The following is a 56,475-nucleotide window of genomic DNA, read 5'->3' as shown; positions in this document are numbered from 1 at the left end:
CTCTTTTGGTCACCGACCAGTGCCCCAAGCTTTCCAGCGGTTTTTCGGCCTCTGCATACAGCCGCGCCCCAGGCGCGGCCAGCTCGGCCAAACGCGACTCTACCCCGGCCAGCCAACCCTGCCCATAAGGCGGATCAAGAAAAATCAAATCAAAACGCCGACCGGACGGAGCGTCGAATTTTAGCGCATCGCAGCAAAACAGTTCGACGCGCGGACAGGCGAACATTTCCGCGTGCTTTTTCAGCACGGCAAACGCGGTTTTCGAACGCTCCACCAGGGCGACGTAGTCCGCAGCGCGCGATGCCGCCTCGAAGCCCAGGATGCCGCTGCCCGCAAACAGGTCGAGGCAGCTCTGGCCGGCCAGATCGTGGCCGAGCCAGTTGAACAGGGTTTCGCGCACGCGGTCCGGCGTCGGCCGCAGGCCCGGCGCATCGGCCACCTGGACCAGGCGGCTGCGCCATTCGCCGCCGGTGATACGGATGCGACTCACGGCGAAACGCCGGGCTCAGTCCGCCGCAACCACCACAGTGACAAGGTTTTCCGCCTTGACGTGGCGTGAAAAGGCGGCCTTGACCTGCTCGACGGTGACCGCATTGACCTTGGCCGGGAAATCGTCGAGGTAGCTCAACGGCAAACCGTAGAAGCCGATCGCCGACAGGTAACCGAGCAGCTTGGCATTGCTGTCCATGCGCAGTGCCAGGCCATCGACCATGTTCTTCTTCGCGGCAGCAAGTTCGCGCTGCGTCGGCCCCTTGGCGATGTAGTCGCCGAGGACCGAGTCGACCACTTTGAGCGCGTCAGTCACCTGGTCGCGCCGGGTCTGCAGGCCAATTTCGAACGGGCCTTCCAGCTTGCGCGGCGAAAAGTAGGAATGCACGCTGTAGGCATAGCCACGCTTTTCGCGGACTTCCTTCATCAGGCGCGAGACGAAGCCGCCGCCACCGAGCGTGTAGTTGCCGACGAGCAGAGGAAAATAATCCGGATCGCCGCGACTGATGGCGGGCAGGCCGACATGGACATGGCTTTGCGCGGCGGGGTGGTCCACCTTGATCGTCGCGCGTTGCGGCTTCTTCACCGGCGGCGGCACGAGCGCGCCGCCGCCCGGCGGCAGCGCTTCGGTCAGGCGCTGGGCGATCGCCTCCGCCTCGGCGCGCGAGACGTCACCGATGATGGACACGATGGCGCCCTTCGCGCCGTAGTGCTGGCGGTGAAACGCGATCAGGTCCTCGCGCGTGATCGCGCTGACCGACTCCACCGTGGGGCTGATGCCATAGGGATGGTCGGGATAGATCGCGGCGGCGAAGCGCTTGCCGGCGATGGCGTCGGGGCGGGTTTCGGCCTCGCGAATGCTGGCGATGCTGCGGGCCTTTTCACGTTCCAGCACCGATTGCGGAAAAGTCGGCGCTGACAACACGGTGCGCATCAGGTCAAGCGCGGCTTCGCGCTGCTTGCTGGCCGAAAGCGTGCGCAGGCTGACGCTGGCGCGGTCGCTGTCGGCACCGCCGCCGATGCGAGCAGCGATGTCGACCAGGCGCCCGGCGATCTTTTCCTCGTCGAGCTCGCCCGCACCCGCTTCCAGCAGGCCTCGCGTCAGGCCGGCCAGGCCGGCCTTGGCGGGCGCAACGAAGGCGCCGCCGGCGGCAAAGTCGATCTGCACATCGAGGATGGGCAGCACGCGGGTTTCGACGAAAAACACCCGAGCTCCCGACGGAGCGACCCAGTGTTCAATCTTGACGCCGGCGAGGGCCAGGCTCGATGCCAGGCAGGCCAGGAGAATCGCGATCAGGAATTTGCTTTGCTTCATCAGTGCCTCGCGGCCGCGACGGGCTTCTTCGGTTTGCTCTGGTCGAGCGGTTGCGGATCGAGGACGGCGACGGTCAGGGCATCGTCAGGGAAGTATTTTTTCGCCACGGCCTGCACGTCGTCGGCGCTGACGGCCTTGAGCCGGTCGAGCAGGACATCGATGTCGCGCCAGGACACGCCCGCCGCCTCCATGCCGCCGATTTCCATGGCCTGTGCCATCAGCGAATCGCGCTTGTAGATCTGCGAAGCGATGGCCTGGGTCTTGACCCGTTCCAGTTCCTCGGCCGACACGCCCTCGTCCTGGATGCGCTTGAGTTCGGCGCGCAGCGCCGCCTCCAGTTCGGCGATGGTCTTGCCTTCCGCCGGCTGTCCATCAAGGATGAAAGTCGCTTCGCCGCGCAGCGTGCCATCGTAGCCGGCGCCGGCGGACTGGGCGATGCGACTGCCGCGCACCAGGTTCTTCGAGAAGCGCGAAGCGTCGTGACCGTCGAGCACCGCCGCCAGCATTTCCAGCGCATAGGGATCGCGATCCTGGCGCACGTCGCGCAGTTTCGGCATCTTCCACGCCATCGCCAGATAGGGCAGCTTGGCCGGCGCCTTGACGCTCAGGCGGCGCTGGCCAGCCTGCGCCGGCTCGTTCTGCGGCTTGCGCTCGGGCAGAGCCTGCGCCTTGTGCGAGCCGTAGTACTTCTGCGCCAGGCGGAACACCTCGCGATGATCGACATCACCCACGATCACGACATAGGCATTGTTCGGCGCATACCATTTCCGGTACCAGTCGCGCGCGTCCTGCCAGGTCATGTTCTCCAGATCGTCCATCCAACCGATGATCGGACGCCGATACGGATGGGCCTGGAACAGCGCGGCGTTCAGGGCTTCATAGACAAGTGCCTGGGGATTGTCGTCGGTGCGCAGCCGACGCTCCTCCATGACCACCTTGATCTCAGCGGCGAACTCCTTCGCATCCAGCGTCAGGTTGGCCATGCGATCGGCTTCGAGCTTCATCATTTCCGGCAGGGCGCCCTTGGGTACGATCTGGAAATAGGCGGTGTAGTCGCGGCTGGTGAAGGCGTTGTCGCGGCCGCCGGCCTCTGCCACGCGCTTGTTGAATTCGCCGGACTTGAGCGTCTTGGTGCCCTTGAACATCAGGTGCTCCAGCACGTGGGCGACGCCCGAGGTGCCATCCTTTTCGTCCATGCTGCCGGCGCGGTACCAGACCATGTGCACGGCAGTCGGCGCGCGCGGATCTTCCTTGACGATGACACGCAGGCCGTTGGCGAGTTTCGTTTCGAACGGATTGGCGAAAGTCGGCGCTGGCGCCACGGCAACAGCCAGCGCAGCGCAGGCAAAAAACAGTGGTTTCATGTCGGATGGCGGCGGCGTGTGCCGCGTGGGCTGAAAAAAGGCATCTGTTAAAATCTCCGGGTCCCGCATCTTAGCGGCTCCCGCCTCGGACCGCATTCCGCATGTTTGGTTTCCTGAAATCGAAGGACGACCCCACCGCTCAGGCTACCGCCCCGGCCACGCCGCGCCCGTCATGGAGCGAACGACTCAAGGCGGGCCTATCGCGTACCCGTGCCACGCTCAATACGCCGCTCGGCGAACTCTTCAGCCGCGCCAGAATCGATGACGAACTGCTGGAAGAGCTGGAATCGACGCTGCTGATGGCCGATTGCGGCATCGATGCGACCCAATGGCTGCTTGCCGAACTTAAGGCGACCGTCAAGCGCGACAGGCTGGAGACTCCCGCCCAGTTGCGCAAGGCACTGGCAGAGGCGCTGCAAACCCTGCTCGCGCCGCTGGAACAAGCGCTGCAGGCCGACGGCCACCAGCCCTTCGTGATCATGATTGCCGGCGTCAACGGCGCCGGCAAGACCACCTCGATCGGCAAACTGGCCAAGTATTTCCAGGCGCAAGGCAAGAGCGTGCTGCTCGCGGCCGGCGACACCTTCCGCGCCGCCGCACGCGAACAGCTGGTGACCTGGGGCGACCGCAACGGCGTCACCGTGATCGCACAGGACGGCGGCGATCCGGCGGCCGTGGTGTTCGACGCGATCACGGCGGCCCGGGCGCGCAAGCTCGATGTCGTGCTCGCCGATACCGCCGGCCGACTGCCGACGCAACTGCACCTGATGGAAGAAATCGCCAAGGTCCGACGCGTGATCAACAAGGCCGACGCCTCCGCGCCGCATGAGGTATTGCTGGTACTGGATGCAAACATCGGCCAGAACGCGGTGCAGCAAGTCAAGGCCTTCGACAAGGCGATCGGCGTCAGCGGGCTGGTCATCACCAAACTCGATGGCACCGCCAAGGGCGGCGTGCTGGCGGCGATTGCGCGCCAATGCCCGAAGCCGGTGCGTTTCATCGGCGTCGGCGAGGGAATCGACGATCTGCAGGCGTTTCGCGCCGGAGAGTTCGTCGAAGCGCTGCTGGGATCCTGACGGTGATCCGTTTCGATCGCGTGGCGAAGCGCTACCCGCCCGGAGTCGATGCGCTGTCCGAGGTCAGCTTCGAAGTCGCGGAGCGCGAAATGGTATTGGTCGGCGGTCATTCCGGCGCCGGTAAATCGACGCTGCTGAAGCTGGTAGCTGCCATCGAGCAGGCTACGTCCGGGGCGGTACTGGTGGGTGGCCAGAACCTGAGTGGACTATCGCGGGCGGCGCTGCCCTTCCTGCGCCGCCGGATCGGGATGGTCTTCCAGGACCAGAAACTGCTGTTCGATCGCAACGCCTTTCAGAACGTCATGCTCCCGCTGTCGATCGCCGGTTTCCCGCCACGCGAAGCGGCCCAGCGGGTGCGCGCCGCGCTCGACAAGGTCGGACTCGGCAAGCGCGAAAAGGCCCTGCCGGTCATGCTGTCCGGCGGCGAGCAGCAACGGCTGGCGATTGCCCGCGCCGTCGTGGGCCGGCCCGGCCTGCTACTGGCGGATGAACCGACCGCGCACCTTGATGCGGAAACCGCAAACGACGTGGCGCGGATTTTCCATGACTTCCACCAGGTCGGCGTCACGATGCTGATCGCCACCTATGCGCACGAACTGTTTCCCGCGGCGCGGCGCCTGCACCTTGACCACGGTCGACTGCGGACATGAAGGTCTGGCTGCTCCATCACCGGGATGCCGCCGTGCTGGCGTGGCGCCGCTTGCTGGCCGTGCCCCTCAACAGCCTGCTCTTCGTCCTTGCGATCGGGGTCGCGCTGGCTCTTCCCGCAGGCGGCCAGATGCTGTTGGCAAACGCGCGACAACTGACGGACAGGGTCTCGGCCGCGCCACAGATTTCCGTTTTCATGTCGGTCAATGCCGACCGTGCGACCGCGACGGAAGTCGGATCGCGCCTGGGCGGGGCCGCAGGCGTCAAGCAGGCGCGCTTCGTCCCGCGCGAAGAGACGCTTGCCCGCATGAAGGCCAATCCCGGCCTGCGCGAAGCGATCGAGGTACTCCCGGGCAACCCCTTTCCCGATGCCTTCGTGGTCAGCGTCACGGACGAGCGTCCGGAATCCATGGAACGCCTCGCCGCCGAGTACCGCCGCTGGGACGGCGTGGCGCACGTGCAGCTCGACTCGGCCTGGGTACGCCGGCTCGAAGCGCTGATCGGGCTGGGGCGCAACGCCGTATTGCTGCTGGGAGCCCTTCTGGGTGCCGGCCTCATCGCGATTTGCTTCAGCATCGTTCGCATGCAGTTGCTGGTCCACCGTGCCGAGATCGAGGTCAGCGACCTTCTGGGCGCAACGGAAAGCTTCGTCCGGCGCCCGTTCATTTACCATGGCGTACTGCTTGGGTTGGGCGGAGGGGTGGTTGCCTGGATCGTCACGACGGCCGCGACTCTCTGGTTGCGAGCCCCGATCGCGGACCTGGCGAAATTGTATGAGCTGACCCTGAGCCTGCAGCCCCTCAGCGCGATGGATTCGGCACTGCTGCTGGCAGTCGCCGGCGGGCTTGGCTGGCTGGGTGCGAACATCTCGTTGGGACGGCATCTGGATTCGTGCTGACGGCCGCGGCTCGGCGACCCAGCGCGGCAGCATTGACTATCCGTCCCGGCCGTGGCAAAAAAACCCGCCCCGAACCGACGTGAAGGACAACACTGAAACGGAATTCCATATTCGGGCGATAATAGGATAATGAACGAAGAGCTTCCCTCCGAGCAGCCGGCCAGTGACGCCGCGCCTGGCGCGCAACAAGCCGCCGAGCCCGTACGTCAGGAGCCGCCGGCCCCTGATCCTCGGCGTCGCCTGCGCGAATTGCTGGCCATACCCGATCATCAGCGCACCGACGCCATCTGGGACGAGATTATCGAACTTGAAATCTGTCTGGCACCCGGCAATCGCATACAGTCGGGTTCGCAAACCGAACAATCCGGGAGGCGTCAGGGACCCGGACAGGGCGCCGGACAAGCTCAGGGGCGACGCCCGGACCAGCAAAGGCGACCGGACGCAGTCCCCGGTTCCAAGCCGTCCAAACGCTTCTTCAAGAAAACCAAGCGCCCCCCCGGCGCTCCGCCCAAAGTCTGAAACTTCGGTATGTCCGACAAAATTTGTCGGGAACTTCCGCCAATTTTGGCACTCTAAGGTTTTGAGTGCTAATATTGTGTCCAAGGAGGTTGCAAAGTGAGCCATACCCTGTCTCTTGACCATCTGCCGGTGATTGCCGCGAGCAGCAGCATTGAGGCTTTCGTTTCGGCCGCGAATCGGGTTCCGATTCTTAGCGAAGCCGAGGAGCAGCGGCTTGCCCGCCGTTTTCGTGACGAAGACGATCTTGATGCGGCGCGTCAGTTGATCACTTCGCACCTGCGTCTGGTGATCGCAATTGCTCGCGGTTATCTGGGTTATGGCTTGCCCCATGCGGACCTGATCCAGGAAGGCAATATCGGCCTGATGAAGGCCGTCAAGCGTTTCGATCCCGACCGCGGGGTACGTCTGGTGTCGTTCGCGATGCACTGGATCAAGGCCGAGATCCACGAATACATCCTGAAGAACTGGCGCTTGGTCAAGATCGCCACGACCAAGGCGCAGCGCAAGCTGTTCTTCAACCTGCGCAGCATCAAGGCTTCGCTGGCGCAGGACGAGAATTCGCGTCAGGGATTCAATACCTTGGGTGCGGACGAGGTGGTTGCCGTTGCCAAGCAGTTGGGGGTCAAACCTGAAGAGGTCATCGAGATGGAAACGCGTCTGACCGGCGCTGACGTTTCGCTGGAACCGCTCAATGACGACGACGAAGACAGCTACGCACCCATTGCCTATCTGGCGGCGGATCGCAGCGTCGAGCCATCGGCTATCCTTGAGCGCAAGGAGTATGACCGCCTGCAGGACGAAGGCCTGAGTTCCGCGCTGGCCAGCCTCGACGATCGCAGCCGCGCCATCGTACAGCGACGCTGGCTGGTCGCGGACGGCGAGGAAGCAGCGACCCTGCATGAACTTGCTGCCGAGTACGGCGTTTCGGCCGAACGCATCCGCCAGATCGAAGCCAAGGCGATGCAGAAGATGAAGGGCAATCTGGCGGCCTGATCGACTAAGGCAAGAACGAAGGGCAACCCCGGTCGGCGGGGTTGCCTTTTTCGCTTTGCGGACCTGGATGCGCCCGCGATCAGGCGATCAGGTAATGATCGATCAACAGCGCCAGGAAAAGCAGCGCCAGGTAGATGATCGACCAGCGGAACGTCAGGCGCGCCACGACGTCCGAATAGTCGCGCCAGATCAGCCATGCGTAGCCCAGAAACACGGCGTCGAGCAGCACGGCACAGGTCAGGTAGAAACCGCCGGACATGCCTATGACGTAGGGCACCAGGGTCACCAGCGTCAGGCCGACGGTGTAGAGAAAGACGTGCCGACGGGTGTATTCGGCGCCATGCGTGACCGGCAGCATGGGAATGCCGGCGGCGGCATACTCCTTGGTGCGGTACAGCGCGAGAGCCCAGAAATGCGGCGGCGTCCACACGAAAATAATCAGGAACAGCAGCCATGCCTCGCCCGGTGCGTCGCCGGTCACGGCCGCCCAGCCGAGCACGGGCGGCATGGCGCCTGACGCGCCGCCGATGACGATGTTCTGCGAGGTATTCGGCTTGAGGAACACGGTGTAGATCACCGCATAGCCGACGAAGGTGGCGAACGTCAGCCACATGGTGAAGGGATTCACCAGGGTGTAGAGCAGGAACAGCCCGGCACCGCCGAGGGCACCGGAAAACATGACGGTTTCCAGGGAATTGACTTCGCCGAGCGGCAATGGCCGCCCGCGCGTGCGCGCCATCAGCGCATCGATCTTCTGTTCGATCAGGCAGTTCGCCGCAGCGGCGGCGCCAGCCACCAGCGCAATCCCGATCGTACCGGCAAGCAGGATGCGCCAAGGCACCATGCCGGGAACCGCGAGGAACATGCCGATAACTGCACAGAACACGATCAGCGATACCACGCGCGGCTTGGTCAATAGGAAATATTGACGCAGGCGATGAGGGCTGGATTGAAGTGCGAGGGCGAGTACTTTCACTCTTTAACGAAAAATTATTGAAGCCGGACCAATTTTAAAAGTCTAGCACGCGACCTATCCTCGCGGGCTTCCGCTGGCCACAATACGGCGAAAGTCCGCGACAATTTTCGCGGCATCCTGCGGCGGCGAGAAAACAGCGGCCAGTCGCCCTTGTGGATCAATCAGATGGATCGCGGCGGAATGGTCGACGGTATAGTTCTTGCCATCCGTCGCATCATTACGTCGGTAGTAAATGCCCAGTGCCGCGACCAGCGGCGCGAGCGCGGCATCGTCACCGCTGACACCGATGAACGCCGGATCGAAGGCCCCCAGGTACTGGCCCAGCAATTCCGCGCTATCGCGACGTGGATCGACCGAAACGAATACCACCCTGAAAGTCGGCGCCGGCGGCACGGCCTTGTCGACCTTCAGGGCCACCCCGACCTCCTTCATCAGAGCCAGGGCCGCTGGACAGACGTCAGGACACTGCGTATAGCCAAAAAAAAGAAAGGTCCAGCCGCCGCGCAGGTCGACATCGGTAAGCACGCCTTGCGGCCCCCGCAGCTCAAAGGCAGGCAAAGGCTGGCGCTCCCGAAAAACGCTTGCCGTCGGCACCTCCCCGGCCGGCAGCGGGCCGGCGGCAAAACTGCTCCAGGCGAGATAGGCGCCGCCCAGTGTCAGCACCGCGCCGGCGACCAGCAACCAGATTCCCGCTTCGCTCTTCATCGACCTGCCGGAATGCAAGGCGTCCCGCCCCGGAACGCCTTGTTGCCTTGCGTTTGTCAGCCCTTCTTGTAGGCGTAGGGATGCCAATCCTCCGCCACCGACGGCGGCGTCGGCCAATTGCCATGCGGCGGCGGCGAGACGGTGGTCCACTCCAGCGACGGCGAACCCCAGGGATTGTCGCCGGCCGGCGGGCCCTTCATGGCGCCGATGATCCAGTTCAGCACGGCAATCGCGAAACCGAGGCCAAGCACCACGGCGCCCGCCGTCATCAGCTGATGTGCCGACTCGAACTGCGGGAAGTGTGCATAGTCGTAGTACCGGCGCGGCATGCCATCGACGCCGATGTCCATCATGGTCCAGAACACCACGTTGCTGCCGATGAAGGTCAGCCAGAAACCGACCTTGCCCCAGAACTCGTTGTACATGCGGCCAGAGAACTTGGGGAACCAGTGGTAGATCCCGGCGAAGATGGAGAAGGTGCCGGCGACCGCCATGACGTAGTGGAAGTGGCCGACCACGTAATAGGTGTCGGACACGGCCAGGGTCAGCGAAGGCACGGCGAGCGGAATTCCGGTCAAACCGCCGATCAGGAACAGGAAGACGACCCCGAGCGCATACAACATCGGCGTGGTAAAGGCGATGGAACTCTTGTACAAGGTTCCCACCAGGCTGATCATCATCAGGCCGACCGGGATCGAGATCATCAGCGTCGTCACCATCTGGCCGATGCGCAGCCAGTCGGCCATGCCGGACACGTAAAGGTGGTGGACCCATACCTCGCCGGCCAGCAGGACGATGCCGCCGATGCCGCCATAGACCACCATCTTGTAGTTGAACACGGCGCTCCTGGCGTGGGACGACAGCACCTCGAAGACCACGCCGATGAAGGGCAGGAAGATCACATAGACGGCCGGGTGGGAATAGAACCAGAACAGGTTCTGGTAGGTAAGCACGTCGCCGCCCTTGGCCGGATCGAAGAAGTTGGTGCCCAGGTATTTGTCCATGCTGATCAGCGACACCGCCGTGCCCAGCACCGGTACGAAGATGAGCTGGAGTACGAAGGCGCCCAAGGTGCACCAGACGAAGATATTGAGCTTGTTGAGGGTGATCCCCGGGGCGCGCATGTAGGCCACGGTGGTGAGGAAGTTGACGCCGCCGATGATCGAGGCGAAGCCGAGGATCAGCACGGTGAAGGAATACATCGCCGTGTTGCCGGTGGTTATCGTTGAATAAGGCGGATAGCCGGTCCACATGATGTCGGGGGGGTCGGGAATGAAGAAGGTCAGCAGCGCCAAGATCACGCCGACATAGAACAGCCAGACCGACAGGGCGTTGACGCGAGGAAATGCGACGTCCTTGGCGCCGATCATCAGCGGGATGCAGAAGTTGGCGAAGAAGCCGGTCAGCGCCGGGATCTGGAAGCCGAGGATCATCACCGCGCCGTGGGTATACAGCCAGACGTTGTAGTTGGTCGGATTGGCGGTGATGGTCGGGCCGATGGTGGACAGCTCCGCACGCATCAGCAGGGCCATGATGCCGGCGACGGCGAAGGCCGCCAGCGACCCGATCAGATAGAGGATGCCGACCCGCTTGTGGTCGGTGGTAAAGATCCATTCCTTGAGATTCATCTTCTACTTCTCCCTCAGGTCTTCTTGGGCTTGGCGGCCGGCGCGCCAGCCTTAGCCGGTACAGCCGGTGCTTCCGTCGTCGCAGCGGCGGCAAGCATGGTTTCCTCCTGCTTCATCCATGCGGCGTATTCGTCGGTCGACTTGACGATGACGCGACCGGCCATGTAGCTGTGCATCACTCCGCAGTATTCGGCACAGGTCACAAGGTGCTCGCCCGGCTTGGTCGGATGGAACCACAGGTAGGTGACCCGACCCGGCATCGAATCCTCCTTGACGCGGAAATCGGGAATGTAATGGCTGTGCAGCGTATCGCGGCTGGTCATGCGCAACATCACCGGCTTGCCGGCGGGAACGATCAGTTCGTTCTGGGTACGGACCCCGTTGGGATAGGTGTAATCCCAGCTGTACATTCCCGATTCGAGCTTGACCTCGAGGCGGTCGGCGGGAACGTCGCGGTAGTGGTTCCACAGCACCCAGCCGTTGGCCGCGGTATAGAGGTCGATCGAAAGAAAAATAAATATGGGGAGGACGGTCCAACCGACGGCGGATGCCGGCGACAGCTTCGGTGAAGCACCCACCTGGTTGTCGGCCGTGCGCCGCGAGGAAAACATGAACCAGGCGGTAACCACGGCGAACAGGATGCCGATGATCGTGATATCGACGATCACCTCGTGCCAAAGGCTGTCCCAACCGCGTGCCGGGTCGTTGATCTTCGACGCGGCGGATTGTGCCGGCCCGGCCGCCCATGAGGAGGCAGCAAGGGCAAACCCGAAGGCCGCGACCGATGTGCGTCGGAGGATGGCTACCAGTTGTTTATGCATTCCTTGCTTCCCCTTTCTTTCCTTCGATTCCATTTCCCTGCCTGCGAGACATGCGCCGACGGTAGATCAATGCCCCGGATCCGATCGACACCAGACCGAGGAGCAGCGAACCAATGCCGGCCAGCAGCGAGTAATTCCATTGATACCTGCCCTCGGCATAGTTGTAGCTGAAGCAGGCACCGGTAAATATGTCGAACACCGCCGTCGAATTGGAAATGCGCTCCCAATCGGCGTCGGTGATCGCCAGTTCAATCGTTCTTGCATCCATCCGCGTGCCGTAGATATAGCGGGCAACGCGTCCCTCGGGCGTCAGAAACACAAGCACGTTCGGATGCAGAAACGCCTTTGCCGCATCCGACCAGAAGAAGCGAAACCCCACCTCCCCGGCAAACTTCTCGACGCCACCGGCGTCAGATCCGGACTGCAGCACCGCGTGCCGCCATCCGTCCTTCATCGCCGCCGGCACACCCGCCGACTTGACCATGAAGTCCTGCGCCGTCGCCACCGTGTCGCGCTTGTCGAAGGATACCGTCAGCACCCGGAAATCCTTGCCAAGCTTGAAACGCTCGACCTTCTCCAACACCTTGGCCAGTTCCGCGTTCATGGTCGGACAGGTACCGTCGCAACCGTAATACGACAACAGCAGGATCAGCGGCTTGCCCATCATGTCCGCAACCCGGAAGTGCCGCCCCTCCGTGTCGGTCAACCATGTTTCCCTCTGCAGCCGATTCCCCAGAAAGCGCGGTTCGTCGATTTGCATGATCGACGCATCCGGCGCGCTGTTCCGCGTCGGCTCGCTGACCGCCAAGGCGCCGCCGCTGGCGCTCCAGACAGCCGCTGCCGCAACTACCAGTAATAGATTTGTGATACGACGAAGAACCAAATGATGTCAACAAAATGCCAGTAAAGGCCGGCGGTGCGCATGAACCCCTCGTCGATGTCGTCACCGCGCATAACCGAGGGCAGACCCGCCATGAAAATCGCCAGGCCGACCACGACGTGCGATCCATGCAGACCGGTGACCGAGAAGAATATGGTGCTGAAGGCATTGGTGCTGATGGTGAAGCCGGCACCGATCAGATGCGACCACTCGTAGATCGACATGCCGAGGAAGGTGGCGCCAAGGATCATGGTCAGCAGGTACCAGATGCGAAACCCGCCTTTGTTGCCCACATGCAAAAGGTGCTCGGCGTAGTGGATCGTCAGCGAAGACGACACCAGAACAAAGGTCATCACCAGCGGCAATACCTTGGGCAGGGTCACGTTTCCTGCCGGCGGCCAGACCTCGACGTGCAACTTGGTGTACCAGTAGGCGACGAAGAAAGAAATGAAAATCATCGCTTCGGCCAGGATGAACCAGCCCATCGCACCGTAGGACAGGCCTTCGCCCTTGCCCATCGCCTCGCTGGTCCAGCCCGCGACTCCCGCGATGATCAGCGGAAACGCCAGGCCCAGGGTCAGGATCGCGGCAAAGCTGGCGTGGTAGACGAAGTGCAGGGAAAACGCTAGCGCCAGGAACAGAATTCCGAAGCTGATGACGAATGGCCAGACACTGGTATCCCAGTGGGCGTGAGCGTGTGCATCCCCGTGATGGGCTTCGTGCGCCATTGTTCCCCCTTGTATTCCGATGCCGGCAGCCGCAGAAATATCTTCGGGATAGTTGCCAGTTTAGAAATGTTAAAACATAATTGACCTAAATCAACAGCGCCGGATTATTTCAAGGTTCGGGCATTTTCGCAACCCGATTCAAGGGGAATCAAGAAAAATGACTATCACGCACGTGCTTGCCGCGCTTGTCTGCGCGACTCTGGCTAGCGTCTCCGTAGCCGCGGCAAAGCCTGGCGGCAACGCGGCCGCCGGCCAGCAAAAAGCTGGGGCTTGCGGGGCCTGTCATGGAGCCGATGGCAACAGCCCGCCGGAAATCTTCGCCGCGCTGAAAGCACCCAAGCTCGCCGGTCAGGTCCCGGAGTACATCACCAAGTCGCTACACGATTTCAAGGCCGGCCGGCGCAGCAACGAGGTGATGAGCCCGCAGGCGCAGGCCGTGGCGGAAGTCGATATTGCCGATATCGCAGCATGGTTCTCCAGCCAAAAGGTGCAGCCCAACAAGGCACAGAGCGCCGAACTGCTGGCCCAGGGCGAGAAGATTTTCTTCAAGGGCAAGGGGCGTCCCGATGTTATCGCCGCGTGCGTCGGCTGCCACGGCCTGAACGGCATCGGCAACCGCGACTGGGCGAAGACCATGTCCAGGGTTCCTGCCGTGCTGGCTCCGGCCATCGGCGGCCAGCATGCCGGCTACCTCGGCGACCAGCTGAAGGCCTACAAGTCGGGCAAGCGCGCCACCGACCCGGGCCGGGTCATGCGCGACATCGCCGGTCGCATGGATGAAAAGGACATTCTGGCCGTTGCCGAGTACATCTCGACGCTCGGCCGGTAAGCACGACCCATCAACGGAAAAGGCCTGCGGCGAATCGCAGGCCTTTTTTGCTTTGGCGATACTGAACTTCCGCCGTCGAGCCAATTCAGTTCGCCAAGCCGGCGAGCAATCTGTCGTGTACCCCGCCGAACCCACCGTTGCTCATCACCAGTACCTGATCGCCCTCGCGGGCCTCGGCGACCACGGCAGCAACCAGCCCGGACAGATCATCGAACACCTGAGCCCGTCCACCAAGCGGGGCCAACGCCGCCGTCGCATCCCAGCCCAGATTGCTGGCAAAGCAATAGGTCGCGTCGGCCTCTGCGAGGCTTTCGGGCAATTGTGCCTTCATCGAACCCAGCTTCATGGTGTTCGAACGCGGCTCCAGCACGGCCAGGATCCGTGCGCGACCGACACGCTGGCGCAGACCTTCAAGCGTGACGCGGATCGCCGTCGGATGGTGGGCGAAATCATCGATCACGGTGACGCCGCGCACGGTGCCACGCACTTCCAGTCTCCGTTTTATGCCGCTGAAGCTCTCCAGCGCCTTGAGCGCCACCGCCACCGGCACCCCAGCGTGGCGCGCGGCAACCACCGCCGCCACGGCATTGGCGCGGTTGTGTGCGCCGGCCAGTTCAAACCGCCCGAGCCGGCCTTGCACCTGTCCGGCAAGGCTCAGGGCAAAGCCCCTGTCGGCATTCGGCTCTCCCGCCTGCCAGCCCTCATCGCCGTTGAACCAGTCAACCGGAGTCCAGCAACCGCGCGACAGGACACGCCTCAGGGACTCCTCCCCGGCATTCGCGACGATCCGGCCATTTCCCGGCAAGGTGCGCACGAGATGATGAAATTGCGTTTCAATGGCACCAAGATCGGCGAAGATGTCAGCGTGATCGAACTCAAGGTTGTTGAGGACCACTGTCCTCGGCTGGTAATGGATGAACTTTGAACGCTTGTCGCAAAAAGCCGTATCGTACTCGTCGGCTTCGATGACGAAGAAGGGCGAATCGGTCAATCGTGCGGATACGCCGAACCCCTGCGGTACCCCACCGACCAGGAAGGATGGATTGAGTTCGGCCTCTTCCAGTATCCAGGTCAGCAACGCCGTCGTCGTAGTCTTGCCGTGCGTCCCCGCAACGCCAAGCACCCAGCGTCCGCGCAGGATGTTCTGGGCCAGCCACTGGGGCCCTGAGACATATGCCAGGTTGTGCTCGAGGATGGCTTCGAGCAGCAGATTGCCGCGTGATATCGCATTGCCGACGACGAAAAGGTCCGGCTCCAGCGCCAGTTGCCCTGCATCGTAGCCGGCCACCAGGTCGATCTCGTGCTCACCCAGTTGCGTGCTCATCGGCGGATAGACGTTGGCGTCGCAACCCGTGACGCGATGGCCTGCGGCGCGGGCCAGCAGTGCGATGCCGCCCATGAACGTGCCGCAGATACCGAGGATATGAATGTGCATGTCGCGCGCGATTTGCCGGAATCAATGGAATAATGAGGCGAATTCTATCCCGCAGGGGATGCCGTCCGCAGCCCCGCAGGCGGCCGACACAACCCGCCAGCCGCTTTTGCCGATCCCGCCATGCCACGCCGCAAGCCTGCCCCATCCCCGTCCATTACCCTGCGCCGCTCCATTGCCGCCGCCGCCGCGCGCCTAATGGCGGAAGAGGGGATCGGCGACTATGGCTCGGCCAAGCGCAAGGCGGCGCGCAGCTTGGGAGCCGGAGACAGCGAGGCGCTGCCGACCAACGAGGAAGTGGAAACGGAATTGCGCGCCTGGCAGTCGCTGTTTCAGGAAGACGAGCAGCGCGAGCGATTGTACGACCTGCGCAGCACTGCCTTGGAGGTGATGGAGTTGCTCGCCGACTTCAATCCCTACCTGACCGGGAGTGCGCTCGACGGCACGGCCGGTCGCTACTCCGCCGTGGAGATCGACCTGTTCGCGGATAGCAGCAAAGATGTCGAGATCGCCCTCCTATCTCATGGCATCTCCTACGATACGATGCCTAACAAACGGATTGGCATTGATGCCCAGCTACGTTTGGAGTGGAACGAGCTACCGATACTCATATCCGTTTTCCCACCCCTGGACGAAAGGCAGCAAGGCGGACGCGGACGGCTCCGGGCGCGGGCATCGGCAGTCGCAGATCTGTTGCGGGAGGCAGCGAAGTGAAACACCGGGCATTCTGGCCGGCGGTGATCGGGTTCGCTCTGATTGTTGCGTTCATGACCTATCGTGCCCTCGTGCCACTCAAAGTGACCGAGCCGACCTCCCCCGTTCCGGCGGTCTCCGTGGCGGCGCTTTCTGAGCTTTCGCTGACCGACACAAATGGACAAATGCAGAACCTTCGACAATGGCAGGGGAAGATTCTGGTGATCAACTACTGGGCCACCTGGTGCCAGCCCTGCCGCGAGGAGATGCCTGGATTTTCCCGCTTACAGGAGAAATATCGCGCCAACGGCGTTCAATTTGTAGGAATCAGTACGGATGATGCCGACAAAATCGTGGATTTTCAGAAATCAACCCTGGTTAGCTACCCTTTGCTGATCGGCAACATGGCGGTCATGACCAGCAGTGCGGCACTCGGCAATACCAGGCAGGGCCTGCCATTTACGGCGGTGTTTGACCGCCGGGGCGGGCTCGTGATGACCAAGTTGGGGCGCTGGAGTGAAGCCGACCTGGAGCCGAAGTTGGCGGAACTCGTAGCTCGATAGTGGACAAACTGCAGGCATTTGCGGCAAACTTGCGGTCATGACGAAGCGAAATAACAGTAAAGCAGGCACCACCGCCGGCTCCGATGACGCTGTTCTGGTCTTGCACGGGCCCAACCTCAACCTGTTGGGCAGCCGGGAACCCGACATCTATGGACATACTACGCTGGCCAGCATCCATAAGGCGATGGAAGCGCGCGCCCGCGCCTTCGGCGTCCGCCTCGAAAGTTTCCAGAGCAACCATGAAGGCGAACTGATCGACCGGGTCCAGTCGGCCCGCGAACAAGGCATCCGTTTCATCATCATCAACCCGGCCGGCTATACCCATACCAGCGTAGCCCTGCGCGATGCGCTGGCGGCGGTCGCGATTCCCTTCATCGAGGTACACCTCTCGAACGTGCATGCGCGGGAGCCTTTCCGCCAGCATTCGTATTTTTCCGATATCGCCGTCGGCGTGATCGCGGGCCTCGACGCCCAAGGTTACGAACTGGCGCTGGAAGCCGCGTTGAGCCGCCTGCGCGCCGCGTCCTGATTCATCTTAATCGGCGGCCACGGCCGCCAATCCCTGTTTGAGGAGTCCCCATGGACCTGAGAAAACTCAAGACCCTGATCGATCTCGTGCAGAACTCCGGCATTTCGGAGCTCGAGATCACCGAAGGTGAAGAACGAATCCGCATCGCCAAGCACCTCACCGCCGCCCCGGCGTCCGCCATGGTCAGCATGCCGACACCCGTTGCCGCCCACGCTGCCGTCGCGCCAGCGCCGACCCTTGCCGCCGAGCCGATTCCTGCACCGTCCGAAGGACACGTCATGAAAGCTCCCATGGTGGGCACCTTCTATCGTGCCAGCAGCCCGGACGCGTCACCCTTCGTGGAGGTCGGCCAGACCGTCAAGGCCGGCGACACCCTGTGCGTGATCGAGGCGATGAAATTGATGAACGAAATCGAAGCCGACATTTCCGGCGTCATCAAGGCGATCCAGGTCGAAAATGGCCAGGCGGTGGAGTACGGACAGCCCATGTTTGTGATCGGCTAAGCATGTTCGGCAAGGTTCTAATAGCCAACCGGGGAGAGATCGCCCTGCGCATCCTGCGTGCCTGCCGCGAACTCGGCGTGCGCACGGTCGCCGTGCATTCCGAAGCCGACACCGAGGCCAAATACGTCAAGCTCGCCGACGAATCGGTGTGCATCGGGCCGGCTCCGTCGGGCCAGAGCTACCTCAACATTCCTGCCATCATTTCCGCCGCCGAGGTCACCGATGCCGAGGCGATACACCCCGGCTACGGCTTTCTGTCGGAGAACGCCGATTTCGGCGAACGGGTCGAGAAATCCGGCTTTGCCTTCATCGGTCCGCGCCCGGAAACCATCCGCCTGATGGGCGACAAGGTCAGCGCAAAGAATGCCATGAAGGAGGCCGGGGTGCCCTGCGTGCCCGGGTCCGAGGGCGCACTACCCGACGACCCGAAGGAAATCGTCAAGATCGGCCGCGCGGTTGGCTACCCGGTGATCATCAAGGCCGCCGGCGGCGGCGGCGGGCGCGGCATGCGCGTGGTGCATACCGAGGCCGCCCTGCTCAACGCGGTCAATATGACCCGCGCCGAGGCCGGCGCCGCCTTCAACAATCCCACCGTCTACATGGAGAAGTTCCTCGAAAATCCGCGCCATGTGGAAATCCAGGTGCTCTCCGACGCCTACCGCAACTCCGTCTACCTGGGCGAACGCGACTGCTCGATGCAGCGCCGGCACCAGAAGGTGATCGAGGAGGCACCTGCGCCCGACATCAACCGCCGCGTCATCGCCCGTGTCGGCGACCGCTGCGCCGAAGCCTGCCGCCGCATCAATTACCGCGGCGCGGGAACCTTCGAGTTCCTCTACGAAAACGGCGAGTTCTATTTCATCGAGATGAACACGCGGGTCCAGGTCGAGCATCCGGTGACGGAGCTGATCACGGGGATCGACATCGTCCAGGCGCAGATCCGGATCGCCGCCGGCGAGAAGCTCTGGTTCAAGCAACGCGATATCGAAATCCGCGGCCACGCCGTCGAATGCCGCATCAATGCCGAGGACCCGTTCAAGTTCACGCCATCGCCGGGCAAGATCATCAACTGGCATCCGCCCGGCGGCCCGGGCATCCGGGTGGACTCTCACGCCTATTCCGGCTACACGGTTCCGCCTCACTACGACTCGATGATAGGGAAAGTGATCGCTTACGGCGACACGCGCGAGCAGGCCATCAAGCGGATGCGGATCGCCCTTTCCGAGATGATGGTGGACGGCATCAAGACCAACATCCCGCTACACCAGGATCTGATGCTGGACCAGCGATTCATCAAGGGTGGCACCAGCATCCACTACCTCGAAGAAAAGCTCGCCGCGCGCAACGACGCCAGCAAGGGGAAGTAGTTCCATGTGGGTCAGCGTCACCCTGGAGACCGACGCCGCGCATGCGGACACGCTCTCGGATGCCCTGATGGCGGCCGGTGCCATTTCCGTGAGCGTCGAGGATGCGCGGGCCGGTACCGATCTGGAGACGCCTCAATTCGGCGAACCCGATGCGTCCGGCGGCGGGCCGGCCACCCCGCTCTGGAGCGAAAGCAGGGTGGTGGCCTTGTTCGATCCGAGCGAAGACCTGATCGGGCGCATCGCCGCAGCGACGGTGGCGGCGGGCATCGACAACCTGCCCGAAATCGAGCTCGACGAGGTAGCGGAACAGGACTGGGTGCGACTGACCCAGGCCCAGTTCGATCCCATCCGGGTCAATGAGCGCCTGTGGATCGTACCGTCGTGGCACGCCGCGCCCGACACCTCCGCGATCAACCTGGTACTCGATCCAGGCCTGGCCTTCGGCACCGGCTCGCACCCGACCACCTTCCTCTGTCTGCAATGGCTTTGCGACACGCTATGCGGCGGGGAGACAGTGCTTGATTACGGCTGCGGTTCCGGCATCCTCGGCATCGCGGCGGCGAGGCTAGGCGCGGCCTCGGTGCTGGGCGTCGATATCGACGACAATGCGCTGATCGCGGCGCGCGACAATGCCGCCAACAACAGGGTGACGCTTGCCTTGCGCCATTCCCGGGAAAAACTCGACGAACAGTTCGACATCGTGGTCGCCAATATTCTTACCAACCCCCTCTGCGTGCTGGCGCCGCTGCTCGCCGGACGAATCGCGCCCGGCGGCCGTATCGCGCTGGCGGGCGTGCTGGCGCTCCAGGCCGACCAGGTGATTGCCGCCTATGCGCCGCTGGTCGCGTTGCGCGTCGGCGCCGAACGCGAGGGATGGGTGAGGCTGGAGGGTACGCGGTGCTGACGCGCTGCCCGGCCTGCGACACGCGCTTTCGCGTCACCGCCGAACAGATCAAGGCGCGCTTCGGCCGCGTGCGTTGCGGTGCCTGCCAGCATGCCTTCAATGCGCTCGACAGCCTGATCGAGGAGCCGCTGCTGGTGCACCCCGCCCCTCCTTTGGCGGCGCGCGGCGCGGCGGCCGCCAATTCCGGGCCGGAGCTTGCCGTCTCGCCAACGCCGACTTTTGTGGATGACCTCGCGCCGGCACCCGACGCCGAGCAAGGCGTTTCCGGCTTCGAGCCGCTACAAGCCGATCAGCTGCCCGGTGGTGCCGATGCGTTCACCGAAACAGGCGCCGCGGCCGACACTTCACACGGCTTGGTCGCCCCCGTGGCCCGCGAATTACCTGAAGCAATCGCACCTGTCGAAGCGGACATGGCGCCGCCAGATCCACCCGAAGCCGAAACCGTCGATGCCGGTGAGGCCGCAACCGAGCCCGAGGGGCAGGAGCGGGAAGATATCGTTTCCGAACCGCCGCCACGACGCTGGCCGTGGATAGCCGGCAGCCTGTTCGCCACGCTGCTGCTCGGACTGCAGGCCGCACTCGCGTTTCGAACCGAACTCGCCGTAGTGTGGCCGGAGGCAAGGCCGGCACTGGTTTCCCTGTGCGATCTGGCCGCTTGCGAAGTCGGCCTGCCGGCCAAGGTCGGGCTGGTCGGAATCGAAGCCTCAGACCTGCATCCCGACACCGAAACCAAGGGCCTCCTCACCCTGACTGCGACCCTGAAGAATCGCGCGCCTTTCGCCCAGGAGTTCCCCCATCTCGAACTGACGTTGACCGACACGGCCGACAAGCCCGTGGCGCGCAAGGTGCTTGCTCCGGCCAATTACCTGCCACCGCGTTCTTCCACCGTCGATGGCATGCCACCCAACGCGGACATCGCCGTCAACGTACGCGTGGATACCGGCGAAATGGCCGCCAGCGGCTACCGGCTCTACCTCTTTTATCCCTGACCCCCGAAAGCCCGAATGAAAACACTTATCTGCGGTTCGATGGCCTACGACACCATCATGGTCTTCGGCGATCGCTTCAAGAACCACATCCTGCCCGAGCAGATCCACATCCTCAACGTCGCCTTCCTGGTGCCCGACATGCGGCGCGAGTTCGGCGGCTGTGCCGGCAACATCGCCTACTCGCTGCGCCTGCTCGGCGATGAGCCGCTGATCATGGCGACGGTCGGCGACGATAGTGCGCCTTACATGCATCGCCTCAAGCAGCTCGGCCTCGATGCCACCCACGTCAGGGACGTGCCGGGCAGCTTCACCGCCCAGGCCTTCATCACCACCGACCTCGACGACAACCAGATCACCGCCTTCCACCCGGGGGCGATGACGCAGTCACACCAAAACAAGGTAACGGACGCCCGTGGTGTCGGACTCGGCATCGTATCGCCCGACGGCCGCGACGGCATGCTGCAGCATGCGCGCGAATTCAGGGACGCCGGCGTTCCCTTCGTCTTCGATCCGGGCCAGGGCCTGCCGATGTTCAATGGCGACGAACTCATGGACTTCCTGAAACTCGCCGACTACTGCACGGTCAATGACTACGAAGCCAAGCTATTGACCGAACGCACCGGGCGCTCGCTGGAGCAACTGGCCGGCGAGGTAAAAGCGCTGATAGTTACGCTGGGCGGCAGCGGATCGCACATCTACGCCGAGGGTCGCCGCATCGAGATTCCGACGGCGCCACCGCAGTCGCTGGTGGATCCGACCGGTTGCGGCGATGCGTATCGCGCCGGCTTGCTGCACGGCATCGGCAAGGGCTGGGCTTGGGAAAAGACCGGACGGCTGGCGTCCCTGATGGGATCGATCAAGATCGCCCATCGCGGCGGCCAGAACCACAAGCTGACCGCCGCCGAGATTGCGGCGCGGTATCGCGCGGCCTTTGGCGAAGACCTCTGGTAGGCGCCACGGGCAGCTGCCATGACATGGAGATGCAGATGAATCGGAAACGAATACTCGTTGTCGCGTCGATGATCTCGGGCACGGTGTTTCTCGCCGCTTGCGCCGGTAGCCAGTCGGGCTCGGCCTACTCGCGTTCGCAAACGCGCGGCGAAATGCAGGTGCGCATGGGCATCGTCGAATCGGTGCGCACCGTGACCATCGAAGGCACACAGTCGGGCGTCGGTGCCGGTGCGGGCGCCATCGTCGGCGGCGTCGCCGGCAGCAACCTAGGACATGGCAAGGGCTCCACCGTCGGTTCGGTACTCGGCGCGGTGGCCGGCGGCGTCGCCGGCCAGGTCATCGAGGAAAAGGCCAGCAGGAAAGACGGCCTCGAAATCACCATAAGACTCGATAGCGGAAAGATCATCGCCGTGACACAGGAAGCCGACGAACAGTTCCGCGCCGGTGAAAAGGTGCGGGTCCTGTCCGGCAGCGGCGTCACGCGCGTTTCGCACTGACGGCGCGGCCACGCCGGGCGACGGAATCAGTCCCAGCCCGAAGGCTTGGCCTGTTGCGGGCAGGGCTGGCGAAACACGCGGCGATCCTCCAGCCGCACCGCCGTGAGGCAACCGCCCCAGAGGCATCCGGTGTCGAGCGCCAGAACATTGTCCTCGTCGCGATAACCCAGCGCCGACCAGTGGCCGCAAATGACGCGATGATCGCGGCTGGCTCGGCCCGGAGCGGCAAACCAGGGCACGCACCCGACCGGCCCCTTGTCCGGGGGGGCCTTGGCGCCCGTCGCGCGGAACTCCATGGCGCCGGCTACGGTAACGTAACGCATGCGCGTCATCGCGTTCACCACCACGCGCAAGCGATCCCAGCCGGCAAGGTCGTCGCGCCAGGCAGGCGGCTCCGAACCCCACATATGGGCCAGGAAATCACGATAGTCGTCAGCTTGCAGCGCCGCCGACGCCTCGTCGGAAAGCGCCTGCGCCTGCGCCACCGACCACCCCGGCAACAGGCCGGCATGCACCATCGCCCAGTCGCCTTCGACATGGAATAGCGGCTGCGCCCGCAGCCAGGCGAGCAGTTCGGCACGATCCGGAGCGGCCAGCACGTCGCGAAAAGTATCCTCGGCGCTGGCCTTGCCATAGCCCTCGGACTGCATCACCAGGTGCAGGTCGTGGTTGCCCAGCACCACCGTCGCCGCAGCGCCCAGCGACTTGACCAAGCGCAGCACCTGCAGGGACTGTGGCCCGCGATTGACCAGGTCGCCGACCAGCCAGATGCGGTCGGCGGCCGGATCGAAGCTGATATAGTCGAGCAGGCGCCCGAGCGGGTCGTAACATCCCTGCACATCGCCGATTGCATATGTAGCCATAGCCGGCGAGTTTACCTTGAGCCTAGCCCCCCCCCGAAAAATCCTCGTCATTCGCCGCGACAATATCGGCGACCTGGTATGCACCACGCCGCTGATCGCCGCCCTGCGCCAGCGCTTCCCCGACGCATGGCTCGGCGCCCTGGTCAACAGTTACAACGCGCCGGTGCTGGACGGCAACCCGGACCTCGACGAAGTCTTCGTCTATACCAAGGCAAAGCACCGGGCCGGCGGCGATTCGCTGCCGGGCATCCTGTGGCGGCGACTGCAAATGATGCGAGGGCTGCGCGCGATGCGAATCGACGACATCATCATCGCCACCACGACGCCGCAACCACGGGTGGTCCGGCTCGCGCGCTGGCTCGCGCCGCAACGCGTCATCGGCTTCGGCGCGGTCGACGGGCTGGATCTCGCACTGCCACTCGACGATGCCGGCCGTCATGAAGTCGAGGACGTGTTTCGTGTCGCAGCCGTGTATGGCATCGAAGGCGGACCGCCGGCCTGTCGCGTCATCGCGGCAAACGCCGTAGCGCCGGCGACCGAAGGAAGTCCCTGTGGGGCGCCGACTTTTCGCCCCGGCGCCGCCGGCTGCCCGACCATAGGCATCCACATCAGCGCGCGCAAGCCTTCGCAGCGCTGGCCGGCCGAACGCTTCGCGGAATTGATCAACATGCTCGCCGCTCCGGGCTCGCCACGTTTCATGCTGTTGTGGTCGCCCGGCGACAAGGACAACCCGCTGCACCCAGGGGATGACGCCAAGGCACGGGAGGTACTTGGATTAGTCGGCGCCCCACAGGGACTTCCTTTGGTCGCCGGCGCCAAGGTGGATGCACGCCCGACGCAAACCCTGCCCGAACTGATCGCCGCGCTGGCCGAATGCGATGCCCTGATCTGCGCCGATGGCGGCGCCATGCACCTCGCCGCCGGCCTCGGCCTGCCCATCGTCTGCCTGTTCGGCAACTCGGGTGCGGCACGCTGGCGCCCGTGGGGCGTGCCCTATCGGGTGCTGCAGAAACCTTCGCTGGAAGTAGGCGACATCACGGTGGCGGAAGCCGTGGCCGCCTTCAATGCGTTGCGGGCCGATATTCCTGCACCCAGCGCCTGAGCCCGGCCTTCACCTCGTCCTCGGCGCGCCACGACGCCGCCAGCCAGGCTTCGAGCTCGGCGAGCCATTTGTCATCGGGCAGCGCCGAGGGCTTGGCGATGCGCAGTTTGGGATGCGGCGTGGGCAGGGTCGCCTCGCCGTCGGCGAGCAGTTCCTCGTAGAGCTTCTCGCCGGGACGCAAGCCGGTGAATTCGACCTTGATGTCGTCCTCGCTGAATCCGGAAAGACGGATCATGTCGCGCGCCAGGTCGACGATGCGCACCGGTTCGCCCATGTCGAGCACGAAGACGCGTCCGCCTTCGGCTTCGCTGGCCGCCATCAGGCCCGCCTGCAGCACCAGTTGCGCCGCCTCCGGAATCAGCATGAAGTAGCGAATGATCTCCGGATGGGTCACGGTCACCGGACCACCGCGGGCGATCTGTTCCCGAAAGCGCGGAATCACGCTGCCCGACGAGCCCAGCACATTGCCGAAGCGGACCATGACGAAGCGGGTCGCCGAGCGTTGCGCCTGCACCGCCTGGCACACCATTTCGGCGAGGCGCTTGCTGGCACCCATGACATTCGTCGGGTTGACCGCCTTGTCGGTGGAAATCAGCACGAACTCCCCGACGCCGCTGGCCAGCGCGGCACGCGCGACATTGAGGGTGCCCTGCACATTGTTCTTCACCGCTTCCCAGGCATTGGCGCATTCCATCAGCGGCACGTGCTTGTAGGCCGCGGCGTGGAACACCACATCCGGCCGGTACTCCGCAAACACCGCATCCATGCGCGCCACGTCCTTCACGTCGCCCACCACGCAGGCCACCGGCTGTCCGGTGAATTCCTGTTCGATGCTGTAGAGCGCAAACTCCGACTGTTCGACAAAAACCAGCAGGCGCGGCCGGAAGCGGTCGATCTGCCGGCACAGCTCGGAACCGATGGAACCGCCGGCGCCGGTCACCAGCACGGTCTTGTCCTCCAGCAGCCGATGCAGGCCGGCTTCGTCGAGTTCGATGCGGTCGCGACCGAGCAGATCTTCGAGCTCGACCTTGCGAATCGCGGAGATCGCGACACGGCCGGTGAGCAGATCATCGAGCGAGGGCACGGTCAGAACCGCCAATCCCGCCATTGCGGCCAGTTCGGTCGCATGGCGCCGCTCGGCGGCGGATGCCGAAGGCATGGCAATGATGGCGTGCAGCGCTTCGGCGCGCTGCGCGTGCTCCGCGATGGACGCGATGCCGCCGAGGATAGGCACGTCGCCCAAGTGGCGGCCGGTCAGGGCCGAACCCGCATCGACCAGACCGACGACGCGCCAGATCCGGCTCGTTTCAAGTTCCTTGATCAGGCGCATCGCCGTATCGCCAGCGCCGACTATCAGGACCGGTGTTCCCACGCCAGTGCGACGCAGGAAGAAATGTCCGTCCTTCCAGGCGCGGTAGGTAAAGCGCACGCCACCCATCAACAGCACCAGCAGCAGCGGTTCAAGAATGAAGACCGAACGCGGCACCTGGTTCAGTTGCTGTGCCATCACCAGCGCCGCCGGTGAGGCTAGTGCGGCAACCCCGCACGCGATCAGGATCCGCTTCAGGTCCGAGACACTGGCAAAGCGCCAGAGTCCCCGATACAGGCCGAAGGCATACAGGACGACACCTTGCACCACGACCACCACTCCGAGCGATGACCACATTGCCCGATTGAAGTCGGCCGGAATGTCCAGGTTGAACCGCAACCAGAAAGCACCTAGCCAGGCGAACACGACCATCGTCAAGTCATGAAGGAAAATCATCGCGCCGCGATTCATGCCTGCCCTCCGCGACACATCGCGCCGTACTTCCATTTCCTGTCGACCCAGACAATCAAGCCCCCATATCCGGCAGCCCATGCCACCAGCGTGAAAGCCTGAATCCCATGCTCCGCTCGCAACAATGCCAGCGCCGATCCGCTGCAAGCCAGCATGAGCGCATACTCCGCCAGAGCGAGTTTCCGGTGTGACCATCCGCATTGCACCAGCTTCTGGTAGCCGTGTTCTCGATGCGCCCGCCATACGCGCTCGCGGCGCAACGCCCGCCGGATCAGGGTCACGCTCGCATCGACCACGAACGGGGAAAAAACAAGAAACGGAAACCATGCGTTCCAGGCACCCATCTGCCAGCCTTCCAAACCCAGGACTGCGGCAAGAAATCCCAGGGAAATGGAACCGGCATCCCCAAGAAATATCCTCGCAGGCGAGAAATTGAAGGCCAGGAAAGCCAGAGCGCCGCCCACGACACACATCGAGAACTGCGCGGTGGGAAGGTCGCCGGCCTGAAACGCGGCAATGGCGTAGGCGCCGAACCCGAACGCTGCCATTCCCCCGGCAAGGCCATCGGAGCCATCCATGAAGTTGAAGAGGTTGGTCATCCACGCAATAGCCAAGGTCGCCAGGAGCAACCCGAGCACGCCGACCACGCCGACCTCTGCGGCTGCCAGCCCCGACAGCAGGAGATGTGCGAGGAATCTCAGCGCAACAGGCAACCCGAACCGGTCATCGGCAAACGAGATGATCACCAGCATTCCGGCAAGGCCAACCAGCATCGCATTGCCGGTCAGCCCGAGTGCCCCCAGCAATACCCACGGCATCATCAACACGCCCCCCACCCGGGGAACCGGCAGCGAATGCAGAGATCTGTCGTTCGGCACATCGACGGCAAGGTACCAGGCCCATCCACGACGCAGGCTGACGCCCAGCGCCAAAAGCGAAAATGCGAACACGGCTGCAAACCAGACGATTTCCGGCCTCAACATGGAATAATTCGCCGTTTTGTGTCCCGCATTGCCGCGACCTGTCGCAGATCGATCATGCTCTTAGTTCCGCCTTGTAGAAGTCCATCCAAGCTGTTGTCACCGCCACATCCGAAAAATCGCTCCTGACCCGCATCGCACCCCGCTCGCCCAGTCGACAACGAACGGTGCTGTCGACAAGCAGGGACTCCAAGACCAACAGCAGTTCATCGGTATCGCCCTTGGTGACCAGTACCCCGGTTTCCCCTTCCTGCACCGCGTCGCTGACGCCATCGATGCGATAGGCGACCGACGGTATCCCGCATGCCGCAGCCTCGATGACCACCATGCCGAATCCTTCGCGGTAGCTCGGCAGAACCAGAAAGTCGGCGGATGCCATGTACTTTTCAGGTTCAAAACTTGGTCCGGTCCAGCGGATCCGGTCGGCACAGGATTTTGCGAGCGTTCGTAACTCAGCCGACAGCCCTTCCTCGTCGGGTCCGACCACCCACAGTGCCGCCGCCGGATGCCGCATTGAAAGTTGCACGAAGGCCCTGACCAAGTCAAAGACTCCCTTGTCGCGGGCAATGCGCCCGACAAACAACAAGACACAGGCGTCGTCGGCTACAGCCAGTTCCTTTCGGGTTTTTTTGCGGGTGGCCGGGTCCGGGCAAAAGCGCGCAGTGTCAACACCGCATACCGAACCCTGGCCGAGCACGGAAACGCCTTTCTTCAATGCGATTCCTTCCGCCTCCAGAAACTTGCATTGCGACGCGCTGTCAGCAAGAACGTGGGTTGCGGCCCAGGCAATCACGCAATCGATCCATTTGAACAGCATCCGCGTCAGGCCGGTTCGATTCGCCCAGATCTGGCCAGTGAATGTGTGGAATCGCCGAGGGATGCCGACCGCCTTTGCGGCCAGCATGCCCAGCAAGCCACCTTTGGGTGTCATGCTGTGGACCGAATCGAAACGCTCGCGGTGAAACAGCGCGATCAGTCGCAAAAGTACGTGCAGATCGCTTAGCGGGGCAAACTTTCGCCGAATGCCGATATTCAGGATCCGAACCCTGGGATCAATGGCTTTCGAAAGGGGATAGTCCCCGGTATTTACGCAAAGCGAGACGCGATACCGTTCTGCCAGGGCCTTGAGGTGTCCAAGCAGGAAGGCATTGACTGCGAATGGCGTGGTCACCACGAAGCAGACGTTCTTCACCAGGGTGACAGTAGACGGATCAGCGCTCATCAGGCAGGGATTCGATGCGGGGTACCAGCGATCCGGCGAATGGATGAAAACTCATCCGCCAATTATCCCCGATGGCGCGTAGTCAATGTGGCAATTGCCGCAAGGGCCCGGCATCGGACCCAAAGGGAAAGCTGCGCTTAAGGTTACGGCGAATCCGGCTATCTCGCCCCAGATCCCTTGCCGGCAATACTGTTGATAAGAGTCTCCGGGGCAAGCACCGTGAGGTGTTGCTCTTGAATGCCGAGGAATCTTTTTACCGCCCTAGCTATCGATAGTGCGGACTCGGGGTCGAAAGTCTCTACCGGGTCGAGAATCTCCCGAACGTAGTCGCGTTCACAGGCAATCACCGGAAGGCCGTTTTCACGGGCTTCCAGGAGCGGCAAGCCGAAGGACTCACACAACGACGGAAAAATCATCGCTTCCGAGGCAAGCAATTGATCCAGTACCTGCTGATGCGAGAGCAATCCAAGATTGGTCGCGCGAATCCCGCTGATATTCCGAGCCTGTTCCAGATGCGCCAACAGTTGCTCGAATCTGGGATCGATGGTCAGCAGCAGAACGGGACAAATCCCTTGCTTTGCCAGAATTACCCAAGCATCGATCAGCAGGGCATGGTTCTTGTGAGGCGTACCCAGGGCAGGGTAGAAAAAGCCCATCCTCGCGTTTGAATCGACCGGGGTCGAAACAGCTCTCAGGTTCTCTAGGTCGGCAAAGGGCATCACGCTGATCGAACCGCCATCCAGCGAGAACTCCTTGCACAGGAGATCCTTGACAAGGCGGGACTGGACGAAAATGCGGTCGACCCTGGCTATCCTCGCCCTGATCCAGAAGCCCTCGACGGAAAGCTTCACTAGTGACCTGAGTCCGCCGATGTACTTCCTGAACGCCTTGAAATAGAGCACGGTCTGGTAGTAAAGAACGACTTCCGCTGCACACGGAAAAAGCGGGGGAATGCTACCCAGGCACAGTAGCGTTGAACCGCTGTTCTTCGCGGCAAGCCTGGAAATGGCCCACTCGGACCACAGGCGCGAACCCACCGTCGCTGCAACACCGCGTATGGTAACCCGTTTGTCATCGACCAAACCCTCAAGGAGCGTCCGGTCGAAACGCTGGTCCAGAAACACGGTTGAGTGCAAATTGCTTTCCGGTGCACATATCGACTTCAGGATGCTGAGCAGCAGGTACCTGGCGCCGCTTTCGTGAATATTGTTGGCCTGGATGATCAGCATCGCCGGTGCTTCAATCCGATAGCCGCTTCGGGCCGGACTTCGTCTCGCCAGGCGATGCGGGGTCGCCGCCGAGTTTCCCTGCGATCCACAAATAGCCATACCTGAAGAGCAGCAGAAAATAGTACAAATACATGCGTCCGGCGGCTCTGCGCGAAAGCTTCATGTAGTAGCGGCGCACAACGAAATCGCGGTAGGTTTCCCTCAGGAAGGCGGCAGGGGGTCTCCGCAACGGCGGCGAAACTTCGAGACAGCAGCTCGCCCGAGGCTCGATCAGCAGGCGCACCCCCTTCCTCACCAGCAGATGGGAATGGATCATGTCTTCGCAATACGCCTTGCCGCCAAAAGGAAAATAGTTTTCCAGCACCAGATTGGCTTTGTGGTGCATGACGCACCCTCCAGCGAGCCACTCGACATCCAATGGTCCATCGGCACAGCCTTCCGGAACGATACCGATCGGGGAACCAGATTTCAGGATGGTTCCCTCGCGATAACCCTCTTTGCCGTTCATCAGCCAGTTGTATATGCGCCTCGGCAGACCGTCTCCATGACGGATCCGGTAGACGGACTCGCGGGACTCAAGTTCGAGCAAGTTCGGGGCAACAGCCGCGCCTGGAAACCGCTGCAATGTTGCCTGCAAGTTCGCGACACACTCATGGTCGAGCAGGATATCGTCGTCCAACTGCATGACGAATGGTCCTTCTGCATGCTTGAACCCTTCGACGCGCTGCGCCACTTGCCCGCGAACCATGGTCTGCAGAATCCGGACATTGGAAAACCCGAAACCGATATCGCGCGACGCTTCCGGGAGTGGAATACAAATCAGGATTTCAGCCGGGACAACCGAGCCGCGATTCAGGGTCTCGATGGTTCCCTTCAGGGTTGGCCCCCCGAGCGTTGCGATCACGACTGAGACTCCCGCCGCAGGGGAAGCAACAGGGCCGTTCGTCATGGGCACGCCCACCAATTCCGCACCGCGCGACGGTTCCCGACCCACCCCGCCCATCTGCTTCCCGAAGGTCGCATCGAATCCTGAACAGCAATGCCCATGTCCTTTTTTCGCCAAACCAACAGCGACCTGAATCTACGCAAGCTCGTTCTTGATGTATTCCAGGCTCAGCAACAACCTCTTGACCCGTCCGACGTCCAGTCTCTCCGTATTGTGCGACGTGTAGTCGTCGAGTTCGGAAATCTTTTGCTCGCCGTCGTTGCAGTATATGTTGTAGTTGAGGTCGCGATTGTCCGCCGGGATCCGGAAATAGGGCCCCCTGTCGTCTGCTCGCGCCATTTCCTCGCGCGAAACAAGTGTTTCGTAAAGCTTCTCGCCATGGCGGGTGCCAATTACCTGAATCGGGTTGTTCATGTCGAACAGTTCGCGCAACGCCTGTGCCAAGTCCGCCACGGTCGAAGCCGGTGACTTCTGAACGAAGATGTCACCTTGCTCGCCGTTCTCGAAAGCGTGCAGCACGAGGTCGACCGATTCGTCCAGGGACATCAGGAAGCGCGTCATCTTGGGGTCGGTCACTGTCAGCGGCTTGTTGGCCTTCAGTTGCGAGACGAAGAGCGGAATTACCGATCCACGCGAGGCCATGACATTTCCGTAGCGGGTCGCACAGAAGACGGTTTCCCCTTCGTTCTGCATCCGGGCTTTCGCAATCATGAACTTCTCCATCAACGCCTTGGAAAGGCCAAGCGCATTGATCGGATAAACAGCCTTGTCCGTGCTCAGCACCACGACACGTTCCACACCGTTTGCAATCGCGGCATTCATGACATGCTCGGCGCCGATCACATTGGTCTGAACGGCTTGATAGGGATAGAACTCGCAAGAAGGAACCTGCTTCAGCGCGGCCGCGTGAAAAACATAGTGCACACCCTTCATTGCCTGATTGATGCTGTCGTAATTGCGGATGTCGCCGATGCAGAACCTCAGCTTGCTGTCATTGAGGGCAATGCGCATCTCTTCCTGTTTCTTCTCGTCACGACTGAAAATTCGAATCTCGCGGACATCAGATGAAAGAAAGCGCTTGAGGACCGTGTTGCCGAACGATCCTGTGCCGCCGGTAATCATCAGCACTTTGTTCTTGAACATGTTTCCAGACCCTTTGAATAAGGCAGCCTATGCCCCGGCGCCGCACGTCCTGTCAATCCGGAGAGCGAGATTGATGCTACCAGTTTCATGCAGACCCGGCCGCAATTGCATGGGCTCCTCCAACCCCTGATTAAAAAAGACCCGAATTGACACCTATTGACTCGGCACGATAATACTTGAATTATTGGTGATCGACCTCATGTACGTTGCATGGAAAAAGACGACGCAAGATATTCGACGCTGGAGCAGTTGCACGAGCGGCGCAAGCAGGTCGTGCGATTGCATCGCAAGGGCTATGGCGTGATGCAAATCGTAGAGCTCAGCGGGCTGTCGTACCCGGCGGTACGCGGTGCGATTGATTTGTATGAAGAAGGCGGAATGGCGGCGATCAAGCCGGCAACGCGAGGTAAGCGTGTCGGTCAAGGACGCACGCTGACCGATGAGCAGGAACGCTGCATCCGGCAGATCATCTGCGACAAGCGCCCTGAGCAGTTGAAGATGGAATTCGCACTCTGGTCTCGTGCAGCAGTCATGCAGTTGATCGAGCGTGAATATGGCATCAAGCTGTCGGTGCGCGGCGTTGGCAACTATCTGTCACGCTGGGGCTTTACCCCGCAGAAGCCCATCAAGAAAGCCTACGAGCAACGGCCTGAGGCGGTACAGGCATGGCTGGACGAGCAGTATCCAGACATTGAAAGCCGCGCCAAGGCTGAGGGCGCCGAGATTCACTGGGGTGACGAGACGGCACTGGTCAATACCGACGTGCGTGGCCGTTGCTACGCCCCGGCGGGCAAGACGCCGGTCGCCTATGTGGTCGGCGGCACCCGGCAGAAGCTCTCGATGATTGCCACCGTCACAAACCAGGGGAAGACGCGCTGGATGATCATTGACGAAGCCTTCAACTCTGACCAGCTGATTGAGTTTCTGGCAGCACTGATCAAAGATGCCGGCAAGAAGGTGTTTCTGATCCTGGATAACCTGCGGGTGCATCACAGCAAACCCGTCAAGGCATGGGTGGCAGAGCGCCAGGACAAGATCGAACTCTTCTACCTGCCCAGTTACAGCCCCGAACTGAATCCCGAGGAGCGCCTCAATGCCGACCTCAAGCACGCGATGGGGACAAAGGTTCCGGCGCGAACGAAGGCCAAGTTGAAAACCGCTGCCACCGAGCACATGATCAAACTCGAACAATCACCTGCGCGTGTCATGAGCTTCTTCCAAGATCCACGCGTCAAATATGCCGCGTGAGACTTCAAACTTCATCTGGCCGGATCAATAGCGGAACGTGCGGAAGCCCGACCGTGCTACCTGGAGTCCAGACCGGATGCTTCGCTGACCGCCGCCAATAGCTCAATCCTGCGCCCTTGTCGCTCCTGGCGGTGAAGGGCGGAAAAATAGGAGTCCAGACTTCCGAGAGGCACTCCCAGGCAATTCCTGGTCTTGGCATTTGCCAACGACATGTCACCCGGACGTTTCGCTCGCAATTGCGCGAGGCCCATTTGACTGCGCCGGACCAGCTCGGCGGGCAATTCGAAACGTTCTGCCAGCCGCCGGCCGAATTCGTACTTGGATACTCTTTCGTCACCCACAATATTGAAAATTCCCGATGCCCCGCCCTCCGCAAGTTTGTGCGCGGTCAACGCCAGTGTGTCTGCAAGAATCGGAGTGAAATGGACATCGTCAAAGAGCGGGATGCTCTTGCCTACGCGCAGGCTCGCTAGTATCCAGTCACTAAATGACTGACGACCCACATGTCCCCAGCCAAAGAAGTTGGTGCGCACGACCAGGGCACCGGAGCAGACTGCCTGAACCAGGGATTCACCCAGAAATTTGCTGCGCGCGTACTCGTTGAGTGGACAGGGCGTATCCGACTCGGTACGCAGTCCCCGGTCGCCGGCAAAGAGGTGATCGGTGGATATATGAATCAGCTTGCATTCGGTGCGACTGGCGATCGTTGCCACGTTGCTTGCCAGCTGAGCGTTTACCAGGGTCGCCAGTCGCGGATCGGCCTCGCAGCGATCCACGTCGGTCAATCCAGCTGTATGGACAATCAGATCCGGTGCCATTTGACTGATTTGCGCCTGGAGACGCGCTTCGTCATCCAGATCGAGCTGGCAGCAAGTGACCCGGTCCAGTTTGACCGGATGAAGATGGGTTCCAAGAACGACATCCCATTCGGTCCGCATGGCACAAGCCCAATTGGTGGCAAGCAGGCCGCTTCCGCCGGTAAGCAGGACTTTCCGCTTTGTCATTTCGGCCTTACCTGCCTCACTCTGTCGCAAGGACTCTGTCCCACCGCGGCATTCCCTGGTCCAGCCAGAAAAACTCATGCGGTGCCGGAACAGTCGTCGGATGCCGAGCCGTGTCCAGGGCCGTTGCCAGATCCGTTGGGGTGCCCACAAACCTTACGCCTTCCACTCCACGCAGCGGGCTGTGGTTGAAATCCCCGTCATCCAGAAAAACGAGCACTGGTAACCCGGCGAGCAAGGCCTCCAGGCCGGCGGACGTGGTGTTGCTCGAAAACACCAGGTCGCAACTCTGCAACACCTCGGCCAGCGCGCCACGGGACATCTCAAATGGAAGAGACGGATAGTCCTGCTGCCGGATCCGGCTCACCGGGTGTGGCTTGAAGACAATGGAGACCTCAGTGCCGCACTGGCGCAGCGCTTCGTCCATGCAGGAAAACATCTTCAGCGTTTGCCTTTCGGTGAAATCGCCTAGAAGCAAAACCTTCATTTGCCTCCCGTTGTCCGCAACAACGAGGCCGTTCCGACGGGAACTTCCGGTTCCGGGCTGTGCCAGATATTGAAAGCGCAATGCCTCGACGTCGACAAACCGGCCTGGCAAGGCACCGCCGGCATCGGCAAACGCTTTCCGTGCCATCGGACCATTGACGGCCAGATGATCCGGCAAGGGTTTCGGGTATTCCGTACGCAACCCAAGGGTGCGCGGATCATCAAAATTGTTCAAGTGCCAGAACACGACGGTGGCGTGCGGCACGCCGATGATCCGGCCATGGGCATGCCGGCGCCAGGCGTTCAGCATTGCGCATTCCCAACCCTGATTTTCCCAAAGGTACAGGCCAGTTTCTTGGTGCGGAATGTCCCTGAATGCCGCATCGAACAACTCGACCCACAGACAGTTGCCGAATGCCGCGGGGCCTCGCAATGAGGCCCACCAGTCGGTCCTCAGCAAGGGCCACAGACTGGCAGCCGAACCTTCTGGCGTGAAAGCCCCGGCAACATTGCGCAAACGAAGCGAAATCGCGAAGAGGTGGAACCACTTGCACAGAGCCCGGCCGGCGATACCCCAGGACAAATAGCTTTCCAGAAGGCTGTGGCACCCCTGATTGACGGCATCGCGATTGAACAGATTCAGCCACTTCGCTCTCGTTCCATCATCGGCGCCATCGGGACTGCGCAAATAGTGGTGGATCCAGTTCGCATGTCGCCCGCTTTGCTTGAGGTAGTCTGGCATGCTTCCCCACTGGTTCGAATGAAACTGCCCTGCACCGCAGGCGGCAACGTCCAGATCAAAGAAATACGAGCAGAAAAAGATCGCCTTCTGATCGGAGAACCAATGCGGTCGTTCCAGGTTGCGCAATGACCAGTTGCTCGCCAGATGCCTCAGACTGAGGAGACCTTGAACCACCTGCGGCAATGACGAATAAATTGCACGGAGTGACCATTTGCCTTTTTCCCGGCCGGCCGGATGCCTCGCGAAGCCAACCCCCAACTTGTTGCAAAGGTTTCCGATTGCCTCCGAGAGATCCCGTTCCGCACAGTAAAGAATAAGTCCTGACGGCCGGCATTCGATCAACATTTCCTCCAGCGCCATCAGCCGCAGGCAATCGTAGAGCCGCGGCGACTTGAAGGGACTTTTTTCCGCCAGGCGTGTCATCCACCAGAAGCTGAAACCGTCGCCGAAATCGAGATGTCCGGCGATGGACTTGCCGCTTACTCGTCGCTCACCCAACTCATGGATAAACCTGAGATATGCCGCCCGCAGACGCTGGGCGTTTGCCTCGAGGTAGCGCGGCACCGACTGCGTCCCGACACCTTGGGCATAGCCCTGCCAATGAAGCACATCACCAATGCCCGCAGGCGGGTCGCCTGGAAGGGCCCAGACGACGACTGGAACGCTCACCGCACTGAACCCCTGCCGGGAATGCCGGGTATCGAGCTTTCGGCACCACCCGAACGAAAGCAACAACCGCGATCAGGCCGCCGGCCCTGCACCAATCGAATCCACTATTTCTGCCGGAAGATCCAGCACCAGTGCCGATGCTGCGGCATTGCCATCTGCCCGTTTCCGGATGGAAAAGGCTGCAAAACACAGTTTCTGAAAGGGCGTAACCGCCGTAGCCGAAGGCGAGCCCCAGTAGCCGACAGCGTGAATCGATGTCGGGTTGAAGCTGCGCAATATATGGATAAGCTCCCCGGCGTTCAGCACGACATAAGCGGCGCGCTCCCCCTCCAGGCTTCCGTCGCAGTTGATGTACTGGTACGACCTTTCCATGTCGCCGCAGCCCTCGCCGATTGTGAGACGGAAAGTCGCGACCAGACTCCCGCCCTCGGCGACGTGGCTCCAGGCGGTGGCCAGCATGTCTGAAAACTGCACGTTCCAGTCCACGCAACTCAAGGAAAAAACCACGTCGTAGGAGGTGTCGCGCAGCACGCCACGGCTGAGTTCCAGGATATCGCCACAGTAAATTTCCGCTGCGGGGTTCATCATCCGCCCCGCCTCGACAGCAAGCGCATTGATCTCTACGCCCGTATAGCGCTCTACTCCGAAGCGATCGCGCAATGCAAGGCCCAATCCACCGCATCCGCATCCTATGTCAAGGATGCGATGATGCCTGCCCGGCGCCAACTGACCGATGATTGCGCGTTCGGAGTCATAGAACTGCTCCCAGGCAATGCGATGCGACTTGAAATAGCGTGCAAGCTGGTCGGTCTGATAGGCAATGTTGCTTTTCATCGGTGGATACGTGGCGGTCACTGATGCCTTCGTCAGCCTACTTGTACAAGGCCCAATATTTGTCGGCAGCCATGTGACGCTCGACCAAATCGATGTCCTGTGGACTGTCGACGGAGAAGGACTCGACATAAGGATACGGCGCTATGTATTGCCGGAACGGCATATCCAGTATCCGGTTGCTGTCGCAGGCCTCCAGTTGCTCGAGCCGTGTTTCGGGATGGATAGAGAAAGCCTTGAGGTACTTCCAGCGAAAGGCAAAAATGCCGTAGATCCGTCGCGCCAGGTGCGCGGGTGTGAAGCTTCCCTTGCAATACGGCACGGGGGCCCGCGACGTATACAGCACCTCGCCCGCGTCGTTGTGAATGATCTTGACCGTGTCCGGATTGCGCCAAATGAACTCCTCGGTGATGTGCATCGCGAGGACCGTGCAGGGAATCGATGGGTCCGCCCGCAGGGGCGCAACCACGGCGTCCATCATGTCCGGGCGCATCATGGGCTCGTCGCCCTGCACGCAGACGACAATATCATCATCGGCAACGCCCCCCTCCAGGCGCTCGGCCGCCTCCGCAACCCGGTCCAGCGCCCGGGTGTGATGTGCGCCCGTCATGATCACGGGGAAGCCTTTGTCGTTGGCGAACTGCTCGATCTCGCGATCGCAGGTGGCCAGCACCAACTGGTCCCAACCCTGGTACATCCTGGCCCGCAGCATTACGTGTTCCAGCATCGGACGGCCGTGAATCGGGTACAGGGGCTTGCCGGGGAAACGCGACGCCGCCATGCGGGCGGGGACAATGCCTATGGTTTTCATCTTCGCCTTTGTCAGAGATATGAAAGTCGGTGAAGGAATCAATATTCCGAAAGAGTCGGCGCTGGCGACACGGCGGCATAGTCGCTCGAAAGGCAGAAAGACTTCGCCATCACGGCCGCCGCCAGAACCCGCGCAGAAGATCTCCATACAATTTCTCGTCAACACACTCCTGGATGGCCGCGAGGACTCCATCCGGCAGATCCGCCCCGTTCTCCTTCAGGATCGTGTCGCAGTCGAGCCCGTTCGTCTGCAGGTGTACTTTTTCGAAACCGTTCCTCTCGTGCAGCATTGCGTAGGCACCGGTCGAGTAGAGCACAATGTGCTGCTCCCCCATGAGGATTCGCTTTGGGTCCATTCCCGTCTTGCGGGCAACGTCCACCAGCAAGCATTGTCCGTGCGGCACCTCCGATACAAAAAGCCCGCCGGGAACAAGGAGCTCATGGACCCGTCTCAGAAACGCGCCGGGATCCACCACGTGTTCCACCACGCCCCACGCCATGATGATGTCGAAGCGGTGGTCCGTCGCGTAGCCGTCAAGGGAGCCATGGAATACCTCTTCGTGACCGCGGCTGTGCAGCCATTCCACTGCCACCGGATTCATCTCGATCACATGGGAAAGCCAGCCCTCGTCCCGGAACACGTCCGGAACCTCGCCGATGCCGGCGCCGATGTCCAGCACGCGACCTCGTCCGCTCCCTCCCCAGCGGGCAACGGTCTGGGCAAACTTGCGGTGGCCGATCAATTGCTTGCGCTGCTCGAATACGGGAAGCATGGAGCGGCCGTACATTTCGCTGTAGTACTCGTCGCAGTACAGTTCCTCGATACAAGCATCCGAAAGGCGGGGACTGACGTAAAGGGTCTTGCATTCCGCGCAGGTCCGGTGCCAGAAACCCTTCAGCTTGAACGACTGCTCGATGAGGGTCGAATTGCAGTACGGGCAGGGCACTGCCAGCGTGTAGGCCGGATTCAATTCGTTGGCGCCCAGGTAGTACTTTTTGAGCATGGCCTCCCATGCGCTTTTCAGCCCCTCGAAATCCGGCTTGATCCGGTCTGCCCTCAGTATCTGGTCCGTTGCCATTTCGTCCTTGCTCTTTGTGTTGCCCGCTCGCTGTCTTGTTTTCAGTCCAGGCTCAAATGCCCGACGGCACGACGGTGCGATAGATGTCGGCCAGACGCTCGTCTTCGCGGCCCAGGCGAATGCTGTCGCCGGCCTTGGCAACGTCCACCCACCCTCTGCTCTCGTCCGCCCGGTAGAACGAGTTCAGGAGCTGGATCGTGCGCAGCGTATCTTCGTAGGAAACCGGGAACTTCTGCTCCCCCTTGAAGTGCGCCAGGATTTCCTCGTATATCTTCACGTGACCGTGGCCGTAGACGTTCCCCGAAAAGTCCTCTGAGTTTGCCGCGCAGGCCGCCGGATCGGGGGTGTATATCTGCAACTCGTTTACCGCAATGCCGCCGATCTGCGCCAGTCCGTTCTCGCAAACCAGCGACAGGCTGGCCTCGTAGTCTATCGGGCGGGCGGCGGTAGTTACCTCGAGCGCGCCGATCGCGCCGCTTTCGAACTCGATCGCTGCGGTAGCGGTATCCTCGACCTCGATATCGGCGCCAAGTGTCCGGTGCGTGCTGCAAACCCGGCTGACCTCGCCACCCAGGCGTCGCAACAAGTCGATATGGTGTATCCCCTGGTTGGTCAGGCATCCGCCATCCATGGCGAAGGTGCCACGCCATGGCGCCAGGTCATAGTAACGCTGGGGACGGCACCAGCGAACGCGAACCGCCACCGAGCGCAGCTTGCCGAGTTCACCCCGGGTCAATCCCTGCAGCACACGCTTCACCGCCAGGTTGTGCCTGTTCTGGAACACCGCGAATATCTCAACACCGGCGGATTCCGCCTTGGCATAGGCGTCCGCCACCTGCGACGGTTTCATGAAGGTCGGCTTCTCGACGATGATGTTCTTCCGGTATCTCGCAATGATGTCCAGCGCATGTTCATGGTGCATGCCCGAGGGTGTGACGATGGCGACCGTATTGATCTCGGGATTCTCCAGCAGCATGCGGTGATAGTTGTCATAGGCCCTGGCGCCGAACTGGTCGCGATATACATTGGCCTTTTCGATCGCCAGATCGCAGATCGCCACCAGTTCGACGCCATCGGTTTCCGCGATCGACCGGCAGTGATGACCCGAAACACGACCGCAGCCGATAACTGCAACCTTGACCAAACTATCCTTCATCGCCTGCTCTCCACAACTGCCTGCCTGATTAAACCGGCCACTATTTCCATGACCGGCCGGGGTGCCACCGAGAACCTGCTGTAGCCTGCCAGGCTGGGGGTATCGAATGTCGCACGGTAATACACTCTCGACGACAGTGCGGCATGAATTGCCTGCGAGTTCGCGCCGAAGGCGACATGCAGAAAGTTGCCCGCCGTCGGCAATACGGCGAAACCGAGCGCCTGCATTTCTTCGACAAAGTAGTGCTTGCCCTCCCGAATTCTGGCCACGGACTTCAGCATATCCGCGGAGCGGTCCAGCATCCCGGACATGAACTCGATGGCGACCGTGCTGACTTCGTACATCGGCCTCATCTTGTGCAGCAGGGCTATCGTTTCAGGATGGGCAACGGCGTAGCCGATCCTCAGCCCGGCGGCGCCCCATGCCTTGGCAAAGGTCCTCGCGACCACCAGATTCCTGGAACTCGTGACCCATGGGACAGCGGTCCACTCATGGAATGGATGATAGGCCTCGTCCAGCAGCAATACGGTTCCGGAATCCTCGCACGCCGCGAGCACATCGCGCAGGGCTTCCGGTGCCAGCGTGGTACCGGTCGGGCTGTCCGGATTGGGCAGGCAAAGCAGCTTCGGCCTGATTTTCCGCACGGCTGCGATGATTGCGCCTGCGTCAAGAAAAGGTCCAGCCTCGGTTCTCGCGTACTCCAGCGTCCGGGCATCCGCACCGAACATCTGGCTGTAGACCGGGTACATGGCGAAGGTCGGCGAGGTGTGGACCACGGCATCGCCCTCCTCGACGAAGGCCTCGAACACGAGGCGGATGGCCCCATCGCTGCCCGGCGTCAGAAGCAGATGTTCCGGATTGATGCCAAGCCACCGGGCGAGCTTGCGATAGACTTCGCCCGCTTCCGGATAGGTATTCAGGGCCCGGGTTGGCAGCGCGAGCAGAACGCCATGCAATACGGCCTCCAGCTCCTCGTCGAGATTCTCGTTCTTGTCCAGCCACAGGCGGCCGGGATCACGCGGTGCCGAACCGAGCGCGCTGGGACGCTGCAGGGCGGGGTTCAACAGGGAACGTCGGGGTCTTATACTCATGCGCGCCTTCGTGCCGGATTATTCCTGGCCGAACTGTGCCTCGACCGGAATGCTGTTGTCGTCGAGTCCGGCGATTGCCGCGCGTCCCATGGCCAGTATCGCCTCACGGGCACTGCCCCCAATGTGGGGCGTGGCGAGAAAATTCGGAAGCGACACAAGTTCTGCATCCAGCGGCGGTTCGACGGCGAATACGTCAAAAGCTGCCGCCGCCAATCGCTTCTCCTGCAGCATGCGCTTCAGCGCAAGTTCGTCAACCAGCCCCCCGCGCGCAAGATTGATCAGCACCGCGGAAGGCTTCATCAGCGAAAGCCGCCGTTCGTCGAGCATGCCGCGTGTGCTCTGATCCAGCGGCACATGCAGGGTCACCAGGTCGGACTGCGCCAGGAGTTCCTCCAGGGCCACCGGCTTGACGGCGTGGGCCTCGTAGAATTCCCGATAGTCGCGAATGTCGTTGGCGAGGACCAGAGTCCCGAAGGGCTTCAGCAACTGGACGAGGTCCTTGCCGACATTTCCGCAGCCGATAATGCCGACCGTTCGCCCGGAAAGGTGTCCGCCGACATGCTGGCGCCAGGTTCCGGCAAGAACCTCGCGGTTGGCCGCCGGAACGTGGCGCAGCATCGCGATGGCGAAGGAAATCACCAGTTCGGACACCGACCGCCGGTTCACGCCGCCCATCCATCCAAGCCGCTTGCCATGCGCACGCATCGCCGCCATGTCGATCATGTCCAAGCCGACGCCATACTTGCTGAGCACCTTGAGGTCTGGAAGTCTGGCCAGTACCGAGTCATCGACCACTTCCAGGGCGGTGATGGCCTTGTCATGACCTTTGAGGAATTCAACCAGGCTGTCACCCCGAAGTTGCAGGCCGGCATCATTGAAGGTGACGTTCGGGTAACGCGCCAGCAATTCCGCACGCAGAACCGGGTTGGCGGAAAAGGAACGGGAGCAAACCGCGACCCTGATTTCTCGACTCATGCGCCAAGCTCTCCCAGAAAGCTCTTGCATTGTTCATGAAAGGCACCATCCGGCGGGACCTCAACTCGCTGGATGGCGGCGCTCTCGCCCACCGGCAGAATCAGTCCCAGCCTGGTGCTGGTGTTCTTTTTGTCCTTCATCAGGGCGGACAGAAGCGAAGCCAGGGGAATCGGCGTGGCGGAAAAGTCGCCGTAGTTCATGCGCAGCGTTGAATGCATTCGTGCAAAGTGACTGGCCGGCAACAAGCCCCGTGCCGTGGCGACATGATTGGCCATGTCCATGCCCATGGTCACAGCGATTCCGTGCGGCACCGCGTAATCGGTGGCTGACTCGATGGCGTGGCCGAAGCTGTGCCCGTAATTGAAGATATTGCGTATCCCCTGGTCGAACTCGTCCTCTTCGATGAAACGCTGCTTGATCAGCAGCGCCGATCGGATGTACTTGCCCAACAAGTCTCGGTCCGCAAACAGGCGGTCGAAGTCGGCCGCCAGGCGGTCGAACGAAGCGGCGCCATCAATTGCGTGAACCTTGATTATTTCCCCGACTCCGGACCGGATTTCGCGGGAATCCAGCGTGTCGAGGAATCCTGGATTGACAAATATCTGCTGCGGCGGATTAAAGGTCCCGAGGATGTTCTTGGCATCGCCGAGATTGATCGAACTCTTCGACCCGATGCAGGAATCCGCCTGTGACAACAGGGTCGTGGGAACGAAGCGCCAAGGCAATCCGCGCAACAGCGTGCTGGCGATGAAGCAGGTGATGTCCTGGACGATGCCTCCGCCGATTGCCACCAGCACGTGGTTCCGCCGCACCTTGTTGCCGACCAGTTGCTCGAACACCGGAATGATGCTTTGCAGCGACTTGTTTTCTTCCTTCGCCTCGATCAGGATCAGATTGGGATGGGCGAGTATTCGTTCCAGGGGGTGGGCGTAGAGGCGGGCCACGGTGGCATCGACCAGGAAATGCGGCTCCCCCTGCAACAGGCAGGCCGGATCGCGCAGGAGGTCGCCGGCGAACGACACGGCATACGGCCCTTTGTGGGACTGGATTACCAGGCCTTCAGACACGACTGAAACCCCCATCCACGGCGATGTTCTGGCCGGTCAGGTAGGTGTTTTCCTCGCTCGAAAGCCAAAGAACCGTCCGGGCAATCTCGTCTATCCGGCCAAGGCGTTGCGACGGTATCGCTGGAATCAGAGCCTGGATTCCTTTGTCCCCGAGCACCCGCCGCGTCAGGTCGGTATCGATGAAGCCTGGCGCCACGCAATTGGCAAGCACGCCATGGGCGGAGTACTCGGCGGCGAGCGCCACGGTCATTCCGTCCAGGGCGAACTTGCTGGCGGAATAGGATGCACGCTGCGCCTTGCTGATCTTTCCCCAGATGGACGAGACGTTCACTATCCGGCCCCAGCGCTTGCGAGCCATGGCCGGAAGCGCCGACCGACATAGAAGGAAAGGGGCAAACACGTTCACTTGCTGGATACGCTGGAAATCGTCCGGATCGATTTCGGCGAATGGAGCGATTCGGTTAATTCCTGCGTTGTTCACGAGCACATCGGGTTCCGTCTGTCGCACGAATTCGGCGCAGCTGCGAATCTGTGCAAGGTCCGAGAAATCGGCCAGCACCCATTCGTCACAAGCATCCTTGCCCTCCGCACCCAGCGCGGTGCGGGTTCCCGTCACCGTCGCGCCCTCGGTTCGGAACATCGCGGCGATTGCGTTTCCTATCCCCCGCGAGGCCCCTGTGACGAAAACCTTCTTGCCGGCAAAACGCATGGTCAGGGCTTTCCGCCTGCTTTCACATACCGCATCAAATAGGCACCGACCAGATGATCAAGAACCATGTGCGCATCCTCGGCAGGCCCGTACTCCTTTGGCCCGGTCGGCACGTGGATTCCCTCGCTCGCCATCGCCTTGATCCTGCCACCGTCAAAGGCGGTAATCGCGACGGTTTTGATCCCCGCCGAGTTTGCGTAGTCGAATGTCCGGACCAGGTTTGGCGAATTGCCGGAGGCCGAAATGCCAACCAGTACGTCGCCCGGGCGACCCAATACCCGCAGTTGCCGAACGAAGATCTCCTCGTAGCCGAGATCGTTGCCCAAGGCCGTGAGTACCGGAACGTTGTCGGTCAGGCTGATGACGCGAAATGGCTTCTCATAGTCGTTGGTACCGAACGCCAGGTCGTTGGCGAAGTGGCTTGCCGTCGCGGCACTGCCACCGTTGCCGACGAAGAAAACGGTGGATCCGCGCTCGCGTGCCTCCAACAGGGTTTCGACGAAGCGCGCAATTTCCTTGACCTCGATGCCTTCCAGAACCGATTGCAGGTACTTGATGTAGGCGTCGGCGAATGCAGCGGGGTCGGGAGAAAAGAAGCGGTCGATGTTATTCATGGATGTCAGGGTCTTGAATGTTGTATGCCTTGCGCCAGGCTGAATCGGCGTGATAGATCTTGAAGACCAGCTGCATGGTACGCAGCGCATCGTCCGAAGTACCGCTTTGTACCGGCTTGCCGTTCAACACGGAGTCGGCAAATGCTCGCATCTCCTCATCCCAGGACGGGTCCCGGTTGTAGCGGGTGATGACCTCCTTCGGATCGCCGCGATCATTGTCGGGGTCGGCGCGTACCACGGTCAATGTCTCTGCGCCATAGCTCTTTGTACCGGAAAGAATGCCGCCAAGAATCAGGCTGCCCCGGTCCAGATTGATGTCGAGATGGAAGCGGTGGCGCCACTGGGTGGCAGAGGAATTGAGCATGCCGACCACGCCTTCGGCGGTTCGCATCAGTGCGTAGGCATTGTCTTCAACGTCGTAGCCCCAATGGCTGTTTGAAATGAAGCTGTGCACCTCGGTGAAATCGCCGCCCAGCAGCCGCATCAGGTCGACCATGTGAATCCCTTGGTCAAGCAGTACGCCACCCCCGGCAATTTCACGTTTAGTGCGCCAATCCGGCTGGTTGAAGGTGATGAGCTTGGCCTTGCCATACACGCCACGCATATTAATGACCTTGCCGAGTTCCCCGGAACGCATGATGGCGAGGGACTCCTGCACCGACTCGTGGTAACGGTGATTGAAGCCATACATCAGCTTCAGCGAGGGATGGCGGCGCTCGTGCGCGATGACCCGTACGATGTCCTCGACGCTGCGCCCGGGTGGCTTTTCGCAAAATACGTGCAAGCCGGATTCGAGGCCGGCGATCGTCACGTCTGCGGCGATGTCATTCGTCAGGCAGACAATCAGCGCATCAAGGCCTTCCTCCAGCAAACGGCGGTAGTCCCGGAAATACCGGGTGCCGTCGGGAAGCATTCCTTCCCCGTCAAAGGCCTGGTCGCAGACTGCCACCACCTGCATGTGCGGGTGCCGCTCGATGCAGTCCCTGCGCCGTCTGCCCACCACTCCGAACCCTGCGATTCCAACTTTCACGCTAGGCATGATTCCTCAATTCGCGTCCGATGGAGACAGGGGCATCGCTATCTGACCCATATCTGATTGAAGGTGTATTGGGCCATGCCGGTGTCAAACTCTTCCGCATGCCGCTTTTCGCGCAGCGAAAGCCCCGACTGCTGCAAGTACATGCTCGAATCATTGGCCTGCGCCTTGAAGCTGTCATTTATCTCGATCAGGATGCCTCTTATGGTCTTCAGCAAAGGTAGCCCGCCCTTGAGAATCAGGTGTTCGATGCCGTCGACGTCCATCTTTATATAGTCTGGGTGGGGAATCCTGAGCAGTTCGACCGCATCGACCATCGAAAGACCTATGGTCGGGAACTTGAATACCTGGTGCATGACCTGTCCGTCATGACCGTACTCCTGACCAAAACTCGACAACGCGCCGCCCCATTCGGTGGTGGTCATGTTAAGCGTACTGACCGCCAGTCCGTCTGACAGCGGCAACGGTACCAGAGTTATCCGTTCGGTCAAGCCGTTCAAGAACACATTGCGCGCCAGCAGTTCAAGGTTGAAGACCGACGGCTCGAAAGCAAAAACCCTGCAATTGCGGTGCTTGGCCGCATAGCACGCGTAAAGGCCGACGTTCGCCCCGATATCCCAGAGTACCGAACCCTCGGGAATTCCGTCAATCCATTCCAGTGTCTCCGGTTCCTTTGTGGAAAAGGTCTCGACGCGGTATTGATTGAGCGCATTGGGTACGGCAAAACTCAGGCTCGTACCCTGATGGCTTGACCTCCGAGTTCGATTCATCGCTTCGCCGACAATCCGGGCATAGACGTAGCGCCCGGGAATCGTCTTCCCCATGAGGGCAACCGACCAATCGATCAATTGTTTGATGCCCGCCTTGATGAGCTTTTTCAAACTGTCGCGCCTTTTGGAGAATTTTCTAGCGGATCTGCCCTGCAGCCGCCTCATCCAGCAACCAGGTCGCGTTCAATGCCATGCGCACCGGCAGCGACATGACGTCACGCGGGGATTTCATTGCCTCGGCCAGCACCCGACCCTTGTCTTCGCCAGTCGCCAAGAGGAAGACGGTTTCGGCATTGGCGACGACCCTGCCCGTAATGCTCAAGCGCGGATGCCCTGCATCCGGGCCCTGCACCGGCAGCACGGTCCGCTCCGTCGTACGCAAGGCCTCGCTATAGGGAAACAGGGAAGCGACATGGCCGTCAGTTCCCATTCCCAACAAAAGGATGTCAATCTGTTCTGGAAGCAATGCCTCGTATCTCGTCGCTGCGGCCTCCCGATCCGGATCGTCGGCCTCCATACGGCTCACGCAGGCACCGGAAGGTCTCTCGTTTGCGAACAATGTCCTCATTACCAAGCCGAAGTTGCTATCCCTGTGCTCCGGGGGGACGCAACGCTCATCCCCGAAAAAGTACCGCATGCCCTGCCTTGGCAGTAGCGAGAACCTGAACCAATGATTATAAAGGCCCTCGGCGGTTTTCCCCCCGGTGAGCATCAGGGAACAGGCGCCCCTTCCAGCAATCACCGCGTCAACGGAAGAGCCTATCACTGCCGCAGCCATCTCAGCCCACTCCCTGCCTGTTGGACAGACCACGACATTCGGTTTCGGATCGGTCCCTGATGATGCAGTCATGCGACTTGCGGCAAGCCGCTGCCCTTCATTTTCCATGATCGCCCGCGGCAGCATATTGCATCGCACGTTTCGCCAGGACCTCCCGTATCGCGACGACTGCAGTGTTCAGCAGGTCCGCCGGGCAGTTGGCGAAACGGACCAGCGAAGGAGCATCGCCGAAATTCTGTTCAACAATGGACTGCGTCGGATCGTAGTAGATCGCCGGGACATCCAGTGCATCGGCTATGTATGCCGGCGAACTGAAAGGGTATACGACAGCCAGATGGCTGCCGGATATCAATGAATAGATGTTGCTTGAGTGTTCGACAAGGGAAATGACGCCCGAGGAATTCAGTTGGTCCAGGTGGTCGAAATACGTCTTGTCGTAAATTGCGTTGTAGCCCCGTTTGGTCTTCAGGCGCAACAAAACCGTCTTCTGCAGGATCGCTTCCAGCCTCGGCCGCAAAGCAGTGACATCGGCGATGAACGCGCTCAGATTGTCGACATTATTGTAGTTGGAGATGTATCCGCCCGCATGCAATGCAACGTCGTCGCTAAAGGGCGAGATATCAAATACGACGATATCAATGCTGCTTGATGACGGGGTCCCGGATTCCGGCAGGTACCAGACTATCGGTCCCACCACTTCGATTGCTCCGCGGTGTCCCAATGTCCTGAGATAGTCGCCAAAAGTCCGGGTCCACACCCAATGCGTATCGACTCGAACCCATCGCGCGCAGGGAATCTCTGACCCCACCGAATCTGCGGCGTAGCTAACGGGCTTGAAGTTCTGTGCGTACCAGACCAGGTGCAGCTTCGTATTCGGCAATCCCCGGACCCAGAGCGGCTGGCTGTTGTAGTTGGAGGTGGTGAAAACGATTGCCTCTATCAGGCCAATTCGATCAAGACCAAATGAGATCGCGCTATAGGCGAAGTCCTTGCCCAGCAGGGAGAGCGCGGGTAACCGAATGACGGCGACTAAATACTGGAACAAAAACACAAGGTGCTTTTGCGCCAGGGCAAGCCTCGCAAACAGCCCCAATCGCGAGCAACGCAGGAGGCTGATCAGGGGCCGGGCGCAATAGGCAAACTCGGTGCGCGTCGACACGGCCTCGCGGATCGAACATTGAATCAACAGCCGCTTCGCATTTGCAAGCGGTTCAATCGGACCGCGCCGGCAATAGGCTACGAATCTTTCGTCGCTCCCGTTCGCGAACAGGCTTTCCATCCCGACTCCGAACACAAGGACGGCAGGCTGACGGGTTGCAGCCGCTCTGGTCGGGAACAAGATGGCCCCCAGACAAAATCCCCAGTGAAGCAGGAAATCCATCTGATTGGCCAGCAGTTGCGTCAAGGAAACGCGAACGGCGCCAGTCCCCAGTTCCAGGGACGCACGTCCGCACTGAATGCGCGAACCGGTAGATGGAAAGCTGTCTGCTGCCGTACTGCAAAGCGCCATCACCGCTACGGCATAGGGAGTCAGGCTGAGTTCAATCAGTCGTTGCATCAGTCGATCGACCAGCATCCCGGATGAATAACCGCAGGCCGCAAACAGCCTCGATTGGAGCCAAAGCTTCGCATTTTCGATTTCGCGGCCGAACGCAAGGAAGCTGTGGTTACTGTTGATGGTCATCTTGCATGGCGCGACACGCACCCGCACTGGAAGTCGCGCAACCGCTCAATATATGGCAAGCCTACTTCTCACCAGATACCCCAACCACCATCAACCGCTAGGTTCTGGCCGGTAACATAGCAAGACAAGTCGCTGGCCAGGTATGCGATGGCTCCGCGGAAATCGTCTTCGGTGGCCATTCGCTTGAGGGGAGTTCGTGCTTCATAGCGCTTGACGAAAGCCTCGGGCTGGTTACGGAAGACACCGCCGGGCGAAATGGCGTTCACCCGCACCTGTGGCGCCATAGTCGTGGCAAGCCAACGCGTAAGTTGTATCAACCCGCCTTTCGACGCGGCATATGCCGCCGGGTTGCCCATGGACGTGTCGTCGTAAAGACTGTAGTCGGGACCATACGATCCGTAGATCGATGAAAGGTTGATGATGCTTCCACCCTTGCTCTGTTTCAGCAGGTGGAGCAGTCCCTTCGACAAGTCGAAAGCAGCCGTGAGATTGACCTCCAGCGCCCTGCGCCATGTCTCCACCGTCTGCTGCTCAAAGGCAGTACCCCAACCCTGCAGACCAGTGGTCCCGACAAAGGCAGCGTTATTGATCAGTACATCAAGGCCGGCACCTTGCCGGACGACGCTGTCGATCAATCGGGCGCGATCCTCCTGCAATTCCAGATCGCAATTGAACGTACGAACCCGCACGCCCCACCTCCCCTCGATCTCTTCAGTCAGTTCGGCATAACTTGCGCCGGGAAGATCAACCAGCAGCAAATCGGCGCCCAATTCCGCAAGCGTGTGAGCAATAACTCTTCCGATCCCCCCGGCAGCCCCAGTGACCAAGACTTGCCTGCCCTGCAGATTCATCAGTTTTTCTATGGTCAGCATGCGCGATTCCTTAACGTGACGCCATCAGGCACTCTGCAATCCTGAAATCAAGCGGGGTGTCTATATCCAGCGCGCGCTCGATCGGAACATGCACATGGCGAATCAGGCCTTCGAAAATTCCATTTTTGGTCATCACAAACTCCGGCCGGACCACATAAGCCACGGTTGTAACATCGAAAACGACCGGAGCGTCCTGGCGACGGAATACCGATCCGACAGGAGGGATAACCAGACCGACGCATCCATCATTCTGCAACTTCACCATATTGAAGTAGGGACTTCGATGGGCATCGGTAACCGTAATAACTGCGTCCACCCCTCCCTTCTCATACTCATCCAGACAGCGCTCCAGATCTTCCACCGCCCTCAACGGCGCAGTGGCGGGAACTGAAACCAGAGCCCCTGGATAGCTGCCCGTTGACTCTTTCAGGTAGTTCAGAGCGTGGCGCCAAACCTGCCACTCGGGCGTATTGTCCTGTGCCAGCTCCGCCGGTCGCATGAACGGCACTTCCGCACCGTGAGTGCGTGCAACATCTGCGATCTCTTCTGAATCCGTCGAGACAATTACACGGTCGATGCGAGAAACGGCTGCGGCTTTTTCTATTGCCCACGCAATCAGCGGCTTGCCAGCCAAACAACGAATATTCTTCCCCGGCAACCCCTTTGATCCACCCCGGGCAAAAACAAAGGCTATCGCTTTCATGCGTCAATCCTATTTTCTGACGGTCTTTTTGCAACATCCATCTGTACTCCGGAAACTGAGGCTTGTCGGGCCGCTTCAATGATTTGCAGGGCCCGCAGTCCGTCCTCACCCGCAACCAATGGGGCCTCTCGCTCCTTGATGCATTCAAGGAAATGCTGCCACTCTTCCAGATAGCTATCGTCCCGCTGGTGTTGGTGACAGAAAATCTCGCTCCACTGGCTTGCCCCTGGGTCAAATCGCTCGACCGAACCGGTCAATCCATTCCAACGCAGGCTACCTTCCGCACCTATAGCCGTGCAGCTTCGCGTGGTGTCGTGGCGGATAAAGTCCAGGCTAAGGGTTCCGACAAGTCGTCGGCCATCGGCCCCTGGTACAAAACCCAGAACCAGGTGAGCCGTATCCTCGACATCGATCTCAAGGGTACTTTGCCTGCTCAGCGCAGCCTGCACCCAATCGACCTCACCGAAAATCCATCGCAAGTAGTCTATTTCGTGACTAAGTTCAAGCAAAGCACCCCCACCGAGTTCACTGCGCGCCGATACTCCCTGTCGATAATCCGTATCGGAACGCCAAGATGGGAGGAATTGTCCGACCTCACAACGGACGGACAGCACCCTGCCGATTACATTCTGGCTAAGCAAGTCGCGAAACCGCCGCAACGAAGGCAAGAATCGCAAGTTGTAGCCGATCATCAGGACGGCTCCCCGTTCACGACAGGTATCGATCAACTGGGATACGCCATCGAGCGTCGCTGCAAGCGGTTTCTCTACCAGAAGATGCGTGCCTGACTTGGCCAGTGGCTGAGCCATCCCCAGATGAAATGTGGCCGGATTTGCAATAACGGCAAGCTGTGGAGCAAAACCGATTGCGTCGTCCACGCGTGAAAAGCTGCCATTTGCAAATTCCGGAATCGCTTCATTGTCCCGATGACGCAGGACACGGATATCTACATCAGGCATCAAGGTCCTGGCGAGGCGCAGATGCCGTTTGCCGATGCTTCCCTGCCCGACGATGAGGGCGCGGCGAATTGACTCTGCGTCTTTCATGGCGACGATATTCCTATGTTCCCGGTTCCGCTTTCATATCGCCCGGCGTTTCGGCTATGGCGCGCTTCAAGTCTTCAGGCCTTCCCACGTCCAGCCACGGCTCGTGCATCGGATACGCCACCGTGCGCATCGCCCGCGCCTGCAGACGCTCAAACAGGGTCGGCATGTCACAGAGATCGTCCTCCCTCAACACGGCGAGGGCCTCGGGATCAAGCGCATAGACTCCCGCATTGATATGGCTGCGGGCTATGGGCTTTTCCTCGAAGCCAACGATATCGACTCCCTCGGTCTGCACCACGCCGAAGGGATGCTGCCACTCGTGAACCCGCACGGCCATCGTGGCGGCGGCCTGGTGACGAATATGGAAGTCCAGCAGTTCGCCATAGCGGATGTCGGTGATCACGTCGCCGTTGGTCACCACAAAGGGAACTTCGGGTCGGGGGCTGAGCAGACCCAACGCGCCGGCGGTACCCAAGGGTGATCGTTCGCACAGGTAGTCGATCTGCACCTGCAGGCGTTCGCCGTTGCCGAAATAGTCCTTGATCATGTGCCCCAGATAGTGGATCGCCAGGACGAAGTGGCTGAAGCCCTCCAGCTTCGCACGCTCGATGATGTGCTCCAGCATCGGCTTGCCCGCGACGGGAAGCAGGGGTTTGGGGCAGTCCTCGGTATGCGGGCGAAGCCGCGTACCCATGCCGCCGGCCATGATCACCATGAGGTTGGCGCGCAGCGGCGGCGTGGTGATCCGGTCCCAGAGATGCAAGCCGACAACGTGGCGGCGCTCATCGACAACTGGAATCTGCTGGATCTTGTTGGCCACCATGATCTGCATTACCGTTTCTCTTCCCATCTGGGGCGGTACTACCAGCGCATTGCGATGGATGATGCTGGCGATCGGACTATTGATATCCAGCCCCCTGAGCAGTCCGCGCCGGATATCCCCGTCCGAAATCGTACCCTCCAGTTCGCCGGCATCATTGGCCACCAAGACGATCTTGATCGCAACCTGGTCCAGATTGCGTATCGCTTGTTGAATGGTGGCACTGGACGGGAGGATGGCCTTCCGCCAGAGTTCTTCGTCTGTATTCACGCGTCGTGCCTCAACTCAAGGTGCGGGTAGATCGAAAAAGGCCTTCTTGGTCACGCCTGCAAGCGCAACGCGGCGCAAGGTGTCGACCACCTTTTTGCTTGCGCCCCCCTCGCCGTAAGGATTGCGCGCTTCACACAGGCTGGCCTGAAAATCGGCGGCATACAGTCTTTGCAGGGCGGCGCTGATGCTCGACCTGATCGGTTCGCAGTTGATGATGCTCACGGCCTGAAGCCGACCACGTTGGCGATCACCGATATTGATGGTTCCCTTCCGGAAACTGGGTACCTCCGTCAAGCCGCTGGAAGAATTTCCGACCACGCCATCGACCAGGGCAATGCAGGACAGGTAACGCAACTGGCCGAGAGACGTGAAGACGTGCGCATTGGCGTGCTGCGCAACGAACTGTTCCAGCATCCCGATCAGGACCCTCCCGTCGGTGTCGGCATTTGGCATGGTGAAAATGAGCTGCGTGTCCTGCAACTCCGCCAAAACGGCTAGCAATTCCGCCATTTGCGCGGCGGCGGTCGAGACTTCCAGTGTCACCGGATGAAAAGTGACGAGCAGGTTTTTTGGCCCTAGCTCGAAGCCGAGCGATGCCTCCAGTTCCGCACGGTCGAGAAGCTTCAAGCGCTTGATGTTGTCGACACCCAAGCCCCCCACCAGGAATACGCGCTCGGGTTGCTCGCCGAGCTGTATCACTCGACGACGATATTCTTCCGCAGCAACGAAATGCAGATGGGACATCTTGGTTATCGAGTGGCGAATTGCTTCATCAATCACACCTTCGGTCGCCTCCCCTCCGTGCAAATGTGCCACGGGAACACGAGCGACCATGGCTGCAATCACGGCAGAAAATGTTTCAAACCTGTCGCCCAGCACCAGCAACAAGTCCGGTTGCAGCTGCTGCAGCGCATCCCCAAAACCGATCAGTCCCACCCCAATCGACTTGCTCACGCCGCTCGGCGTATCCGAACTTAGGAGCATTTCTATCTTGCGATCAATCTTGAATCCGTCCTGCTCGATCTCGCGATAGGTGAGACCGAATTCCGGCGACAGATGCATTCCGGTCACTATCAGCTGCAGTTCAAGATCCCGGCTCGCCCGGATGCCCTCCATTACCCAGCGCAACTGCCCAAACTCGGCGCGGGTTCCCGTCACGATGCAGATTTTCCGCGTCATAGTTCGATCATCTCGTCCGGAAGAAAGTCGCGCGGCGCCTTGCGGCCCATCACCTCGTCCCAGCGCATGGGGGACAGGCCGGACCCCGGACGCTTGGCGGTCAGGTTCGCTGCGCTGAAGACGTCTCCGGCGCGTATTGGGTGCGCAGCCACAAGCGACCTGCGGGCGATATCCTTGTTCCTTGACTCGCTGGAGCTGGGACGCTTGATTCCGTTCCCCATGGCCAACTCGATATTGCGGATGGCGGACACCATGGCGTTGAGCTCGTCAGGTTCCAGGCTCGCCTTGTGGTCGGGCCCGGGAAGCTGGCGGTCCAGCGTGAAATGCTTCTCTATCATGGTGGCGCCGAGTGCCACCGCGGCCAGGGACACCTCGATGCCCGCAGTGTGGTCGGAATAGCCCACCCGCACGCCGAAGGCCTCCCTGATGGTTTGCATGGCGCGAAGGTTGACATCCGTCATCGGTGTCGGATATTCGGTGTTGCAATGGAGTACGGTGATTCGCTCACGATTTGTCCCCGACTGCTCCAGCACTTCCAGTGCCGCTTCGATTTCGCCGAGTGTTGACATGCCGGTCGAAAGAATGGTCGGTCTGCGATAGGCGCCGACCTGGCGCAGATATGGAAGATTGGTGATCTCCCCTGAAGGAATCTTGTGATAGGGCTGCCCGAGCGTTTCGAGGAAATCCAGGCTGACGGGATCGAACGCCGTGGAGAAAAAAATGACGCCGCGTTCCTCGCAGTAGGCCTTGAGCTCCCGGTGGGTTTCCAGCGGAAAAAGTATTTTCCGGATCATCTCGAGCTGGGACTCGTCGGCCCGGGACGTCTCTTTCTGATAGTCCGCCTTTTGCGCGTAGCGGGTAACGACCAGTTCGGGTATTGCCGTCTGAAACTTGACAGCGTCGGCTCCGGCCACTGCCGCCGCGTCGATCAGACCGCGCGCAAGACCCAGATCGGCATTGTGATTGACGCCGGCTTCCGCGATGATGAAAGTTCTGTCCATCGTCAACCCTCCTGCCGCGACCGTTGGGGCAGTCCGCGACTGCCTGAGTGCACACATTGCCGCAGCATCATGTCCAATCCCTGCCTTATGTCCGTTTGCGGCTGCCAGCCAAGGCGATGTTTCGCGCGCCCGATATCCAGGCCGAAGCGAATGACCGGATCGTGTTGGACCGCCTGAATTTCATCTACGACTATGTTCCCCCGACCTGTAACGGAAATACAAGCTTCCGCGAGTTCCCTTACCGAGAGCGGGCAACCGGAAGCGATGTTGAACGTTTCCCAGGCTTCTGCGCGCAGTATGGCAAGTATCGCAAGCGCCACATCTGCGGCATGGACGAAATCGATCCTGTCATTCACGGGCGGAACCAATTCGATGGCGGCTCCTGCGCTCGCCTTGGCAAGAAATCGACTGACCATCTTGGCCTCGGGAAGACCGAAGCCATAGAGGGAGGATGGTCTGATGATGGCCAGCTTGAGTCCCTGCCGGCATAGACGACTGAGCGCATCCTCGGCGAGCAGTTTCGAAAGGCCGTAAAGCCCGCCCAGTCCGCTCCAGCCTGTTGGCGCATCTTCAGGCAACCGGCCTGAAGCTATGTCTTCATAGACGGCCGCACTCGAAATGTGCACCACCGGCAGGCCGCGACTGATTGCCCATTGACCCAGATTGACGCATGCCCGGACATTCGTGTCGAACATCAGGCCCTGATCGACAGGCCCCGTGGTTTGCACCATCGCGCCTGCATGCACCACCGCCTGCACATCGGGAAACATGGCGTCGAACTGTTCCGGTGCCTGCCAGTTCGCCAGATCCCAGGTGCCCGCCGCGCCGTTCGCCGTGCTTCCGCGCCCAACCGCTGCTACCTGAGCGCCTTCGTGCTCCAGTGCCGCACGTATGTGACGGCCGAGCATTCCCGTCGCGCCTGTCAGGCCGATCCGGTTCAGAACCATGGATTCACATAGCCCTTGTGAATGCCGGGCTGCAGTTCGTCCGCCCGGACATCATCGACAAATACCTCTTCGTGGTATCGCAGCGCGACTCCGGAGCGAATCACCGGGTCGATGATGTCCTCGCGATAGAAATAGTTCCGCAACGCCATTTCGGGTTCATTGAACCCGAAATGGGCGCGTACTGCCGTGGTGCCGGAAAATCGCGCGTTGATTTCGAACGGGACCGGGCCGGCTTCCGTCAGCATCAGCTGCACGTTCAAGGACCCGATGAAGTCCATGGCGCCGCCAATCGCCAGCATCAATTCATCCAGTTCGCCGAAGCGGGCGACTTCGACATGCCACGAGGTTCCGCCGCGAACCGTGCGGCGCGCCGCAAAGGGTCCGAGAATCCGTCCATCCAGCGTCTTGAATACGCTGCAGGTGTATTCGCTGTGCAGTTCCGATGTCGGCAGGTCGATCACTCGCTGCAGCATCGGCAGGGGGGTCGAGGAGTAGCACTCTTCCAGCATCGCCCGATCCCGTACGACGTGGACATGCCTCGACGAAGTGCCGCGGCGCGTCTTGAGCATCACGGGATAGCCCCAATCATTCGCCACCCTGGCCGCATCGGCCATGTCGCCCGGCAAGAACGCCTCCGCATAGGGAAGTCCGTTGGCGCGAAGAAACTCCGCCGTCAGCCACTTGTCATCGGCGATCCGAACTGTGTCGACCGGAGCGGCGATCACGAGCGTGCCAGTCTGGCGTTCGATCAGCGCCTTGTGCTCGGCAAAGAACAGCAAATCGAATTCCGATCCAACCATGACCACGTCGATCTTTTCCCGGGCCAGGATTTCCATGATGATTTCCAGCGACCCGGCCGCCTCTACGCGCGGCACGAGAATCGCCTCATCCCCACGATAGAGCGCGGCGTTCAGCGGTGCGATGTCTGCGCTGACGATTGTCACCGGCAGGCGGGACGAACGGAGGGCTTTGTGTATGCCCTGGCCGACACCGCTGCCCGCACCCGTAACCAGGACGCGACATTGTCTACGCATTTTTCGCCTGCCGTTCCAGGAGTCGAGTGATTGCACCGACTTCCGCCAGGGAGTGGGCATTTGAACCAAAGGTGACGAAAGCATCGAATTCGCGGCACCATTCGATCATTTGGTACGCATTCGGGTGGTAATAGGAATTGACCTCGACCGCCACTACGTACTCTGCCGCGCGTGCAATCAGCGCACGGATCCTGTCGTCCGGAGGTACGCGCTTGAAGCGCCGGTAGCTCATGCCGAACATGTGGCCGAGAATGTCGACTTGCGGATTCGCCAATACCGCCCAAGTCAGGTCGTA

General features: G+C 61.1%; 58 protein-coding genes (2 of these 58 cut by a window edge). 17 read left to right on the top strand and 41 right to left on the bottom strand.

All coding sequences use genetic code 11. From position 1 onward, the window contains the following. The 3 genes in view from rsmD to J0M27_RS04275 are tightly spaced (at most 15 nt apart) and all read right to left on the bottom strand, a layout consistent with a single transcriptional unit that may run on beyond the window. On the bottom strand, positions 1–490 hold the 5' portion of the coding sequence (rsmD, locus tag J0M27_RS04285; protein WP_294987807.1) for a 16S rRNA (guanine(966)-N(2))-methyltransferase RsmD. 44 nt of this gene lie to the left of the window's left edge; only the first 490 of its 534 coding nucleotides appear in the window; the start codon lies at positions 488–490; its stop codon lies off the left edge, out of view. A gap of 15 nt (positions 491–505) precedes the next feature. Then, a complete protein-coding gene (locus J0M27_RS04280; RefSeq protein WP_294987805.1) occupies positions 506–1,804 on the bottom strand; it encodes a pitrilysin family protein in 1,299 nt (432 codons plus the stop codon). Next, positions 1,804–3,168, bottom strand: coding sequence for a pitrilysin family protein (locus J0M27_RS04275; RefSeq protein ID WP_294987803.1), 1,365 nt, complete (start codon positions 3,166–3,168; stop codon positions 1,804–1,806). The genes J0M27_RS04280 and J0M27_RS04275 overlap by 1 nt, the downstream gene beginning before the upstream one ends. 101 nt (positions 3,169–3,269) lie before the next feature. On the opposite strand from J0M27_RS04275, the gene ftsY reads away from it, so the two are divergent. The 5 genes from ftsY to rpoH all read left to right on the top strand — a co-directional run bounded on the left by ftsY (position 3,270) and on the right by rpoH (position 7,302). Further along, positions 3,270–4,244, top strand: coding sequence for a signal recognition particle-docking protein FtsY (ftsY, locus tag J0M27_RS04270; protein WP_294987801.1), 975 nt, complete (start codon positions 3,270–3,272; stop codon positions 4,242–4,244). A gap of 2 nt (positions 4,245–4,246) precedes the next feature. Beyond that, positions 4,247–4,894 (top strand): ATP-binding cassette domain-containing protein, encoded by a 648-nt coding sequence (locus J0M27_RS04265; RefSeq protein ID WP_294987799.1) that lies wholly within the window; start codon positions 4,247–4,249, stop codon positions 4,892–4,894. Then, the gene (gene ftsX / locus J0M27_RS04260; RefSeq protein WP_294987797.1) at positions 4,891–5,790 is read left to right on the top strand and encodes a permease-like cell division protein FtsX; all 900 of its coding nucleotides are present in this window, start codon (positions 4,891–4,893) and stop codon (positions 5,788–5,790) included. The genes J0M27_RS04265 and ftsX overlap by 4 nt, the downstream gene beginning before the upstream one ends. 129 nt (positions 5,791–5,919) lie before the next feature. Beyond that, positions 5,920–6,309 (top strand): hypothetical protein, encoded by a 390-nt coding sequence (locus J0M27_RS04255; protein ID WP_294987795.1) that lies wholly within the window; start codon positions 5,920–5,922, stop codon positions 6,307–6,309. A 96-nt stretch (positions 6,310–6,405) separates the two neighbouring features. Then, complete coding sequence (gene rpoH, locus J0M27_RS04250; protein WP_294987793.1) at positions 6,406–7,302, top strand: RNA polymerase sigma factor RpoH; 897 nt, start codon at positions 6,406–6,408, stop codon at positions 7,300–7,302. A 79-nt stretch (positions 7,303–7,381) separates the two neighbouring features. Here rpoH and cyoE read toward each other — a convergent pair whose 3' ends face one another. The 6 genes from cyoE to J0M27_RS04220 all read right to left on the bottom strand — a co-directional run bounded on the left by cyoE (position 7,382) and on the right by J0M27_RS04220 (position 13,040). After that, the gene (gene cyoE, locus J0M27_RS04245) at positions 7,382–8,278 is read right to left on the bottom strand and encodes a heme o synthase (protein ID WP_294987791.1); all 897 of its coding nucleotides are present in this window, start codon (positions 8,276–8,278) and stop codon (positions 7,382–7,384) included. Positions 8,279–8,332: 54 nt separating this feature from the next. Further along, a complete protein-coding gene (locus J0M27_RS04240; protein WP_294987789.1) occupies positions 8,333–8,983 on the bottom strand; it encodes an SCO family protein in 651 nt (216 codons plus the stop codon). 56 nt (positions 8,984–9,039) lie between these two features. Continuing rightward, complete coding sequence (locus J0M27_RS04235; protein WP_294987787.1) at positions 9,040–10,611, bottom strand: cbb3-type cytochrome c oxidase subunit I; 1,572 nt, start codon at positions 10,609–10,611, stop codon at positions 9,040–9,042. A 14-nt stretch (positions 10,612–10,625) separates the two neighbouring features. After that, positions 10,626–11,432, bottom strand: a complete 807-nt coding sequence (gene coxB / locus J0M27_RS04230; protein WP_294987785.1) for a cytochrome c oxidase subunit II — start codon at positions 11,430–11,432, stop codon at positions 10,626–10,628. Next, entirely contained in the window at positions 11,425–12,192 is a 768-nt protein-coding gene (locus J0M27_RS04225) for an SCO family protein (protein ID WP_294987783.1), read from the bottom strand. Before J0M27_RS04225 ends, coxB begins: the two co-directional genes overlap by 8 nt. An 86-nt stretch (positions 12,193–12,278) precedes the next feature. Further along, entirely contained in the window at positions 12,279–13,040 is a 762-nt protein-coding gene (locus tag J0M27_RS04220; protein WP_294987782.1) for a heme-copper oxidase subunit III, read from the bottom strand. A 157-nt stretch (positions 13,041–13,197) separates the two neighbouring features. Here J0M27_RS04220 and J0M27_RS04215 point away from each other — a divergent pair, with 157 nt between their 5' ends. Further along, entirely contained in the window at positions 13,198–13,869 is a 672-nt protein-coding gene (locus J0M27_RS04215; RefSeq protein ID WP_294987780.1) for a c-type cytochrome, read from the top strand. A gap of 85 nt (positions 13,870–13,954) precedes the next feature. Here J0M27_RS04215 and mpl read toward each other — a convergent pair whose 3' ends face one another. Further along, on the bottom strand, positions 13,955–15,304 hold the full coding sequence (gene mpl / locus J0M27_RS04210; RefSeq protein WP_294987778.1) for a UDP-N-acetylmuramate:L-alanyl-gamma-D-glutamyl-meso-diaminopimelate ligase: 1,350 nt from the start codon (positions 15,302–15,304) through the stop codon (positions 13,955–13,957). A gap of 120 nt (positions 15,305–15,424) precedes the next feature. Between mpl and J0M27_RS04205 the strand changes: the two genes are divergently transcribed. Genes J0M27_RS04205 through J0M27_RS04165 form a run of 9 tightly spaced genes read left to right on the top strand, consistent with a single transcriptional unit; the run spans position 15,425 to position 22,297 of the window. Then, positions 15,425–16,015, top strand: a complete 591-nt coding sequence (locus J0M27_RS04205; RefSeq protein WP_294987776.1) for a nucleotidyltransferase — start codon at positions 15,425–15,427, stop codon at positions 16,013–16,015. Then, positions 16,012–16,557, top strand: coding sequence for a TlpA disulfide reductase family protein (locus J0M27_RS04200; RefSeq protein ID WP_294987774.1), 546 nt, complete (start codon positions 16,012–16,014; stop codon positions 16,555–16,557). The genes J0M27_RS04205 and J0M27_RS04200 overlap by 4 nt, the downstream gene beginning before the upstream one ends. Positions 16,558–16,594: 37 nt before the next feature. Next, positions 16,595–17,086 carry a type II 3-dehydroquinate dehydratase gene (aroQ, locus tag J0M27_RS04195; protein WP_294987772.1) on the top strand — a complete coding sequence of 164 codons (492 nt, stop codon included), beginning with the start codon at positions 16,595–16,597 and terminating at the stop codon, positions 17,084–17,086. A 50-nt stretch (positions 17,087–17,136) separates the two neighbouring features. Further along, entirely contained in the window at positions 17,137–17,589 is a 453-nt protein-coding gene (gene accB / locus J0M27_RS04190) for an acetyl-CoA carboxylase biotin carboxyl carrier protein (RefSeq protein ID WP_294987770.1), read from the top strand. Positions 17,590–17,591: 2 nt separating this feature from the next. Then, positions 17,592–18,956 carry an acetyl-CoA carboxylase biotin carboxylase subunit gene (gene accC / locus J0M27_RS04185; protein WP_294987768.1) on the top strand — a complete coding sequence of 455 codons (1,365 nt, stop codon included), beginning with the start codon at positions 17,592–17,594 and terminating at the stop codon, positions 18,954–18,956. Between the two features lie 4 nt (positions 18,957–18,960). Beyond that, complete coding sequence (gene prmA, locus J0M27_RS04180) at positions 18,961–19,860, top strand: 50S ribosomal protein L11 methyltransferase (protein ID WP_294987766.1); 900 nt, start codon at positions 18,961–18,963, stop codon at positions 19,858–19,860. Further along, positions 19,854–20,849 (top strand): DUF3426 domain-containing protein, encoded by a 996-nt coding sequence (locus J0M27_RS04175; RefSeq protein WP_294987763.1) that lies wholly within the window; start codon positions 19,854–19,856, stop codon positions 20,847–20,849. Before prmA ends, J0M27_RS04175 begins: the two co-directional genes overlap by 7 nt. Positions 20,850–20,864: 15 nt before the next feature. Continuing rightward, the gene (locus tag J0M27_RS04170) at positions 20,865–21,800 is read left to right on the top strand and encodes a carbohydrate kinase family protein (RefSeq protein ID WP_294987762.1); all 936 of its coding nucleotides are present in this window, start codon (positions 20,865–20,867) and stop codon (positions 21,798–21,800) included. A 35-nt stretch (positions 21,801–21,835) separates the two neighbouring features. Next, a complete protein-coding gene (locus J0M27_RS04165; RefSeq protein ID WP_294987760.1) occupies positions 21,836–22,297 on the top strand; it encodes a glycine zipper 2TM domain-containing protein in 462 nt (153 codons plus the stop codon). 26 nt (positions 22,298–22,323) lie between these two features. On the opposite strand, the gene J0M27_RS04160 is transcribed toward J0M27_RS04165, so the two are convergent. Beyond that, positions 22,324–23,160: a symmetrical bis(5'-nucleosyl)-tetraphosphatase gene (locus J0M27_RS04160; RefSeq protein WP_294987758.1), complete on the bottom strand. Its 837-nt coding sequence runs from the start codon at positions 23,158–23,160 to the stop codon at positions 22,324–22,326. Positions 23,161–23,176: 16 nt separating this feature from the next. Between J0M27_RS04160 and J0M27_RS04155 the strand changes: the two genes are divergently transcribed. Next, on the top strand, positions 23,177–24,262 hold the full coding sequence (locus tag J0M27_RS04155; RefSeq protein ID WP_294987756.1) for a glycosyltransferase family 9 protein: 1,086 nt from the start codon (positions 23,177–23,179) through the stop codon (positions 24,260–24,262). Here J0M27_RS04155 and J0M27_RS04150 read toward each other — a convergent pair. From J0M27_RS04150 to J0M27_RS04125, 6 genes are all read right to left on the bottom strand, one after another. Then, positions 24,222–26,042, bottom strand: a complete 1,821-nt coding sequence (locus J0M27_RS04150; protein ID WP_294987754.1) for a nucleoside-diphosphate sugar epimerase/dehydratase — start codon at positions 26,040–26,042, stop codon at positions 24,222–24,224. The two genes, J0M27_RS04155 and J0M27_RS04150, sit on opposite strands and share 41 nt — an antisense overlap. Then, on the bottom strand, positions 26,039–27,025 hold the full coding sequence (locus tag J0M27_RS04145; protein ID WP_294987752.1) for a glycosyltransferase family 4 protein: 987 nt from the start codon (positions 27,023–27,025) through the stop codon (positions 26,039–26,041). Before J0M27_RS04145 ends, J0M27_RS04150 begins: the two co-directional genes overlap by 4 nt. Positions 27,026–27,077: 52 nt before the next feature. Beyond that, a complete protein-coding gene (locus J0M27_RS04140; RefSeq protein ID WP_294987750.1) occupies positions 27,078–28,244 on the bottom strand; it encodes a glycosyltransferase in 1,167 nt (388 codons plus the stop codon). A gap of 158 nt (positions 28,245–28,402) precedes the next feature. Beyond that, positions 28,403–29,473 carry a glycosyltransferase gene (locus J0M27_RS04135; RefSeq protein ID WP_294987748.1) on the bottom strand — a complete coding sequence of 357 codons (1,071 nt, stop codon included), beginning with the start codon at positions 29,471–29,473 and terminating at the stop codon, positions 28,403–28,405. A gap of 10 nt (positions 29,474–29,483) precedes the next feature. Continuing rightward, positions 29,484–30,377 (bottom strand): glycosyltransferase family 2 protein, encoded by an 894-nt coding sequence (locus J0M27_RS04130; protein WP_294987747.1) that lies wholly within the window; start codon positions 30,375–30,377, stop codon positions 29,484–29,486. A gap of 177 nt (positions 30,378–30,554) precedes the next feature. Continuing rightward, positions 30,555–31,541, bottom strand: a complete 987-nt coding sequence (locus J0M27_RS04125) for a polysaccharide biosynthesis protein (protein WP_294987894.1) — start codon at positions 31,539–31,541, stop codon at positions 30,555–30,557. A 231-nt stretch (positions 31,542–31,772) separates the two neighbouring features. Between J0M27_RS04125 and J0M27_RS04120 the strand changes: the two genes are divergently transcribed. After that, a complete protein-coding gene (locus tag J0M27_RS04120) occupies positions 31,773–32,810 on the top strand; it encodes an IS630 family transposase (protein WP_294987746.1) in 1,038 nt (345 codons plus the stop codon). Positions 32,811–32,866: 56 nt separating this feature from the next. Here J0M27_RS04120 and J0M27_RS04115 read toward each other — a convergent pair whose 3' ends face one another. The 24 genes from J0M27_RS04115 to J0M27_RS04000 all read right to left on the bottom strand — a co-directional run. Then, positions 32,867–33,814, bottom strand: coding sequence for an NAD(P)-dependent oxidoreductase (locus J0M27_RS04115; protein WP_294987743.1), 948 nt, complete (start codon positions 33,812–33,814; stop codon positions 32,867–32,869). 16 nt (positions 33,815–33,830) lie between these two features. Then, positions 33,831–35,708 (bottom strand): TIGR04326 family surface carbohydrate biosynthesis protein, encoded by a 1,878-nt coding sequence (locus J0M27_RS04110; protein WP_294987741.1) that lies wholly within the window; start codon positions 35,706–35,708, stop codon positions 33,831–33,833. Positions 35,709–35,780: 72 nt separating this feature from the next. Beyond that, a complete protein-coding gene (locus tag J0M27_RS04105) occupies positions 35,781–36,542 on the bottom strand; it encodes a class I SAM-dependent methyltransferase (protein WP_294987740.1) in 762 nt (253 codons plus the stop codon). A 37-nt stretch (positions 36,543–36,579) separates the two neighbouring features. Then, positions 36,580–37,497, bottom strand: a complete 918-nt coding sequence (locus J0M27_RS04100; RefSeq protein WP_294987738.1) for a 3-deoxy-manno-octulosonate cytidylyltransferase — start codon at positions 37,495–37,497, stop codon at positions 36,580–36,582. Beyond that, entirely contained in the window at positions 37,460–38,428 is a 969-nt protein-coding gene (locus J0M27_RS04095) for a class I SAM-dependent methyltransferase (protein ID WP_294987737.1), read from the bottom strand. The genes J0M27_RS04100 and J0M27_RS04095 overlap by 38 nt, the downstream gene beginning before the upstream one ends. A 52-nt stretch (positions 38,429–38,480) precedes the next feature. Beyond that, positions 38,481–39,584, bottom strand: a complete 1,104-nt coding sequence (locus J0M27_RS04090; RefSeq protein ID WP_294987735.1) for a Gfo/Idh/MocA family oxidoreductase — start codon at positions 39,582–39,584, stop codon at positions 38,481–38,483. Next, entirely contained in the window at positions 39,581–40,648 is a 1,068-nt protein-coding gene (locus J0M27_RS04085) for a histidinol-phosphate transaminase (protein WP_294987733.1), read from the bottom strand. The genes J0M27_RS04090 and J0M27_RS04085 overlap by 4 nt, the downstream gene beginning before the upstream one ends. Positions 40,649–40,693: 45 nt before the next feature. Next, a complete protein-coding gene (locus J0M27_RS04080; RefSeq protein WP_294987731.1) occupies positions 40,694–41,650 on the bottom strand; it encodes a phosphoglycerate dehydrogenase in 957 nt (318 codons plus the stop codon). Further along, the gene (locus J0M27_RS04075; protein WP_294987729.1) at positions 41,647–42,717 is read right to left on the bottom strand and encodes an AroB-related putative sugar phosphate phospholyase (cyclizing); all 1,071 of its coding nucleotides are present in this window, start codon (positions 42,715–42,717) and stop codon (positions 41,647–41,649) included. The genes J0M27_RS04080 and J0M27_RS04075 overlap by 4 nt, the downstream gene beginning before the upstream one ends. After that, positions 42,710–43,426: an SDR family NAD(P)-dependent oxidoreductase gene (locus J0M27_RS04070; protein WP_294987727.1), complete on the bottom strand. Its 717-nt coding sequence runs from the start codon at positions 43,424–43,426 to the stop codon at positions 42,710–42,712. The genes J0M27_RS04075 and J0M27_RS04070 overlap by 8 nt, the downstream gene beginning before the upstream one ends. Positions 43,427–43,428: 2 nt before the next feature. After that, positions 43,429–44,040 (bottom strand): SIS domain-containing protein, encoded by a 612-nt coding sequence (locus tag J0M27_RS04065; RefSeq protein ID WP_294987725.1) that lies wholly within the window; start codon positions 44,038–44,040, stop codon positions 43,429–43,431. After that, positions 44,033–45,070, bottom strand: coding sequence for a Gfo/Idh/MocA family oxidoreductase (locus tag J0M27_RS04060; RefSeq protein WP_294987723.1), 1,038 nt, complete (start codon positions 45,068–45,070; stop codon positions 44,033–44,035). The genes J0M27_RS04065 and J0M27_RS04060 overlap by 8 nt, the downstream gene beginning before the upstream one ends. A 47-nt stretch (positions 45,071–45,117) precedes the next feature. Then, on the bottom strand, positions 45,118–45,957 hold the full coding sequence (locus J0M27_RS04055; RefSeq protein ID WP_294987721.1) for an FkbM family methyltransferase: 840 nt from the start codon (positions 45,955–45,957) through the stop codon (positions 45,118–45,120). Between the two features lie 25 nt (positions 45,958–45,982). Further along, positions 45,983–46,696 carry a 6-phosphogluconolactonase gene (gene pgl / locus J0M27_RS04050; RefSeq protein WP_294987892.1) on the bottom strand — a complete coding sequence of 238 codons (714 nt, stop codon included), beginning with the start codon at positions 46,694–46,696 and terminating at the stop codon, positions 45,983–45,985. A 25-nt stretch (positions 46,697–46,721) separates the two neighbouring features. Next, a complete protein-coding gene (locus J0M27_RS04045) occupies positions 46,722–48,308 on the bottom strand; it encodes a hypothetical protein (protein ID WP_294987719.1) in 1,587 nt (528 codons plus the stop codon). A 68-nt stretch (positions 48,309–48,376) separates the two neighbouring features. After that, complete coding sequence (locus tag J0M27_RS04040) at positions 48,377–49,180, bottom strand: SDR family oxidoreductase (protein ID WP_294987717.1); 804 nt, start codon at positions 49,178–49,180, stop codon at positions 48,377–48,379. A 10-nt stretch (positions 49,181–49,190) separates the two neighbouring features. Continuing rightward, positions 49,191–49,883 carry an acylneuraminate cytidylyltransferase family protein gene (locus J0M27_RS04035; protein ID WP_294987715.1) on the bottom strand — a complete coding sequence of 231 codons (693 nt, stop codon included), beginning with the start codon at positions 49,881–49,883 and terminating at the stop codon, positions 49,191–49,193. Beyond that, on the bottom strand, positions 49,880–50,929 hold the full coding sequence (locus J0M27_RS04030; RefSeq protein ID WP_294987713.1) for a Gfo/Idh/MocA family oxidoreductase: 1,050 nt from the start codon (positions 50,927–50,929) through the stop codon (positions 49,880–49,882). Before J0M27_RS04030 ends, J0M27_RS04035 begins: the two co-directional genes overlap by 4 nt. Positions 50,930–50,942: 13 nt before the next feature. Continuing rightward, positions 50,943–52,019: a nucleotidyltransferase family protein gene (locus J0M27_RS04025; RefSeq protein ID WP_294987711.1), complete on the bottom strand. Its 1,077-nt coding sequence runs from the start codon at positions 52,017–52,019 to the stop codon at positions 50,943–50,945. A 15-nt stretch (positions 52,020–52,034) separates the two neighbouring features. Continuing rightward, complete coding sequence (gene neuC, locus J0M27_RS04020; protein ID WP_294987709.1) at positions 52,035–53,198, bottom strand: UDP-N-acetylglucosamine 2-epimerase; 1,164 nt, start codon at positions 53,196–53,198, stop codon at positions 52,035–52,037. Continuing rightward, on the bottom strand, positions 53,195–54,199 hold the full coding sequence (neuB, locus tag J0M27_RS04015) for an N-acetylneuraminate synthase (RefSeq protein ID WP_294987707.1): 1,005 nt from the start codon (positions 54,197–54,199) through the stop codon (positions 53,195–53,197). The genes neuC and neuB overlap by 4 nt, the downstream gene beginning before the upstream one ends. A 2-nt stretch (positions 54,200–54,201) precedes the next feature. Beyond that, on the bottom strand, positions 54,202–55,146 hold the full coding sequence (locus tag J0M27_RS04010; RefSeq protein WP_294987705.1) for an NAD(P)-dependent oxidoreductase: 945 nt from the start codon (positions 55,144–55,146) through the stop codon (positions 54,202–54,204). Beyond that, positions 55,137–56,180: a hypothetical protein gene (locus J0M27_RS04005; RefSeq protein ID WP_294987703.1), complete on the bottom strand. Its 1,044-nt coding sequence runs from the start codon at positions 56,178–56,180 to the stop codon at positions 55,137–55,139. The genes J0M27_RS04010 and J0M27_RS04005 overlap by 10 nt, the downstream gene beginning before the upstream one ends. Next, positions 56,173–56,475 carry the final stretch of a PHP domain-containing protein gene (locus tag J0M27_RS04000; RefSeq protein ID WP_294987701.1) on the bottom strand. It continues 438 nt past the right edge of the window, so 303 of the gene's 741 nt are visible here — the last part of the coding sequence; the start codon falls outside the window, past its right edge — the gene reads right to left on this strand; its stop codon occupies positions 56,173–56,175. The genes J0M27_RS04005 and J0M27_RS04000 overlap by 8 nt, the downstream gene beginning before the upstream one ends.

Origin of the sequence: Sulfuritalea sp. (genome assembly GCF_017302275.1) — a bacterium.
In the GTDB taxonomy this organism is placed as follows: domain Bacteria; phylum Pseudomonadota; class Gammaproteobacteria; order Burkholderiales; family Rhodocyclaceae; genus Sulfuritalea.
This window is presented reverse-complemented; position numbering and strand designations above follow the sequence as displayed.

Excerpts from the sequence above, each read along its gene's own strand:
- ftsX (WP_294987797.1), top strand. The coding sequence starts at position 4,891 with ATGAAGGTCTGGCTGCTCCATCACCGGGATGCCGCCGTGCTGGCGTGG.
- J0M27_RS04215 (WP_294987780.1), top strand. The coding sequence starts at position 13,198 with ATGACTATCACGCACGTGCTTGCCGCGCTTGTCTGCGCGACTCTGGCT.
- J0M27_RS04030 (WP_294987713.1), bottom strand. The coding sequence starts at position 50,929 with ATGAAAGACGCAGAGTCAATTCGCCGCGCCCTCATCGTCGGGCAGGGA.
- J0M27_RS04120 (WP_294987746.1), top strand. The coding sequence starts at position 31,773 with ATGGAAAAAGACGACGCAAGATATTCGACGCTGGAGCAGTTGCACGAG.
- J0M27_RS04125 (WP_294987894.1), bottom strand. The coding sequence starts at position 31,541 with ATGATTACCGGCGGCACAGGATCGTTCGGCAACACGGTCCTCAAGCGC.
- J0M27_RS04220 (WP_294987782.1), bottom strand. The coding sequence starts at position 13,040 with ATGGCGCACGAAGCCCATCACGGGGATGCACACGCTCACGCCCACTGG.
- pgl (WP_294987892.1), bottom strand. The coding sequence starts at position 46,696 with ATGACTGCATCATCAGGGACCGATCCGAAACCGAATGTCGTGGTCTGT.
- J0M27_RS04140 (WP_294987750.1), bottom strand. The coding sequence starts at position 28,244 with ATGAGCGCTGATCCGTCTACTGTCACCCTGGTGAAGAACGTCTGCTTC.
- prmA (WP_294987766.1), top strand. The coding sequence starts at position 18,961 with ATGTGGGTCAGCGTCACCCTGGAGACCGACGCCGCGCATGCGGACACG.
- J0M27_RS04240 (WP_294987789.1), bottom strand. The coding sequence starts at position 8,983 with ATGAAGAGCGAAGCGGGAATCTGGTTGCTGGTCGCCGGCGCGGTGCTG.
- J0M27_RS04065 (WP_294987725.1), bottom strand. The coding sequence starts at position 44,040 with ATGAATAACATCGACCGCTTCTTTTCTCCCGACCCCGCTGCATTCGCC.
- J0M27_RS04005 (WP_294987703.1), bottom strand. The coding sequence starts at position 56,180 with ATGCGTAGACAATGTCGCGTCCTGGTTACGGGTGCGGGCAGCGGTGTC.
- J0M27_RS04160 (WP_294987758.1), bottom strand. The coding sequence starts at position 23,160 with ATGGCTACATATGCAATCGGCGATGTGCAGGGATGTTACGACCCGCTC.
- J0M27_RS04035 (WP_294987715.1), bottom strand. The coding sequence starts at position 49,883 with ATGAAAGCGATAGCCTTTGTTTTTGCCCGGGGTGGATCAAAGGGGTTG.
- ftsY (WP_294987801.1), top strand. The coding sequence starts at position 3,270 with ATGTTTGGTTTCCTGAAATCGAAGGACGACCCCACCGCTCAGGCTACC.
- mpl (WP_294987778.1), bottom strand. The coding sequence starts at position 15,304 with ATGCACATTCATATCCTCGGTATCTGCGGCACGTTCATGGGCGGCATC.
- aroQ (WP_294987772.1), top strand. The coding sequence starts at position 16,595 with ATGACGAAGCGAAATAACAGTAAAGCAGGCACCACCGCCGGCTCCGAT.
- J0M27_RS04080 (WP_294987731.1), bottom strand. The coding sequence starts at position 41,650 with ATGAGTCGAGAAATCAGGGTCGCGGTTTGCTCCCGTTCCTTTTCCGCC.
- accB (WP_294987770.1), top strand. The coding sequence starts at position 17,137 with ATGGACCTGAGAAAACTCAAGACCCTGATCGATCTCGTGCAGAACTCC.
- J0M27_RS04205 (WP_294987776.1), top strand. The coding sequence starts at position 15,425 with ATGCCACGCCGCAAGCCTGCCCCATCCCCGTCCATTACCCTGCGCCGC.
- J0M27_RS04095 (WP_294987737.1), bottom strand. The coding sequence starts at position 38,428 with ATGGCAACGGACCAGATACTGAGGGCAGACCGGATCAAGCCGGATTTC.
- J0M27_RS04150 (WP_294987754.1), bottom strand. The coding sequence starts at position 26,042 with ATGAATCGCGGCGCGATGATTTTCCTTCATGACTTGACGATGGTCGTG.
- J0M27_RS04115 (WP_294987743.1), bottom strand. The coding sequence starts at position 33,814 with ATGACAAAGCGGAAAGTCCTGCTTACCGGCGGAAGCGGCCTGCTTGCC.
- neuC (WP_294987709.1), bottom strand. The coding sequence starts at position 53,198 with ATGACGCGGAAAATCTGCATCGTGACGGGAACCCGCGCCGAGTTTGGG.
- J0M27_RS04165 (WP_294987760.1), top strand. The coding sequence starts at position 21,836 with ATGAATCGGAAACGAATACTCGTTGTCGCGTCGATGATCTCGGGCACG.
- J0M27_RS04100 (WP_294987738.1), bottom strand. The coding sequence starts at position 37,497 with ATGGAGATCTTCTGCGCGGGTTCTGGCGGCGGCCGTGATGGCGAAGTC.
- J0M27_RS04145 (WP_294987752.1), bottom strand. The coding sequence starts at position 27,025 with ATGTTGAGGCCGGAAATCGTCTGGTTTGCAGCCGTGTTCGCATTTTCG.
- coxB (WP_294987785.1), bottom strand. The coding sequence starts at position 11,432 with ATGCATAAACAACTGGTAGCCATCCTCCGACGCACATCGGTCGCGGCC.
- accC (WP_294987768.1), top strand. The coding sequence starts at position 17,592 with ATGTTCGGCAAGGTTCTAATAGCCAACCGGGGAGAGATCGCCCTGCGC.
- J0M27_RS04105 (WP_294987740.1), bottom strand. The coding sequence starts at position 36,542 with ATGAAAAGCAACATTGCCTATCAGACCGACCAGCTTGCACGCTATTTC.
- J0M27_RS04135 (WP_294987748.1), bottom strand. The coding sequence starts at position 29,473 with ATGCTGATCATCCAGGCCAACAATATTCACGAAAGCGGCGCCAGGTAC.
- J0M27_RS04275 (WP_294987803.1), bottom strand. The coding sequence starts at position 3,168 with ATGAAACCACTGTTTTTTGCCTGCGCTGCGCTGGCTGTTGCCGTGGCG.
- J0M27_RS04280 (WP_294987805.1), bottom strand. The coding sequence starts at position 1,804 with ATGAAGCAAAGCAAATTCCTGATCGCGATTCTCCTGGCCTGCCTGGCA.
- J0M27_RS04045 (WP_294987719.1), bottom strand. The coding sequence starts at position 48,308 with ATGACCATCAACAGTAACCACAGCTTCCTTGCGTTCGGCCGCGAAATC.
- J0M27_RS04225 (WP_294987783.1), bottom strand. The coding sequence starts at position 12,192 with ATGCAAATCGACGAACCGCGCTTTCTGGGGAATCGGCTGCAGAGGGAA.
- J0M27_RS04255 (WP_294987795.1), top strand. The coding sequence starts at position 5,920 with ATGAACGAAGAGCTTCCCTCCGAGCAGCCGGCCAGTGACGCCGCGCCT.
- J0M27_RS04070 (WP_294987727.1), bottom strand. The coding sequence starts at position 43,426 with ATGCGTTTTGCCGGCAAGAAGGTTTTCGTCACAGGGGCCTCGCGGGGG.
- J0M27_RS04040 (WP_294987717.1), bottom strand. The coding sequence starts at position 49,180 with ATGCTGACCATAGAAAAACTGATGAATCTGCAGGGCAGGCAAGTCTTG.
- J0M27_RS04235 (WP_294987787.1), bottom strand. The coding sequence starts at position 10,611 with ATGAATCTCAAGGAATGGATCTTTACCACCGACCACAAGCGGGTCGGC.
- neuB (WP_294987707.1), bottom strand. The coding sequence starts at position 54,199 with ATGGACAGAACTTTCATCATCGCGGAAGCCGGCGTCAATCACAATGCC.
- J0M27_RS04170 (WP_294987762.1), top strand. The coding sequence starts at position 20,865 with ATGAAAACACTTATCTGCGGTTCGATGGCCTACGACACCATCATGGTC.
- J0M27_RS04090 (WP_294987735.1), bottom strand. The coding sequence starts at position 39,584 with ATGAAGGATAGTTTGGTCAAGGTTGCAGTTATCGGCTGCGGTCGTGTT.
- J0M27_RS04010 (WP_294987705.1), bottom strand. The coding sequence starts at position 55,146 with ATGGTTCTGAACCGGATCGGCCTGACAGGCGCGACGGGAATGCTCGGC.